Origin of the sequence: Cupriavidus taiwanensis (assembly GCF_900250075.1) — a bacterium.
Lineage (GTDB): Bacteria > Pseudomonadota > Gammaproteobacteria > Burkholderiales > Burkholderiaceae > Cupriavidus > Cupriavidus taiwanensis_C.
Genome location: NZ_LT977071.1, coordinates 957,919 through 1,014,569 on the forward strand (window position 1 = coordinate 957,919; position 56,651 = coordinate 1,014,569).

Annotated in this window: 52 protein-coding genes (2 of these 52 only partly in view); 29 read left to right on the forward strand and 23 right to left on the reverse strand. The window is 67.3% G+C overall.

Features of this window, described 5'->3' with window-relative positions:
• The 5 genes from flhA to CBM2588_RS20795 form a co-directional block, all read left to right on the forward strand.
• Window positions 1-703: the 3' end of a flagellar biosynthesis protein FlhA gene (gene flhA, locus CBM2588_RS20775; RefSeq protein ID WP_115682262.1), read on the forward strand. Its footprint begins 1,379 nt before the window's first position; only the last 703 of its 2,082 coding nucleotides appear in the window; the start codon falls outside the window, past its left edge; the stop codon is at window positions 701-703.
• A 10-nt stretch (window positions 704-713) separates the two neighbouring features.
• Window positions 714-3,053 carry a flagellar biosynthesis protein FlhF gene (flhF, locus tag CBM2588_RS20780; protein ID WP_115682263.1) on the forward strand — a complete coding sequence of 780 codons (2,340 nt, stop codon included), beginning with the start codon at window positions 714-716 and terminating at the stop codon, window positions 3,051-3,053.
• An 11-nt stretch (window positions 3,054-3,064) separates the two neighbouring features.
• Entirely contained in the window at window positions 3,065-3,856 is a 792-nt protein-coding gene (locus tag CBM2588_RS20785) for a MinD/ParA family ATP-binding protein (protein ID WP_115682264.1), read from the forward strand.
• A gap of 97 nt (window positions 3,857-3,953) precedes the next feature.
• Window positions 3,954-4,670 carry an RNA polymerase sigma factor FliA gene (locus CBM2588_RS20790; protein WP_018006614.1) on the forward strand — a complete coding sequence of 239 codons (717 nt, stop codon included), beginning with the start codon at window positions 3,954-3,956 and terminating at the stop codon, window positions 4,668-4,670.
• Window positions 4,670-5,107, forward strand: a complete 438-nt coding sequence (locus CBM2588_RS20795) for a flagellar protein FlhE (RefSeq protein ID WP_115682265.1) — start codon at window positions 4,670-4,672, stop codon at window positions 5,105-5,107. Before CBM2588_RS20790 ends, CBM2588_RS20795 begins: the two co-directional genes overlap by 1 nt.
• Window positions 5,108-5,321: 214 nt before the next feature.
• Here CBM2588_RS20795 and CBM2588_RS20800 read toward each other — a convergent pair whose 3' ends face one another.
• The 5 genes from CBM2588_RS20800 to flgA all read right to left on the reverse strand — a co-directional run bounded on the left by CBM2588_RS20800 (window position 5,322) and on the right by flgA (window position 8,617).
• Window positions 5,322-6,194 (reverse strand): nucleotidyl transferase AbiEii/AbiGii toxin family protein, encoded by an 873-nt coding sequence (locus CBM2588_RS20800; RefSeq protein ID WP_172583645.1) that lies wholly within the window; start codon window positions 6,192-6,194, stop codon window positions 5,322-5,324.
• Window positions 6,191-6,796 (reverse strand): type IV toxin-antitoxin system AbiEi family antitoxin domain-containing protein, encoded by a 606-nt coding sequence (locus tag CBM2588_RS20805; protein WP_115682266.1) that lies wholly within the window; start codon window positions 6,794-6,796, stop codon window positions 6,191-6,193. The genes CBM2588_RS20800 and CBM2588_RS20805 overlap by 4 nt, the downstream gene beginning before the upstream one ends.
• Window positions 6,797-6,898: 102 nt before the next feature.
• Window positions 6,899-7,360: a flagellar protein FlgN gene (locus CBM2588_RS20810; RefSeq protein ID WP_115682267.1), complete on the reverse strand. Its 462-nt coding sequence runs from the start codon at window positions 7,358-7,360 to the stop codon at window positions 6,899-6,901.
• A gap of 5 nt (window positions 7,361-7,365) precedes the next feature.
• On the reverse strand, window positions 7,366-7,677 hold the full coding sequence (flgM, locus tag CBM2588_RS20815; protein WP_115682268.1) for a flagellar biosynthesis anti-sigma factor FlgM: 312 nt from the start codon (window positions 7,675-7,677) through the stop codon (window positions 7,366-7,368).
• A 163-nt stretch (window positions 7,678-7,840) separates the two neighbouring features.
• Window positions 7,841-8,617 (reverse strand): flagellar basal body P-ring formation chaperone FlgA, encoded by a 777-nt coding sequence (flgA, locus tag CBM2588_RS20820; protein ID WP_115682269.1) that lies wholly within the window; start codon window positions 8,615-8,617, stop codon window positions 7,841-7,843.
• Between the two features lie 233 nt (window positions 8,618-8,850).
• Between flgA and flgB the strand changes: the two genes are divergently transcribed.
• From flgB to flgL, 11 genes are all read left to right on the forward strand, one after another.
• Window positions 8,851-9,258 carry a flagellar basal body rod protein FlgB gene (gene flgB / locus CBM2588_RS20825; protein WP_012355129.1) on the forward strand — a complete coding sequence of 136 codons (408 nt, stop codon included), beginning with the start codon at window positions 8,851-8,853 and terminating at the stop codon, window positions 9,256-9,258.
• Window positions 9,259-9,273: 15 nt separating this feature from the next.
• Window positions 9,274-9,681 (forward strand): flagellar basal body rod protein FlgC, encoded by a 408-nt coding sequence (flgC, locus tag CBM2588_RS20830; protein WP_018006607.1) that lies wholly within the window; start codon window positions 9,274-9,276, stop codon window positions 9,679-9,681.
• A 58-nt stretch (window positions 9,682-9,739) separates the two neighbouring features.
• On the forward strand, window positions 9,740-10,405 hold the full coding sequence (flgD, locus tag CBM2588_RS20835; protein ID WP_115682270.1) for a flagellar hook assembly protein FlgD: 666 nt from the start codon (window positions 9,740-9,742) through the stop codon (window positions 10,403-10,405).
• A 69-nt stretch (window positions 10,406-10,474) separates the two neighbouring features.
• The gene (flgE, locus tag CBM2588_RS20840; protein WP_115682271.1) at window positions 10,475-11,701 is read left to right on the forward strand and encodes a flagellar hook protein FlgE; all 1,227 of its coding nucleotides are present in this window, start codon (window positions 10,475-10,477) and stop codon (window positions 11,699-11,701) included.
• Window positions 11,702-11,727: 26 nt separating this feature from the next.
• On the forward strand, window positions 11,728-12,471 hold the full coding sequence (gene flgF / locus CBM2588_RS20845) for a flagellar basal-body rod protein FlgF (protein ID WP_115682272.1): 744 nt from the start codon (window positions 11,728-11,730) through the stop codon (window positions 12,469-12,471).
• Between the two features lie 61 nt (window positions 12,472-12,532).
• Window positions 12,533-13,318 (forward strand): flagellar basal-body rod protein FlgG, encoded by a 786-nt coding sequence (flgG, locus tag CBM2588_RS20850; RefSeq protein ID WP_012355134.1) that lies wholly within the window; start codon window positions 12,533-12,535, stop codon window positions 13,316-13,318.
• Window positions 13,319-13,329: 11 nt separating this feature from the next.
• Window positions 13,330-14,028, forward strand: coding sequence for a flagellar basal body L-ring protein FlgH (gene flgH / locus CBM2588_RS20855; protein WP_115682273.1), 699 nt, complete (start codon window positions 13,330-13,332; stop codon window positions 14,026-14,028).
• A 7-nt stretch (window positions 14,029-14,035) separates the two neighbouring features.
• Window positions 14,036-15,181 (forward strand): flagellar basal body P-ring protein FlgI, encoded by a 1,146-nt coding sequence (locus tag CBM2588_RS20860; RefSeq protein WP_269462432.1) that lies wholly within the window; start codon window positions 14,036-14,038, stop codon window positions 15,179-15,181.
• A 2-nt stretch (window positions 15,182-15,183) separates the two neighbouring features.
• On the forward strand, window positions 15,184-16,242 hold the full coding sequence (gene flgJ, locus CBM2588_RS20865; RefSeq protein ID WP_115682275.1) for a flagellar assembly peptidoglycan hydrolase FlgJ: 1,059 nt from the start codon (window positions 15,184-15,186) through the stop codon (window positions 16,240-16,242).
• Between the two features lie 313 nt (window positions 16,243-16,555).
• Window positions 16,556-18,475 (forward strand): flagellar hook-associated protein FlgK, encoded by a 1,920-nt coding sequence (flgK, locus tag CBM2588_RS20870; protein ID WP_115682276.1) that lies wholly within the window; start codon window positions 16,556-16,558, stop codon window positions 18,473-18,475.
• A gap of 37 nt (window positions 18,476-18,512) precedes the next feature.
• Complete coding sequence (gene flgL, locus CBM2588_RS20875) at window positions 18,513-19,742, forward strand: flagellar hook-associated protein FlgL (protein ID WP_115682277.1); 1,230 nt, start codon at window positions 18,513-18,515, stop codon at window positions 19,740-19,742.
• Window positions 19,743-19,804: 62 nt separating this feature from the next.
• Here the strand turns inward: flgL and CBM2588_RS20880 are convergent, their stop codons facing one another.
• The 8 genes from CBM2588_RS20880 to CBM2588_RS20915 all read right to left on the reverse strand — a co-directional run bounded on the left by CBM2588_RS20880 (window position 19,805) and on the right by CBM2588_RS20915 (window position 28,946).
• Window positions 19,805-20,626, reverse strand: a complete 822-nt coding sequence (locus tag CBM2588_RS20880; RefSeq protein ID WP_115682278.1) for a tetratricopeptide repeat protein — start codon at window positions 20,624-20,626, stop codon at window positions 19,805-19,807.
• Window positions 20,623-21,519, reverse strand: a complete 897-nt coding sequence (locus CBM2588_RS20885; protein WP_115682279.1) for a non-homologous end joining protein Ku — start codon at window positions 21,517-21,519, stop codon at window positions 20,623-20,625. Before CBM2588_RS20885 ends, CBM2588_RS20880 begins: the two co-directional genes overlap by 4 nt.
• 30 nt (window positions 21,520-21,549) lie before the next feature.
• The gene (gene ligD, locus CBM2588_RS20890; RefSeq protein WP_115682280.1) at window positions 21,550-24,087 is read right to left on the reverse strand and encodes a DNA ligase D; all 2,538 of its coding nucleotides are present in this window, start codon (window positions 24,085-24,087) and stop codon (window positions 21,550-21,552) included.
• 240 nt (window positions 24,088-24,327) lie between these two features.
• Complete coding sequence (gene bcsZ, locus CBM2588_RS20895; protein ID WP_115682281.1) at window positions 24,328-25,509, reverse strand: cellulose synthase complex periplasmic endoglucanase BcsZ; 1,182 nt, start codon at window positions 25,507-25,509, stop codon at window positions 24,328-24,330.
• Window positions 25,510-25,651: 142 nt separating this feature from the next.
• The gene (locus tag CBM2588_RS20900) at window positions 25,652-26,464 is read right to left on the reverse strand and encodes an SDR family NAD(P)-dependent oxidoreductase (RefSeq protein ID WP_115682282.1); all 813 of its coding nucleotides are present in this window, start codon (window positions 26,462-26,464) and stop codon (window positions 25,652-25,654) included.
• Window positions 26,465-26,519: 55 nt separating this feature from the next.
• The gene (locus CBM2588_RS20905; RefSeq protein ID WP_115682283.1) at window positions 26,520-27,311 is read right to left on the reverse strand and encodes an enoyl-CoA hydratase/isomerase family protein; all 792 of its coding nucleotides are present in this window, start codon (window positions 27,309-27,311) and stop codon (window positions 26,520-26,522) included.
• Between the two features lie 85 nt (window positions 27,312-27,396).
• On the reverse strand, window positions 27,397-28,545 hold the full coding sequence (locus CBM2588_RS20910) for a thiolase family protein (RefSeq protein ID WP_115682284.1): 1,149 nt from the start codon (window positions 28,543-28,545) through the stop codon (window positions 27,397-27,399).
• Window positions 28,542-28,946, reverse strand: coding sequence for a Zn-ribbon domain-containing OB-fold protein (locus CBM2588_RS20915; RefSeq protein ID WP_115682285.1), 405 nt, complete (start codon window positions 28,944-28,946; stop codon window positions 28,542-28,544). Before CBM2588_RS20915 ends, CBM2588_RS20910 begins: the two co-directional genes overlap by 4 nt.
• A 199-nt stretch (window positions 28,947-29,145) precedes the next feature.
• Between CBM2588_RS20915 and CBM2588_RS20920 the strand changes: the two genes are divergently transcribed.
• The 4 genes from CBM2588_RS20920 (at window position 29,146) to CBM2588_RS20935 (ending at window position 34,430) form a co-directional block, all read left to right on the forward strand.
• Complete coding sequence (locus tag CBM2588_RS20920) at window positions 29,146-29,895, forward strand: IclR family transcriptional regulator (RefSeq protein ID WP_115682286.1); 750 nt, start codon at window positions 29,146-29,148, stop codon at window positions 29,893-29,895.
• Window positions 29,896-29,998: 103 nt separating this feature from the next.
• Window positions 29,999-31,147, forward strand: a complete 1,149-nt coding sequence (locus CBM2588_RS20925) for an acyl-CoA dehydrogenase family protein (protein WP_115682287.1) — start codon at window positions 29,999-30,001, stop codon at window positions 31,145-31,147.
• Window positions 31,148-31,239: 92 nt separating this feature from the next.
• A complete protein-coding gene (locus tag CBM2588_RS20930; protein WP_115682288.1) occupies window positions 31,240-33,366 on the forward strand; it encodes an acetate--CoA ligase family protein in 2,127 nt (708 codons plus the stop codon).
• Entirely contained in the window at window positions 33,363-34,430 is a 1,068-nt protein-coding gene (locus tag CBM2588_RS20935; RefSeq protein WP_115682289.1) for a CaiB/BaiF CoA transferase family protein, read from the forward strand. The genes CBM2588_RS20930 and CBM2588_RS20935 overlap by 4 nt, the downstream gene beginning before the upstream one ends.
• 61 nt (window positions 34,431-34,491) lie before the next feature.
• Here the strand turns inward: CBM2588_RS20935 and CBM2588_RS20940 are convergent, their stop codons facing one another.
• Window positions 34,492-35,475 (reverse strand): Bug family tripartite tricarboxylate transporter substrate binding protein, encoded by a 984-nt coding sequence (locus CBM2588_RS20940; protein WP_115682290.1) that lies wholly within the window; start codon window positions 35,473-35,475, stop codon window positions 34,492-34,494.
• 286 nt (window positions 35,476-35,761) lie between these two features.
• Window positions 35,762-36,298, reverse strand: coding sequence for a dihydrofolate reductase family protein (locus CBM2588_RS20945; RefSeq protein WP_115682291.1), 537 nt, complete (start codon window positions 36,296-36,298; stop codon window positions 35,762-35,764).
• Between the two features lie 329 nt (window positions 36,299-36,627).
• Here CBM2588_RS20945 and CBM2588_RS20950 point away from each other — a divergent pair, with 329 nt between their 5' ends.
• From CBM2588_RS20950 to CBM2588_RS20975, 6 genes are all read left to right on the forward strand, one after another.
• Window positions 36,628-37,542: a LysR family transcriptional regulator gene (locus CBM2588_RS20950; RefSeq protein ID WP_111519946.1), complete on the forward strand. Its 915-nt coding sequence runs from the start codon at window positions 36,628-36,630 to the stop codon at window positions 37,540-37,542.
• An 82-nt stretch (window positions 37,543-37,624) separates the two neighbouring features.
• Entirely contained in the window at window positions 37,625-38,608 is a 984-nt protein-coding gene (locus tag CBM2588_RS20955; protein ID WP_231942222.1) for a Bug family tripartite tricarboxylate transporter substrate binding protein, read from the forward strand.
• A gap of 73 nt (window positions 38,609-38,681) precedes the next feature.
• On the forward strand, window positions 38,682-39,815 hold the full coding sequence (locus CBM2588_RS20960; RefSeq protein WP_115683678.1) for an NAD(P)/FAD-dependent oxidoreductase: 1,134 nt from the start codon (window positions 38,682-38,684) through the stop codon (window positions 39,813-39,815).
• Window positions 39,805-40,152, forward strand: a complete 348-nt coding sequence (locus tag CBM2588_RS20965; RefSeq protein ID WP_115682293.1) for a (2Fe-2S)-binding protein — start codon at window positions 39,805-39,807, stop codon at window positions 40,150-40,152. The genes CBM2588_RS20960 and CBM2588_RS20965 overlap by 11 nt, the downstream gene beginning before the upstream one ends.
• Window positions 40,149-41,525: an NAD(P)/FAD-dependent oxidoreductase gene (locus tag CBM2588_RS20970; RefSeq protein ID WP_115682294.1), complete on the forward strand. Its 1,377-nt coding sequence runs from the start codon at window positions 40,149-40,151 to the stop codon at window positions 41,523-41,525. Before CBM2588_RS20965 ends, CBM2588_RS20970 begins: the two co-directional genes overlap by 4 nt.
• A gap of 85 nt (window positions 41,526-41,610) precedes the next feature.
• Window positions 41,611-41,970 (forward strand): RidA family protein, encoded by a 360-nt coding sequence (locus CBM2588_RS20975; RefSeq protein ID WP_115682295.1) that lies wholly within the window; start codon window positions 41,611-41,613, stop codon window positions 41,968-41,970.
• 77 nt (window positions 41,971-42,047) lie between these two features.
• Here the strand turns inward: CBM2588_RS20975 and CBM2588_RS20980 are convergent, their stop codons facing one another.
• From CBM2588_RS20980 to CBM2588_RS21005, 6 genes are all read right to left on the reverse strand, one after another.
• A complete protein-coding gene (locus CBM2588_RS20980) occupies window positions 42,048-43,124 on the reverse strand; it encodes a porin (RefSeq protein WP_115682296.1) in 1,077 nt (358 codons plus the stop codon).
• Window positions 43,125-43,181: 57 nt separating this feature from the next.
• On the reverse strand, window positions 43,182-44,159 hold the full coding sequence (locus CBM2588_RS20985) for a PDR/VanB family oxidoreductase (protein WP_115682297.1): 978 nt from the start codon (window positions 44,157-44,159) through the stop codon (window positions 43,182-43,184).
• Between the two features lie 30 nt (window positions 44,160-44,189).
• Window positions 44,190-45,638, reverse strand: a complete 1,449-nt coding sequence (locus tag CBM2588_RS20990; RefSeq protein WP_115682298.1) for an NAD-dependent succinate-semialdehyde dehydrogenase — start codon at window positions 45,636-45,638, stop codon at window positions 44,190-44,192.
• A 38-nt stretch (window positions 45,639-45,676) separates the two neighbouring features.
• Entirely contained in the window at window positions 45,677-46,813 is a 1,137-nt protein-coding gene (locus CBM2588_RS20995) for an aromatic ring-hydroxylating oxygenase subunit alpha (RefSeq protein ID WP_115682299.1), read from the reverse strand.
• A gap of 129 nt (window positions 46,814-46,942) precedes the next feature.
• Complete coding sequence (locus CBM2588_RS21000; protein ID WP_115682300.1) at window positions 46,943-48,535, reverse strand: BCCT family transporter; 1,593 nt, start codon at window positions 48,533-48,535, stop codon at window positions 46,943-46,945.
• Between the two features lie 273 nt (window positions 48,536-48,808).
• The gene (locus CBM2588_RS21005; protein ID WP_115682301.1) at window positions 48,809-49,894 is read right to left on the reverse strand and encodes a tartrate dehydrogenase; all 1,086 of its coding nucleotides are present in this window, start codon (window positions 49,892-49,894) and stop codon (window positions 48,809-48,811) included.
• A gap of 100 nt (window positions 49,895-49,994) precedes the next feature.
• Between CBM2588_RS21005 and CBM2588_RS21010 the strand changes: the two genes are divergently transcribed.
• Entirely contained in the window at window positions 49,995-50,909 is a 915-nt protein-coding gene (locus tag CBM2588_RS21010) for a LysR substrate-binding domain-containing protein (RefSeq protein WP_115682302.1), read from the forward strand.
• A complete protein-coding gene (locus tag CBM2588_RS21015; RefSeq protein WP_115682303.1) occupies window positions 50,906-51,892 on the forward strand; it encodes a PAS domain-containing protein in 987 nt (328 codons plus the stop codon). Before CBM2588_RS21010 ends, CBM2588_RS21015 begins: the two co-directional genes overlap by 4 nt.
• Before the next feature lie 2 nt (window positions 51,893-51,894).
• Here the strand turns inward: CBM2588_RS21015 and CBM2588_RS21020 are convergent, their stop codons facing one another.
• Complete coding sequence (locus CBM2588_RS21020) at window positions 51,895-53,508, reverse strand: ABC-F family ATP-binding cassette domain-containing protein (RefSeq protein ID WP_115682304.1); 1,614 nt, start codon at window positions 53,506-53,508, stop codon at window positions 51,895-51,897.
• A 300-nt stretch (window positions 53,509-53,808) separates the two neighbouring features.
• Here CBM2588_RS21020 and CBM2588_RS21025 point away from each other — a divergent pair, with 300 nt between their 5' ends.
• Complete coding sequence (locus CBM2588_RS21025; RefSeq protein WP_115682305.1) at window positions 53,809-55,353, forward strand: methyl-accepting chemotaxis protein; 1,545 nt, start codon at window positions 53,809-53,811, stop codon at window positions 55,351-55,353.
• Between the two features lie 52 nt (window positions 55,354-55,405).
• Here CBM2588_RS21025 and nhaA read toward each other — a convergent pair whose 3' ends face one another.
• Window positions 55,406-56,651 carry the 3' portion of a Na+/H+ antiporter NhaA gene (nhaA, locus tag CBM2588_RS21030; RefSeq protein WP_115682306.1) on the reverse strand. Its footprint extends 113 nt past the window's final position, so 1,246 of the gene's 1,359 nt are visible here — the last part of the coding sequence; its start codon lies off the right edge, out of view; its stop codon occupies window positions 55,406-55,408.

Sequence of the window (56,651 nt, forward strand, 5' to 3'; positions counted from 1 at the left end):
CTTCGGCCTGCCGGCGGTGTGGATCGATGCCGGCATCAAGGAGCAGGCGCAGGCGTACGGCTACACCGTGGTCGATGCCAGCACCGTGGTGGCCACGCACCTGAACCACCTGATCCACATGCACGCGGCCGAACTGCTGGGCCGCCAGGAAGTGCAGGCGCTGCTGGACCGCATCGCCAAGGACTCGCCCAAGCTGACCGAAGACCTGGTGCCGAAGACGATTTCGCTCACCGGCCTGCAGAAGATCCTGCAGAACCTGCTGGACGAAGGCGTGCCGATCCGCGACATGCGCACCATCCTCGATGTGGTGGCCGAGCACGCGCCCAAGATCAGCGACCCCAACGAGCTGACCGCGATGGTCCGCGTGGCGCTGGGCCGCGCCATCACGCAGCAGCTGTTCCCGAACAATGCCGACCTGCAGGTGATCGGCCTCGACGCCGGCCTGGAGCGCGTGCTGTCGCAGGCGCTGACCAACGGCGGCGGCATCGAGCCGGGCCTGGCCGACGCGCTGCTGCAGCAGACCCAGGGCGCGGTTACGCGCCAGGAGCAGATGGGCATGGACCCGGTGCTGCTGGTGCCGTCGCAGCTGCGTCCGCTGATGGCGCGCTTCCTGCGCCGGACCATGCCGCAGCTGCGCGTGCTGTCGCACGCCGAGGTGCCGGACAACCGCAATATCCGCATCACCGCCATGATCGGCGCGTGAGGAGTCAACGATGAGCGTAGCGAAGTTTGTCGCGGCCAACGGCCGCGAAGCCATGCGCCAGGTGCGCGAAGCCATGGGCCCGGATGCCGTGGTGCTGTCCAACCGCACCGTCGAGGGCGGGGTGGAGATCGTCGCCATGCGCGATACCGATCTGGGCAGCGTGTCGGCCGGCGCGCAGGTGTATGTGCCGCCGGCACCGCCGCAGGTACCGGCACCTGAGCCCGCGGCCATCGGCGACCTGCGCGGCGAGCTGCAATCGATGCGGGCCATGCTGGAGCGCCAGCTGGCCGGCATCGGCGCCGCGCCGGGCGTAGTCCCGAGCGCGGCAGCGCACGGCGTGGCCGCAAGCGACCCGCTGCGCGAATCGCTGTTCGAATGGATGGTCGGCGCGGGCTTCTCCGGGCAACTGGCGCGCACGCTGCTGGCGCGGCTGCCGCTGGGCTATGACCGGCCCGCGGCCATGGGCTGGATCCGCGGCGAGCTGGCCAGCAAGCTGCCGGTGCTGGGCGACGAGGACCACCTGTTCGCGCAAGGCGGTGTGCTGGCGCTGGTGGGCCCCACCGGCGTGGGCAAGACCACCACCACGGCCAAGCTGGCGGCGCGCTACGTGCTGCGCCACGGCGCCGACAAGCTGGCGTTGCTGACTACCGACAGCTTCCGTATCGGCGCCCATGAGCAGCTGCGCATCTACGGCGACATCCTGGGCGTGCCAGTGCATGCCGTGAAAGACGCCGCCGACCTGCGCTTCGCGCTGGCGGCGATGAAGGACAAGCACCTGGTGATCATCGACACCGTCGGCATGAGCCAGCGCGACCGCAGCCTGTCGGAACAGATCGCGATGCTGGCCGGCGTGCCTGCGCCGGTGCAGCGCGTGCTGCTGCTCAACGGCGCCAGCCACGGCGATACCCTCAATGAAGTCGTGCACGCCTACCGCCATGACGCCGCGCCCGATGGCGGCGGCATCGACGGCTGCATCATCAGCAAGCTGGATGAAGCGACGCACCTGGGATCGGTGCTGGACGTGGTGATCCGCCACCGGCTGCCGGTGTTCTATGCCTCCACCGGTCAGCGCGTGCCCGAGCATCTGGAGCTGGCCAACAGCGCCGCGCTGGTCGAGCGCGCCTTCCTGACGCCGCGCCGCGGCTCGGTCTTCGCCGATGCCGATGCGGCGCGCCGTGCGGCAGCTGGCGCGGGTGAAGAGACCACCGCGCGCGGTGGCGCCACCGATGTGCTGCGCTCGCTGACCGATAGCGCCGACGCGCTCGGCCAGTGCGTGGCCGAACTCAACGGCGCGGGCCTGGGCTTCGACCTGGCCCGCTCGCTGTGGCAGCAGCGCGGCGCCGGCGCGCCGGCCCTGCGCGCGATGTCGCAGCAGGTGCGCGAAGCGGTGTGCCGTGACGTGACGCGCCAGTGCGAACAGTACGTGCTGGCGATCGCCGCCACGCTGCAGGTGGCCGTGCCCGGCCGCCGCTCGCCCCAGCCGATCCAGCACACGCTGTGGCTGGCCGACCGCAACGGCATGCCGCTGGCCGCCACCGTGACGCCCACTGGCCGTGCCGGCCAGCCGCTGGGTGAAGCCGAATCGGATGCCGCCAACCTGCGCGCCGCGATGAGCGCCGCGCGCAAGGTCGTCAACCTGGTCGAGGCGCTGCCGTCCGCCGCCACGCTGGCGCGCTGGCAGCTGGCCGGCGAGCGCTGGGTGGCCAGCGCGCGCAAGACGGCGCGCCTGGTCAGCGCCGGCACCGCGTGGAAGCTGGATGCGCTGGCGGATACGCTGACCTTCCATGCCGTCGGCGAAGACACCGTGCGCGAGCGCGATGCCGTGCGCTGGCTGGCAACCGCCGAGGTGCGCGTGCCGGACAGCCCGGTGCGCGGCAAGGGCACGCCAGATGGCGGCATCGACGCCTGCCTGGTGGTGGCCCGCCTGGCCGACCGCGCCACCGGCGAGCTGCTCGATACCCGCTATCTGCTGTGCGATCCGGCGCTGGCGCAGGATGCCGCGCAGGTGGCCCGCTGGGCGTTGTGGACCGACGCGGCCGAGGCCGGCCTGCGCACGCTGCGCCATGCCATCGACCATTTCGCGCAGGACGCGCGGGATGCGCACGATGCCGGCGCGGTGGCCGCGCTGCAGCTGGGCTTGTCGGTGCTGCGCCTGGAACATGCGCCGACTGCGGCCGCGCCCGCGTTCCTGGCGCGCCTGGCCGGCCGTACGGTGCGCACGGGCGCGCCGGTGCCGGGCACCGTGCTCAATGAAGGCATGGGCCGCATGCTGGCGCTGCTCGACGTCCTGGAAAACTATCCGGGCCGCGGCAACACCGCGCCCGCTGCCGCCGCGGAGGCCCTGCAGTGAGCACCCTCGCCATGGACCAGGCCGCAAGCCTGCGCAGGATGCTGGCGCCGCGCACCACGCGCCGCATCGCCGTGCTCGCCAGCGAACGCGGCGCCGGTGCGACCACCGTGGCGCTGGGTTTGTCGCATGCGCTGGCGATGCAGGGCGAGCGCGTGCTGCTGGTCGACGAAGACACCAATGCTTGTGCCACGCGCTGGTCCGGCGCCAGGCCGGCGGGCACGCTGGCTGACGTCCACGCGGGCCGGCTGTCGCTCGATGCGGCGGCGGGCGTGAGCCCGCAAGGCGTGCTGTCGGTGCTGCCGGCGGGCCGGCCGGTGCCGGGCACTGCCTTGCCGCAGGCGGCGACGAACGAATTCCGCAGCGTGCTGGTCGATGCCGGCCTCGACGCCGACGGCGCGCTGTCGACGCTTGCGGGCGATGCGCACAACGTGCTGGTAGTAATGCGCCCGGAGCTGGCGTCGATCACCGCCGCCTACGCCTGCATCAAGCGGCTGCACCACCTGTATGCGTGGCGCCAGTTCCACCTGATCGTCAACCTGGCGGCCAGCGAAGCCACGGTGCAGGCCATCCTGCGCAACCTGGCGCGCACCGCCAGCCAGTACCTCGGCGTCGAAGTGCTGTGCGCGGGCTGGCTGCCGGCGGATCCGCTGGTGGCGCGCGCCGCGCAGCTGGGCCGCTGCGTGGTCGATGCCTTCCCGGCCGCGCCGGCCACCGCGGCCCTGCGCCGCAGCGCCGGCGGTATCGGCGCCTGGCCGTTGCGCGCGGATGCCGCCGCGCCAGCAGCCGCGCCCGCCATGGCCTGAGCCTGCCAGCCATGCCACCCGAAACCACCACAGCCTGAGCCAGCCGGCACGCCAAGGCGTACCGGTCCAGCCATCCAGCAGTCACGAGAATTGCACCATGTACACGATCCAGGGAAAGCTCGAACAGGCCGATGTGGTCAAGGCGCACGCCCAGCTGGTGCGCCGCATCGCGCTGCAGCTCGCCGCGCGGCTGCCCGCCAGCGTGCAGATCGACGACCTGATCCAGGCCGGCATGATCGGCCTGCTCGACGCCGCCAAGCGCTATGAAGACACCCACGGCGCGCGCTTCGAGACCTACGCCAGCCAGCGCATCCGCGGCGCCATGCTCGACGAGGTGCGCGCCAACGACTGGCAATCGCGCAGCCTGCGGCAGTTCACCCGCCGCATCGAACGCACCCAGCGCAACCTGGAACAGAAGCTCGGCCGCACGCCGATCGACTCCGAAGTGGCCGAGGCCATGGAGATGCCGCTGGACGAATACCAGCTGCTGCTCAACGAGGTCTATGGCTGCCAGCTGCTGCACTATGAAGACTTCGAGCGCTCCGGCGAAGAAGACTTCCTCGACCGCCACCTCGGCGGCAGCGACGACGGCAACCCGCTGACCGTGCTGATGGAAAGCGGCATGCGCGAGGCACTGGTCCGCGCCATCGAACGCCTGCCCGAGCGGGAAAAGCTGGTGCTGTCGCTGTGCTACGACCAGGAACTGAACCTGCGCGAAATCGGCGCGGTGCTCGACGTGACCGAGTCGCGCGTATGCCAGATCCGCGGCCAGGCCATCAACCGGCTGCGCAGCCAGTTGCGCGGCCTGTTGTGATGCCCGGCACGGCGCGCGCCGCGCGTGGCGCTTGCTGGCTGCTGGCCGCGGTATCGGCGTGCGCGTGGGCCGCTTTCGACGCCGGCACCCGCCACGCATGGACCGGCTCGGTCAACGGCCCGGCCCTGCACGGCCGCGGCCAGCGCGCGGTATCGCCGCCGATCCTGCCCACCGGCGTATTGCCGCAATCGGAAGGGGTCATTACCTCCGTGCGCTGGCGCTACAGCTTCGCCAAGACGCCGCCGGTGGAACTGCAGGCCTACCTGTGCAACGCGCAGCGCTGCGTGCTGCTGCCGCAGGCCGAGGGCAAGACCGATGCGTTCTTCGGCGACGATGCCACCAAGGGGTTTGTGTTTGCGTTCCGGGTGCCGGGGCAGGGGAGCCTGGTGCCGGTGTTGCAGGGGCGGAGTAATGAGGTGGTGGTGGGGTTTCGGTAGGACGTTGCCGCTTCTGGCACACGCAATTTTCAATCGAGCATTCCGATTCCCGCTTGTGTACTCCCTCTCCCGCTTGCGGGAGAGGGTTGGGGAGAGGGCGGGAATATCGACGAAGTGAAGGCCATCGCCATTGCCACCGCCGGCCCTCACCCCCGCCCCTCTCCCGCAAGCGGGAGAGGGGAGAAAACACAGCGCTTGTGGAAAGCCTCCGGGGTCAGTCTTGCTGACCTGCGAGTGCGCTGGCGCGAATCAGGGCCGGCTCCAGCGCCGTTCGCAACACTGCAACGGTGTCTGGCAGCGCGTCCCATGTGAGCGAGTTCTTCTTCAGAAACGCTTGCCACAGCGCCTGCCGCGACGGATCCGTGGAGAATTCTTCGGTCAGTCCAAGCGGCAGCGCACCGGGAACCGGCATGCCGCGTCTAGTGAAAGTCGCTGCCACCGCGCTTGCGAGGACCTCGGCATCGAGGGTCTCGCGACCCAGCAGGATAGCCAGATCGAAATAGTCCTTCAGCCTGCTGTTCGCCATGCCAAGCAACGCAATGGCATGCAGTTTTTCGGAAACGACCGTGTAGACCGGATACGTGCGTAGCCGCGGCGCCGGCAGATCGTCGAGCAAGACCGGATAGGCCGCGTCGACCGGCCCCGGTGTGATGGCATCACCGAACCCGATATCGACTTGCACCCGGCATCGTGCCCGCGCCAGTTCCCCGGTAAGCAAGACGCGCGCGCCGGCGTAGCCCGCATCCTTGCGAATTTCCTCCGTGGTCACCGATGCCGGATCGAAGGTCATGCCATCGTCGGCGCTGACAGTCGCGATGTCCCGGAACGTTTTGGCGATCGATGCCAGATCGCTCGCTCCGAAACCAAGGAAGTCGGCATCGCGGGTAGCGCGATGCGGCATGTCGTACCAGAGCGTGAACAGCAAGGCGCCCTTGAGCACAAAGCGCTCGCCATGCGGCGACTGGCTTAGTCGATAGAGCATGCGTTCCAGCGCATAACGCACCAGCACCTGGTTGAAATCCGCCCTTTGCGCTTTGGCGATGTTCAACAATCGCGCGCGTACCGATTCGGCGAGGTCGCTGATCATTCGACAGCCTCAAGATACGGACGCATGACGTTGGCAACACGACAAAGCTTGGCATAGTGCCAAAGCTCGTCCGCCGATGCCTTCTGTTGTGCCCGCGCATCCCTGAGGGCTTCCAGTGCCACGTCGAGGCCTACCTTGTTGCGGTGCTTGAAGCAATCTGCAACCGTTCGGGCGGCGCTATAGACCCGCAGCGGAATTCCGTCGCGCTCGACCACGTCAATGCCTGCCGAGAAGACATCGTCGGCAACCTGGATCATCTTGATCGGTGGAAAATCGATTCTTGGCGCATGGCTGCCTCGCGGCATCGCAATCCAGACTTCGCGCGGAAGTTGCGTGGTCAGGCCATGGAACTGGAGCGCTGTCAGCAGGCAGAAGACAGCTTGCGGCACCCGGGTGGCAATGGCGGCCAGGCTCTCATGCTCCGAGCGCGGATCATTCGACAGCCGGTAAATGCCCCGATCGATTCTTTCGAGCAGCCCGGCGCCGACCATGCGGCTCAGGATGACCCGCGGGACTTCGATGTTGTCGAGATCGGCGGGGCGCAGCATGCCTTTCCTGGAGGCCAGGTCAAGGACGCGTTGGGTTTGGCGGTTGTGCGGCATGACGGCCACAGTATGTTCCGTTTTTTCGTTGGTTTCAAGCAAGTGACGAAAAAATGGAACATTTTTGTGACCGCAGGCGAACCCCTGCGGTGTGAGACGTGCTTACCCAGCCGCCAGACTAACCCCACCCACGCCCGCCGCCGCCTTCCCATCCTTCCCATACAACCCCGCATCCCCGCCACTATGCTGGCGCAGCGCCTGGATGGCTTCACGGGTGAAGTCGAGATGGGCGTCCACCACCGCCCCGTTGAGCGCATTGGCGTCACGCGCGGTGCGGGCCGCAAAGATCAGCCCGCGCCAGGCATCGGCCACGGCCGGTTCGACCTGGCGGCCGAGCAGTTGGCCTTCGGGGCCGGCGCGCAGGCCCAGCGCGCCCATCTGGGCTTCGCGGGCCTTGAGCTGGCGGGACAAAGCCTGGCCCAGTTCGACCTTGCGCGTCAGCAGCCCGCTCAGGGACTGGAAGTCGCCCCGCTTGAGGGCGTCGCGCTCTTCGGCGAGGAGTTGGCCGAAGGCGTGGATGCCTTCGGTTTCGCGCTGCAGGGACTGGATCAGGCTCTGGCTCATGATGGCTATTTGGGGTCGGCCTGGCCGAGCTCGCGCAGGGTGGCGAGCAGGCCATCGGCAATCTTGCCCGGGTCGATGCGGATCCGGCCTTCGGCGATGGCCTGGCGGATCTCTTCGACCTTGGCGGTATCGATATCGTCGTCGGCCGGCTGGGCCAGGCGGGCGCTGATGTCGCGCACCTGGGCGGCCAGCGGGCTGACGCTCAGGCCGGCGGACGGCGCGGCCGCATCGGCGGCGGCCGGGGCGGCATGGGGCCGGGCGGCGTCGCCAGCGGCGGCGTCGGCCGGACGGGACGAGGTGGAGTGGTTGATCTTCACGGGGCGATCCTTGCTGGTTTCCTATGGCATTACGGACGCGCAGGCGAATTCTTTAGGGCGCCTGGCCCGGATTTGCTGCGCGGCGGCTGCGGCGGCATTTTCGCACGCCGCCTGCCCCGGGATTCCAGTCAATTCAGCCACGATTACAGCACCTGGCGCACGGTCATTGCAGCACGACGGTGTCGCCGCTGCGCACCAGGCCATTGACCACCTGGCCGTTGCGCAGCCGTACCTGCACGGTATTGCCGGTGGCGGCGTCGGCCAGCACCTTGCCTTCGCTGGTGATCTGGAAGGCCTCGCCCTCGACCGCAACGGTGACGGTCTGGCCCTGTCGCACGGCGATGGCCTTGCGCAGCAGGTCGGTGCGCAGCGGCGAGCCGGCGGCGATGCGGTTGGCGGTGACGGCCCCGGCCAGCTGCGCCGGGTCGGTGATCACCGCGCGCGGCAGCGCGCCCAGGTCGCCCTGGCGGACTTCGACCTCGGCCTGGCCGACCGGCTCGCCCGCGCCGAGCGCGCGCGCGGCCACGTAATAGTCGGTCAGCACGGAGACACGCGCCTGCATGTAGCGCACCCAGGGCCGCTCACCGCCGCAGCGCACGCCCACCGAAACGCGGCCCCATGGCGAAGCGCCGGCGGGCAGGAACGGATCGGGCGCGATGCATTCGGGCGCGCGCCCGCCTGACGGCGGCGCCACCTGCACGCTGACCTTGCCCGGCAGCCCGGCGGTCTGCTGCTGCAGGAAGCGCTCGACGGCCACCCGCGCGGGGTCTTCGGTGAAGGGGCTGGCGGCGGCGTGGGCGTGGCTGCCGCCATCGTGCGCGGCGGGCGCCTGCATGGCCACCGGCGTGACCTGTGCCGACGCGGCGGCGGCAGCGCCAAGCAAGTAAGCGCCAAGCGTGGCTTGCACCAGCCGGCGCGCGTTGCGGCAATGCTGTTTCATCTGGACTTCCCGGCAAGGACGGCGCACGGCCCCGTGATTGGCTGCGCGCGCCGTATACATCTGTCATCGGGGCCCATTGTAGGCAGCGCCTCGCGCGCGGGCGGGCCGAAATGCGCGGATTTCCCGTCCTTATTCATCCGATTGGCGTGACAGTACCCCGCCTAAGATGCCAACCCTGAAGAAGCTACGTGCGCTCCGTTGACAGGAGCGCTTGTCCAGCACGGAGAGGCCAGATGATTGACAGACTTGATGCGGCGCTACGTTTCCAGCAGGAAGCGCTGAGCCTGCGCAACCAGCGGCAGTCGGTGATTGCCTCGAACATCGCGCACGCGGACACGCCCGGCTACAAGGCGCGCGACTTTGATTTCTCCAGCACGCTGGCGCAGACCGTGGAGCGCGGCCACCGCAACGAGGGCATGTCGCTGTCGACTACCTCGGTGCGCCACCTGCCCGCGCAGGCGCCCGGGCGCGAGGAATTCGACCTGGCCTACCGCATCCCGCTGCAGTCCAGCGTGGACGGCAACACCGTGGAAATGGATACCGAACGCGTGGCCTTTGCCGACAACGCCGTGCACTTCGAGTCCGGCCTGACGGTGATGAATTCCAAGATCAAGACCATGCTGGCGGCAATCCAGCAGTAACGCAGGAGCGAACCCATGCCGGCAATGAACATCTTCGACGTCGCGGGCTCGGCCATGGCCGCGCAGTCGCAGCGCATGAACGTGACTGCGTCCAACCTGGCCAACGCCGACAGCGTGGTCAGCCCCGACGGCCAGGCCTACCGCGCCAAGCAGGTGGTGTTCGGCATGGCGCCCACGCCGGGGCAGACCGATATCGGCGGCGTGCAGGTGCAGGGCGTGAGCGAGGATCCGTCGCCCCCGCGCATGGTGCACAACCCCACGCATCCGATGGCCAATGCGCAGGGCTATGTGGTGATGCCCAACGTCAACCCGGTGGAGGAGATGGTCAACATGATCTCGGCCTCGCGCTCCTACCAGGCCAACGTGGAAGTGCTCAACACCGCCAAGAACATGATGCTCAAGACGCTGACGATCGGCCAGTAAAACGCCCCGGCCCATCACGGCAACGGCTCCATCCGCACCTCGCACACAAGCAACTGACATGACCACCACCTCGCCGGTAGGCAGCAATACGCAAGGCATCAACGACGCGCTGAAGAGCGGCAGCGCCAGCGCGTCCGAGCTGCAGAACAACTTCCTGACCATGCTCGTCACGCAGATGAACAACCAGGATCCGCTCAACCCGATGGACAACGCGCAGCTGACCTCGCAGCTGGCGCAGATCAGCACGGTCAGCGGCATGCAGACCATGAACGCGACGCTGTCGCAGCTGCTGGGGCAGGTCAGCGCCAGCCGCGCCATGGATTCCGCGGCGCTGATCGGCCGTACCGTGATGGTGCCGGGCAAGCAGGTCTCGGTGGAAGGCGGCGTGCCGGGCAAGATCGGCGTGGACCTGCCGTCTACCGCGGATGCGGTCACCGTCGACGTGCTCGACAAGGACGGCAACGTGGTGCGCACCATCGACATGAAGGGCCAGACCGCGGGCGTGCACAACATCGCGTGGGACGGCAAGAACAACGCCGGCGTGGCGGTGGCCGACGGCGACTACACCTTCAAGGTGAGCGCCACTGCCAACGGCACCTCGGTGAAGCCGGTGGCGCTGGTGTACGGCAAGGTCGAGAGCATCAGCGGCGACGCCAGCGGCGTGCTGGTGGACCTGGGCGACGGCCAGACCGCCAACGTCGACGACGTGCGCCGCATTCTCTAATACGCAGGTGCCGGCAGCGCGCGGGCGCCAGGCCGGCTTCAACCACAGCCTAGATAAAAGGAAGCAATCATGGGTTTCGGTCAAGGGGTAAGCGGCCTGAACGCCGCCGCGTCCAACCTGGACGTGATCGGCAACAACATCGCCAATGCCAATACGGTTGGCTACAAGCAATCGGCCGCGCAGTTCGCCGACGTCTACGCGGGCACCAAGATCGGCCTGGGCGTGCGCGTGAACTCGGTGGTGCAGTCGTTCAACCAGGGCAATATCGAGGCTTCGGGCCGGTCCCTGGACGTGGCCATCACCAACGGCAACGGCTTCTTCCGCATGACCAGCCCTGAAGGCGCGGTCTACTACTCGCGCAACGGCCAGTTCCAGCGCCAGGAAGACGGCCGCATCACCAATATGCAGGGCTTGCAGGTGACGGGCTATCCGGCCGGCGTGGCCGGCGGCGCCGGCGTGCAGCCGCAGCCGCTGGTGATCAGCAACGCGCAGATGGAGCCGCGCGCCACCAGCAGCATCACCGCCAAGTTCCAGCTCGATTCGCGCGCCACCGTGCCGACGCAGGCGTTTGCCAGCGCGCCCGGCGTGCCGCCGACCAGCAACATGTTCAACTACAGCACGGCGATCAACGTCTATGACTCGCTGGGCAACAAGCAGCAGCTGATGGCGTACTTCGCCAAGTCGGGCGCTGCGCCCACCGTGCCGGGCGGCACCGACTGGCAGATGTACGTGACCGACGTCAACGGCAACACCGTCGGCGGCGCGCCGGTCACGCTGTCGTTCGACAACGCCGGCGCGCTGCAGGCGCCGGGCGCGGGCGCGGTCACGCTGACCCAGCCGGCGGCCAACGGTGCCCAGGCCATGGCCATGCGCCTGGACCTGACCGGCACCACCCAGTTCGGCGCCGACAACGACGTCAAGCAACTCAGCCAGAACGGCTATACCTCGGGCAGCCTGCTGGGCTTCTCGGTCAACGGCGACGGCACCATCACCGGCAACTATTCCAACGAGCAGACCAAGCCGCTGGGCCAGATCGTGATGGCCGCGTTCGGCAACGTCGAAGGCCTGAAGCCCGAGGGCGACAACGTGTGGTCCGCCACCGGCGCGTCCGGCCAGCCGCTGCTCGGCGTGGCCGGCGGCAGCCTGGGCACGCTGCGCTCGAACGCGGTGGAAGCCTCCAACGTGGACCTGTCCGGCCAGCTGGTCAACCTGATCGTGGCCCAGCGCAACTACCAGGCCAACGCGCAGACCATCAAGGCGCAAGACACGGTCATGCAGACCCTGGTGAACCTGTGATTGCCACGCTGAGCTGAGCCGCCGCCATGGACCGCATGATCTACACCGCCCTGTCGGGCGCCAAGCAGATACTCGACCAGCAAGCGGCGGTATCGAACAACCTCGCCAACGTCTCGACGCCGGCGTTCCGCGCCCAGGTCAACCTGTACCGCGCGGTGCCGGTGGTCGGGGCGGAGGCCGGCACGCGCGCCTTCACGCTGGCGTCCACGCCGGGTGCCGACATGCGCGCCGGGCCGCTGACCTACACCGGCCGCGCGCTCGACGTGGCGCTGCAGGGCAATGGCTGGCTGGTGGTGCAGGCGCCGGACGGCAGCGAGGCCTATACCCGCGCCGGCGCGCTGCAGGTGGCGCAGGACGGCCAGGTGCAGACCCTCTCCGGCCTGCCGGTGATGGGCGACGGCGGTCCGCTGGCGGTGCCGCCGGGCTCGCAGGTGACGATCGGCACCGACGGCACCATCACCGCGCGCGGCCCGGGCGAAGCCTCGGCCGGGCTGGCGCAGGTGGGCCGGCTGCGCGTGGTCAACCCGCCCAACGACGCCATCGCCCGCGGCGATGACGGCCTGTTCCGCCTGCGCCCCGGCGCGCAGCCGCTCGAGGCCGACCCCACCGTGCGCGTGATCTCGGGCGCGCTCGAAGGCAGCAACGTCAACCCGACCGAAGCCATGGTGGAGATGATCGCCAATGCGCGCCGCTTCGAGATGCAGATGAAGATGATCCAGGGCGCCGACGGCAACGAGCAGCGCGCCAACCAGCTGCTCTCGACCAACTGAACCGAATGACCGGCCGGCACGGCGTTGTCGTGCCGGCCCACAGCACCCACCAAGGACCCACATGATCCGCTCTCTCTGGATTGCCAAGACCGGCCTCGATGCGCAGCAGACGCAGATGGACGTGATCTCGAACAACCTGGCCAACGTGTCGACCAACGGCTTCAAGCGCGGCCGCGCGGTGTTCGAGGAACTGATGTACCAGACCATCCGCCAGCCCGGTGCGCTGTCGTCGGACCAGACCACGCTGCCCTCGGGCATGCAGCTGGGCACCGGCGTGCGCCCGGTGGCGACCGAGCGCATCCACACCCAGGGCAATCCGCAGCAGACCGGCAATGCCAAGGACGTGGCCATCCTGGGCCAGGGCTTCTTCCAGGTGGCGCTGCCCGACGGCACCACCGCCTATACCCGCGACGGCTCGTTCCAGGTGGACCAGAACGGCCAGCTGGTCACGTCCAGCGGCTTCGTGATCCAGCCCGCCATCACCATCCCGGCCAACACGCTGTCGATGACCATCGGCCGCGACGGCACGGTGTCGGTGACGCAGCCGGGCTCCAGCGCCAACGTGCAGGTGGGGCAGCTGCAGCTGGCCACCTTCATGAACCCGGCCGGCCTGGAAAGCATGGGCGAGAACCTGTACGTGCAGACCGATGCGTCGGGCGCGCCCAACACCACCGTGCCGGGCCTGAACGGCGCGGGCGTGGTGCAGCAGAACTATGTCGAGGCGTCCAACGTCAACGTGGTCGAGGAACTGGTCAGCATGATCCAGACCCAGCGCGCGTACGAGATCAACAGCAAGGCGGTGCAGGCCTCCGACCAGATGCTGCAGCGCCTGGCGCAACTGGGTTGACTGGTGTGAACATGGCCACCTTGCTTTCCCGCCTGGGCGCGCGTGCGCTGGTTTGCCTGGCCGGCGTGGCAATGCTGGCCGCGAGCGGCTGCGCGCTGATGCCGCGCGAGCCGCTGGTGCAGATGCCGACCACGGCGCGCGCCGAGCCGCGCCCGATCGGCCCGGCTTCCGGCTCGATCTACCAGTCGTCGTACGCCGGCAATCCGCTGTTCGAGGACCGCCGCCCGCGCAACGTGGGCGACATCCTGACCATCCTCATCACCGAGAACGTCAACGCCAGCAAGAACTCCGGCACCAACACCAGCCGCAGCGGCAACGCCGCGCTGGCGTTCGAGTCCGTGCCGCGCGCGCTGGGCGGCCTGTTCGGCGCCAGCCAGAACGCCAACATCAACGGCGCCAACACCATGAAGGCCAGCGGCGGCGCCAGCGCGGCCAACACCTTCAACGGCACCATCACCGTGACCGTGCTGGAAGTGCTGGCCAACGGCAACCTGGTGGTCTCCGGCGAAAAGCAGATGGCCATCAACCAGGGCGCCGAGTTCATCCGTTTCTCGGGCGTGGTCAATCCCCGCACCATCACCGGCGACAACGCCGTGCTGTCGACGCAGGTCGCCGATGCGCGCATCGAATACACCGCCAAGGGGGTGATCGACGAAGCGCAGAACATGGGCTGGCTGCAGCGCTTCTTCCTCAATGTTTCTCCGTTCTGACCGCGCCATGTCTGCCCAGATGCTCGCTCGTTTCCTGTCCCGCCTGCTGCGGCTGACCATGGTCAGCCTGGCGCTGGGCGTGGCCTTTGGCGCCTTTGCCACCAGTGCCAAGGCCGAGCGCCTGAAGAACCTGGCCACCTTCCAGGGCGTGCGCGACAACCCGCTGGTCGGCTACGGCCTGGTGGTGGGGCTGGACAACACCGGCGACCAGACCATGCAGACGCCGTTCACCACGCAGAGCCTGACCAACATGCTCTCGCAGCTGGGGATCACGCTGCCGGCCGGCAAGAACATGCAGCTCAAGAACGTGGCGGCGGTGATGGTCACAGCCTCGCTGCCCGCGTTCGCGCAGCCTGGCAGCCAGCTCGACGTGGTGGTGTCGTCGATGGGCAATGCCAAGAGCCTGCGCGGCGGCACGCTGCTGATGACGCCGCTCAAGGGCGCCGACGGCCAGGTCTACGCCATCGCCCAGGGCAACATGCTGGTGGGCGGCGCCGGCGCGTCGGCCAACGGCAGCAAGGTGCAGATCAACCAGCTGGCGGTGGGCCGCATCGCAAACGGCGCCATCGTTGAACGCGCGGTCGCGCCGTTCCAGCCCGATGGCGGCGTGCTCAACCTGGAACTGAAGGACACGGATTTCAGCACCGCCGAGCGCGTGGTCGAAGCCATCAACCGCAACATGGGCGGCGGCGTAGCCGCGGCGCTGGACGGGCGCGTGGTGCAGGTGCGCGCGCCGGTGTCGCCGGCGGCGCGCGTGGGCTTCCTGGCCCGCATCGAGAATCTCGACGTGACGCCGGCGAAGGCCGCGGCCAAGGTGATCCTGAACGCCCGCACCGGCTCCATCGTGATGAACCAGGCGGTGACGGTGGAAGACTGCGCGGTGGCGCACGGCAACCTGTCGGTGGTCATCAACACGCAGCCGGTGATCAGCCAGCCCGCGCCGTTCAGCGAGGGGCAGACCGTGGTGGCGCCGGTGTCGCAGATCGACATGAGGCAGCAGGGCGGCTCGCTGCAGATCGTCAAGGCGGGCGCCTCGCTGGCCGCCGTGGTCAAGGGGCTGAACGCGCTGGGCGCGACCCCGGCCGACCTGCAGACCATCCTGGAAGCGATGCGCGCGGCGGGTGCGCTGCGCGCCGAACTGGAAGTGATCTGACCATGAACAGCGGCATCAACGGTGGCGCGATGCCTGCGACCGGCGCCGACCTGACCCAGCGCTTCGCGCTGGACACGCAGGGCTTCGAGGCGCTCAAGCACAGCGCGCGCGGCGGCGCCGACGCCAATACGCTGCAGGCCGTCGCCAAGCAGTTCGAGGCGGTGTTCACGCAGATGGTGCTCAAGAGCATGCGCGACGCCACGCCGCAGGACGGCCTGTTCGACAACGAGCAGAGCAAGCTCTACCTGTCGATGATGGACCAGCAGCTGGCGCAGCAGATGTCGTCGCGCGGCATCGGCCTGGCCGACGTGATGGTGCGCCAGCTGGCGCGCGCCACCGGCACCGCGATGCCCGCCGGCATGAACGCGCTGACGCCGGCCGAGGCCGGCAAGGCCGCCGATGCCGAGCTGGCCAGGCTGCTCGACAGCCGCGGCGCCGGCGCCATGCCCGCCGATGCCGGCGAGCAGGCCGACCTGCCCGCCATCGGCACCATCGTCGCGGGCCAGCAATGGAATCCCACCGCGGGCCTGCGCCAGTACCAGCCGCAGTCCTACGGGGACCACGGCCAGGGCGAAGACCGGCTCGGCCGGCTGCCCGACGATGCGCCCGCGCACGTCAGCGCCTTCGTCGCCCGCATGGCCGGCCCCGCCGAAGCTGCTGCCCGCGCCAGCGGCGTGCCGGCACGGCTGATCGTCGGCCAGGCCGCGCTGGAATCCGGCTGGGGCCAGCGCGAAATCACGCACGCCGATGGCTCGACCACGTTCAACGTCTTCGGCATCAAGGCCGGCCCCAGCTGGAAGGGCCGCGTCGCGGAAATCACCACCACCGAATACATCGACGGCCAGCCGCAGAAGGTGCGGGCCAAGTTCCGCGCCTATGGGTCCTACGACGAGGCTTGCGCCGACTACGCGCGCCTGCTGACCAGCAACCCGCGCTACGCGGGCGTGGTCAGCGCGGCCAGCGCCGAGGACGCGGCGCATGGCTTGCAGAGGGCGGGGTATGCCACGGATCCGGCGTACGGGCACAAGCTGGTGAAGATCATGAAGAAGGTGGCGGCGTAAGACGCGGGGCTTCAGTTGCAATACGGCGGCTAACCGCAGCCGACACCGCACGAACCAAGCTCCCCTCTCCCGCCTGCGGGAGAGGGGTGGGGGAGAGGGCAAGAGCGTCAACGAAGTGACGCCCGTCGCTATTTCCACCGCCGGCCCTCTCCCCCAACCCCTCTCCCGCCCGCGGGAGAGGGGAGCAAACCAGCAGGATCCGGCGAAGCTCACTGCCACAGCTAAAGTCCCACCCCCACCGAGCCGATAACTCCCACATACCACCCCGCCGCCCCTCACCGCGGCAGTCCCACCAATCCCGGACCAGAGCACCATGTCTCTCTTCAGTATTGGCCTCTCCGGCCTGAACACCGCGCAGAACGCGCTGACGACGACGGGCCACAACTTTGCCAATTCGGCAACCGAAGGCTACTCGCGCCAGAACACCATCGTCGCGTCCGCCGGCGGCCAGTACACCAGCCAGGGCTTCTACGGCTTCGGCTCGAACACCACCACGGTGATCCGCGTCTATGACGAGTTCCTGACCGGCCAGCTGCGCGGCGCCACCTCGGCCAGCGCGTCGCTGGCGATGTACTCGGACCAGATCAGCCAGATCGACAACCTGCTGGCCGACCAGAAGGGCGGGCTGGCGCCGCTGATGCAGAAGTTCTTCGCCGCGGTGCAGGCGGTGGCCGATACCCCGGCCGATCCGGCCGCGCGCCAGGGCATGCTGTCGGCGGGCCAGGCGCTGGTGGGACAGGTGCGCTCGGCCAGCAACTACTTCAAGCAGCTGCAGGCCGGCGTCAACGAGCAGGTCGGCACCGCGGTCACGCAGGTCAACGCGTACACCAGGCAGATCGCCAACCTGAACCAGGAAATCACGCGCCTGAAAGCGGCCTCGGGCGGCCAGCCGCCCAACGACCTGCTCGACCAGCGCGACCAGGCCGTGGCCGAGCTGACCAAGCTGGTCGGCGCCAAGGTGGTGGTGCAGGACAGCGGCACCTACAACGTCTTCGTCGGCAACGGCCAGCCGCTGGTGATGGGCAATGACGCCTATGAACTGAAGGCCGTGGCCTCGGCGGCCGACCCCAACCGCACCGTGGTGGCCTACACGCTGCCCTCCGGCGCCGTGATCGAGAGCGAGCCGGGCGCGCTCACCGGCGGCTCGCTGGGTGGCCTGCTGCAGTTCCGTACGGAGACGCTGGATCCGGCGCAAAGCGCGATCGGCCGCCTGTCGCTGGCGATCGGCGCGAGCTTCAATGCGCAGCACCAGCTCGGTATCGACCTGAACGGCGCCGCCGGCACCGACATGTTCCGGCTTGGCGGCGCCACCACCATCCCCAACGCCAACAACACCGTCAAGACCACGGTCGCCACCGCCACCATCAGCAATGCATCGGCGCTGACCACCAGCGACTACAAGCTCCATTTCGACGGCACCAACTACACGCTGACGCGCCTGTCCGACAACCAGCAGGTGGTCACGCCCGTACCGGCCGGCGGCGCCACCTACCCGCTTCAATTCAGCGTCGACGGCTTTACCGTCGAGATCAATGCGGCGATGGGCACCAACGATTCGTTCATGGTGCAGCCCACCCGCAATGCCGCCACCGGCTTCGACATGGCGATCAGCGATCCCGCCAAGATCGCGGCGGCATCGCCTGCCTACATCGAGGCAACTGCCGGCAACAAGGGCAACGCCACCGCGTCGCTGAGCAAGGTCGCGCCCGGGTTCACTCCGCCGGCCGGCAAGATCACCGCCGAGTTCGACGGCACCAATTACATCTTCAAGGTCGGCGGCGTGGCCATGGCGCCGCAGCCGGTGGGCGTGCCCAACGGCAGCAATACCGACTTCACCCTCAACGGCCTGACCTTCAGCTTCGGCGGCACGCCCGCCGCGGGCGACAGCTTTACGCTGGGCAGCAATGCCGGCGCGGTCAAGGACAACGGCAACATGCTGGTGCTGGCCAAGCTGCAGAACGCCAAGACCATCGGCGGCGTGTCCAGCTTCAGCGAAGCCTACGCGCAGCTGGTCAACGATGTCGGCACGCGCGCCAAGTCGGTCAAGATCGCCTCGACCTCGCAGGACAGCATCACCACGCAGATCAAGACCGCGCAGCAATCGGTGTCGGGCGTCAACATGGACGAGGAAACCGTGTCGATGCTGCGCTTCCAGCAGCTGTACCAGGCCAACGCGCGCGTGATCCAGACCGCCGGCACGCTGTTCGACACCATCATCGGCATCGGCCGCTAAGCGCCGCGCCACCCCGCGTCAGAAGAGGTAACCCAATATGCGCGTTGCAAGCTCCACCCTGTACCAGCAAGGCCTGGCTTCGATGAACTACCAGCAGGGCGCGCTGATGCACATCCAGCAGCAGCTCGGCACCGGCCGCTCCATCCTGACTCCGTCGGACGATCCTGTCGGCGCCACCCGCGCGCTGGGCGTCAGCCAGGCGCAGGCCGTCAACGGCCAGTACGCCACCTCCCGCAACCAGGCCAATATCGCGCTGGCCGCGGAAGAGAACGCGCTGCAGTCCATTACCACCATCACGCAGAACATCCAGACCCTGCTGGTGCAGGCCGGCAACGGCACCATGAGCGATGCCGACCGCGGCTCGCTCGCGACCGCGCTGGAAGGCCTGTACAACCAGCTGCTGGGCCTGGCCAACTCCGACGACGGCAACGGCCAGTTCCTGTTCGGCGGCACCCGCTCGGGCAGCGCGCCGTTCACGCAGAGCGCGGGGGCCAGCACCTACATCGGCGACAACGGCCAGCAACTGCTGCAGGTCGACGTGGCGCGCCAGATGCCCGCCGGCAACACCGGCCGCGAAGTCTTCATGAGCGTGACCGGCGGCGCCGGCTATGTGGTCAAGGGCGACCCCGCCAACACCGGCACCGCCACCTTCGGCACGGTGTCCACCACCGACCCGAGCCACCCGCTGTTCGGCCATGCGCTGCAGATGTCGTTCACGGCCAACGCCACCGGCCAGATCGAATACACCATTACCGACACCTCGACCGGCACCACCCCCGCACCGGTGGTGACCGGCCCGGTGCCCTACACCTCGCCGGCGCAGATCGAAGTCGCGGGCTTCAGCTTCAACGTCACCGGCACCCCCAAGGCCGGCGACACCCTGACCATGCAGCCGGCGAGCGAGGCCGGCACCGACATGTTCGCCAACCTGCAGACGGTGATCGACACGCTGCGCCAGCCCAACGCCTCTGACAACGACCGCGCCCACCTGGGCAACGTGCTGTCGACCGCCGTGCGCCAGTTCTCCAACTCGCTCGACAACGTGCTGACCGTGCGCGCTTCGGTGGGCTCGCGCATGAACGAGCTGGATGCGCTGGATGACGTGGGTGCCAACCGGGACCTGACGTATTCGCAGACGCTGTCGGGGCTGCAGGACCTGGATTACGCCAAGGCGATTACCGAGTATTACCAGCGGCAGATGGCGCTGCAGGGGGCGCAGCAGTCGTTCATGCAGATCCAGGGGATGAATCTTTTCAAGTATCTGTAAGGGGAGGGGCCGGTAACTAACGGCCTTTTGCGACCCTCACCGCAAACCGCTTCGGAGCACGCTCACCTCGAGCGATCCAGCTTCCGATACTGGTTGAAATGCCGAAGCGCGTTCTGGATGTGCCCCAGCTCCTGATGCAGGCGCGCGGCGTTGTAGTGCGCGTCGGCATCGCCCGGGGCAAGTTCGATGCTGCGCTCATAGGCAGCCAGGGCAGCCTGTGTCGCCCCGGTATCCTCCAGCGCGACGCCCAGGTTGAAGTGCAGCTCGGGCTCGTCCGGCAGCACGGCCAGCGCGGATTCATAGAGCAGGATGGCTTCGTCCAGCCGTTCCTGATCGGCCAGCATGCAGCCGAGGTTGAGGTAGGCGTCCAGCATCGCCGGATAATGAACCACCGCGCGCCGGTAAGCCGCTTCGGCGCCGCGGGCATCTGTCGGTTCCAGCCTGAGGCCCTCGGCAAGCGCTTCGTCGGCAGCGGCGTAGGCTGAGGCTTCCCTGGTCAGGGCCATGACGCGGACACCGGCGTCGTCCTGTGTGCCGAAGTCCATCAGCCGCTGGCCCGTTTCCACGATCCAGTCGCCGTGGCGGTCCCGGGCCGACACCTTGCCGCTGCACGCCGAAATGCGTACCGCGGACAGGTGCCGGTCCGGCCTGAGCCGCTCGAGATGGCGCAGCGCGCGCAGGATGCGCGCGGGCCCGATATGCGCCCGGTGCAGGGAGTCGGCGGTGCGGATCAGCACGGCATCCTGGAAGGAAAAGACGTGTTCGCCGCGCGGGCCGCGCGTGGGCTGCACCAGCCCGGCCGCGACCAGGCTGGCGATCAGCCGCCTGGACACGCCCAGGCGCGCCTCGAGGTCACGCGTACTGAGACCGCCGTTGCGCTTCACGCTGATTTCTTGGTGGTGCGTCGGATCGGCGTGGGCTCGGCCGCCGCGCCGCGCCGGGCAGACTTGCGGGCCGGTGGTGCCGCAGCTGCGGCAGCCTTGCCCTTGGCGGCCGGAGCTCCCTTCTTCGACAGGCTGGCGCGCAGCGCGTCCATCAGGTCGATCACCTGTCCGCCGGCGCCGGCTTCCACCGGCTCGGGCGCAACGATGTGCTTGCCGGCAATCTTGGCATCGATGGCGGCCAGGATCCTGGCCTTCTCCTCGTCCTTGTACTGGCTGGGGTCGTATTCTTCCTCGGAGGCCTGCTCGATCAGCTGGATCGCCAGCTTGAGCTCGGCCTCGGACACCGCCACCTCTTCGATATTCAGTTCGGCGATGTTGCGCACTTCATCCGCGAACAGCAGCTGCTGGAACACCAGCCCGCCTTCCACCGGGCGGATCTGGACCACGTGCGACTTGCCCTTGGAGGCCCATTTCGCGATGGCGCAGCGGCCGGTCCGCGACATGGCCTCGCGCAGCAGGCTGTAGGGCTTGCCGCCACGCTTGTCGGGCGCGATGAAATACGCCTTGTCGTAGTAAAGCGGATCGACGCTTTGCTCGGGTATGAACGCGACGATATCGACCATATGGCTGGCGCTTTCTTCCAGTGCCTTGAGCTCGTCGGGCGCGAACGTGACAAAGCGGCCTTTCTCGAACTCGTAGCCCTTGATCATGTCGGCACGCTCGACAACCTTCTGGGTCTGTTCGGAAATGTACTGCTGCCTCACACGCGAGCCATCCTTGCTCAACAGGTTGAAGCGCACGGCGGAACTGCTTTCGGTGGCGGTATAGAGCTTGACCGGGATCGACACCAGGCCAAACGACAGCGACAGGGAAGCGAGCGATCGGGCAGCCATTGGATACTCCACATTGGGTTGCGCCTGGATTCAGCTTAAGCGTTCGATGGCCTCCGTCAAAGTCTGGCGTGTGTCCCAGTAAGACTGCCAGGGGTCCGCCAGCTGGAAGCTCAGGTACTCGCGCGCATCGCGGATGGTCCACTGCGCGCCGCTTTTCAGCCTGGAAAGTTGCTCCCACGACACCGGCATGGACACGCCCAGCCCAGGCCGCGCGCGTGCCGAGAACGCGGCGGCGGTGGTCTGCGAGAAGCCGTTGCGCAGGTAATCGACGAAGATGCGGCCCTTGCGGTTGGCGGCGCCGGAGCGGGCGGTAAAGCGCTGCGGCAGCGTGGTGGCCAGGTGCCTGACAGCCGCATGTGAAAACGCCTTCACTTCATCGTAGGTCCGCCGCGGTGCCAGCGGCACCACCACATGCAGGCCCTTGCCGCCGCTGGTCTTGAGCCAGCACTGCAGGCCCAGCTCGTCCAGCAGCGTGCGCACCAGCATGGCGGCTTCCTGCATGGTCTCCCACGCCACGCCTTCGCCGGGGTCCAGGTCGAAGATGACCCGGTCAGGATGGTCGATATCGCGCGCGGTGGAATTCCAGGTGTGGAACTCCACCACGTTCATCTGGGCGGCGGCGACAATGGCTTCGGGCGAGTCTGCGGTCAGCAACGCCGCGTGGCCGGGCCACAGCGAAGCCGGTTGCTCGGTAAGGCCGGGCATTGCCGTCTCGGCATGCTTCTGGAAGAACGTGGGCGAGTCGATGCCCTCTGGCGCGCGCACCAGCGAGAGCGGGCGGTCCGCCAGGTGCGGCAGCATCACCGCGGCGACGCTCTCGTAGTAGCGCACCAGTTCCACCTTGGTGATGCCTCTGGACTGGTCAATCACCCGTTCCGGATTGGTGACCTTGATGGCGGCAACGCCATGGGGCGTGACCGCGGTCTGCACCGCTTCGCGCCGGATCGACTTGACGACATGGTCCGTGCGCAGCCCTTTGAATGACGCGTGGCGAACCTGTCCGTCCGGTGTCCACTCGGTGAACTCGACCTCCGCGACCAGCTTTGGTTTGACCCAGCGCACCACGGCAGGCCGCCGGCCGCCCCAGCGCCCGCTGCCGCGGGCCTCCGTCGAGAAAGGACTGTCCTTGACTTCCAGTGCCGCCAGGCGCTTGCGCAAATCCATGGCGGTGGCACTGTCCCAGCCGGTGCCGACGCCGCCCGCATAAACCAGCGCCCCATCCGCGTAGACGCCCAGATACAGCCTGCCCACCTCGGCAGAGGCGCCTTCGCGGTCGGAGAAGCCGCCGATGACGAACTCCTGGCGCAGCTTGCATTTGGCCTTCAGCCAGCTCGGCGTCCGTGCCGAGACATAGGGGGAATCGGCGCGCTTGAAGATTAGCCCCTCCAGGCCGAGCCGGCAGGCCGCCTGGAACATCTGCGCCGGCGGCGCGTCGAAGGCTTCGCTGAAGCGCACCCGCTCCGAGCGCTCGGCAACCAGCCCGGCCAGCTTCGCCCTGCGCTGCACCAGCGGCAGCTCGCGCAGGTCGCGGCCTTCCCAGTAGGGCAGGTCGAAGGCGAAGTAGACGATCGCCTCGTGGCGATGCCCGTCGATGGCGTTCTGCAAGGCGTTGAAATCCGGCATGTCGTCGCGCAGCACCACGATCTCGCCATCCAGCCAGCCCTGCGAGATATCGAGCTTCTCGATTTCCGCCGCCAGTGAGTTCAGCCTGCGCGTCCAGTCATGCCCGTTGCGGGTGAACAGCGTTGCCCGGGCATCGTCGATCCTTGCCAGGATCCGGTACCCGTCGAACTTGGTTTCGATGATCCAGCCGGCGCCGGAAGGGAGGGCGGGCGAGAGCGTGGCAAGCTGGGGCCGCAGCTTCGCCGGCAATGGCGCGCGCGGCGCGCGCCGGATGGCCTGGTCCGGATCCTCCTGGTCCGCGACGCCGGAGGCCTCGGGCAATGCACCGAGCGGCCTGGCGATGACGCTGTCCGGCAGCGCGGCGAGGACATCGAACTCTGCCAGCGGACGTGCCCAGGCGTCGCGCTTCTTGAAGAGTATCCATTGCTCGGACTTGTCGCCCGGTTTGGCGATGCGCACCAGTTCCCAGCGTCCCGTCAGCTTTTCGCCGTGCAGATCGAAGACAAGCTTGCCGGCGGCCATGCCGTCATGCGGATCCCCCACCGGCGTCCAGGTGCCGCGGTCCCAGACGATCACGGACCCGGCTCCATATTGGTTCGGCGGGATCTCGCCTTCGAACCCGGCATAGTCGAGCGGGTGATCTTCGACATGGACGGCGATGCGCTTCTCGGCCGGGTCATAGCACGGTCCCTTGGGCACTGCCCAACTGAGCAGCACGCCGTCGAGCTCCAGCCGGAAATCATAGTGCAGGCGCCTGGCCCAGTGCTTCTGGACGACAAAGCGCAGCGGCCCGGCATCCTGGCGCGGCCGTGGCCGCGCTGGCTTCCCGCTGGGTTCGGGCGTGATGCCGAAATTTCTCTTCTTGCTGTAACGCTCGAGGCCGCCAGCGGGCGCGGTGCCGCCATGCCTGGCGGCGGGAGCGGCCCGGGTCTTGCGGCCTGCCATGGCCTTGCCCGATGTCGTTGCCCGGATCAGCGGACCCCGGCGCGCGCCACGCAGGACGCGCACGCCGCGGCTTGACCGGACCCATCGACGGGTACGACGTGAAGGTGTTTTCCGGCCATGGCGGTCTCCCCGGAGTGATGGGGCCAGTCTGCGCGCGCACGCGGATGCGGGCTATCGGAAGCCGTCTGACAAGATGCGCTGGAAAGTGCGTCTTGCGACAGGCGCTTGCGCCTGGCGCCATCACCTGTCGAGGTGGCCCGAGGCGGAGAAGCGGTAGCGCCCTTCCATAAACCCAAGCCCGAACAGGCCCAGCACCGTGTCATAGTAGGTCGGGCCGCCAGGCCCCGACGGTGCGCCCACGATCTCCCTCGCACGCGCCCATTGGGCAGCCAGGGCCGGCGAGCCGGCGGCGCTCAGGAACGGCAGCAGCGCGGCGGAGAAAGCGGGGGGTCCGATGCCTTCGACCTTGCCGCTTTCGGCGTACATCTTCTCCGGCGGTGCCGCCCGTCCTGCCAGGCGCGCCGCATTGGGCAGCAGCGCCTGCATCATGGCGCCCCGCGTACTGTCCTGCCCGGGCGTCATGCCAGCCCACAGGTAGACCCGCACGGCGTCATAGCTGCTGAGGTCTCCCTTGACCGGATCGCGCACGAATCCACGCCGACGCGCACCGGCGCGGTAGGCCGACCAGTCCGGCACGATGCCGGCCCGGGACACCGCGCGGATCAGCCTTGCCGCCTGTGCGGCCAGGCTGCCCCACGGACCCGGCGGGTCGAAGGCGGCGAGCCGGCGCAGCACCGGTACCGGCAGATAGCTGGGATTGAGACGCCAGCTGCGGGAGCCGTCGGGGCCGCTGTCGATAAACCCCGCGGGACCGGGCAGCAGCATGGGGCCGAAGCCGGGCAGTGTGGCCACCTCCTGCGCTGCCACCAGCCGCAGCAACGCGCGTGCCGCGTCGGCGTAGGCGGGGGCATGCCACAAGCGCGCGGCCTCCGCCAGCGCGAACGCGAACCACAGATCGGCATCGGCAGCCGGATTGCGGTCCAGCACGCCCCACGTGCCGTCGTCGCGCCTGCCCCACTGCCATGCCGGCAGCTTGTCGTCCAGGCGACCATCGCCAAGATGGGCCACGCTCCAGCGCCAGAGCCGGTCGAAGGTATCGCGGTCATCCGCGACCAGGGCAAACACCATGCCGTAGGACTGTCCCTCGGACGTGCTTTGCAACGTGGGCGTGGAGTAGTCGATGACGCGGCCATCCGCCTGCACGAAGCGCTCCAGGAACTGCCGGTAGAGCGGCCAGGGGGATGCGGGCGGTGTGACAGATGGCGCGTGGGCGCGCGTCTCGGTGGGCCATGTGGCGGTCAGCGCGCTGGCGCCGAGCGCGCAGGCATAAGTCACGTAACGGCGGCGGGCTGGGTTTGTCATGGCGAAGGTGATGCGCCGCGGTGCAGAGCGGGGGGCGCTCTGGACGGCTCATCGCGGGCGCGCTTTCGGAAGAGTTTATGCCACAACTCGGGGCGGTCACCTGGGCGCGGTGATAAATCCGATCGCGCCCATCGGGACTGCATCAAAGCATCACGTAGCCACCGCTCACGCCCAGACTCTGGCCGGTGATGAAGGCGGCGCGATCCGATGCCAGGAACGTCACCACACCCGAGATATCCTCCGGCCGCGACAGCCTTCCGAGTCCGCGTGCGATCGGGTAGGCGCCAAGCATCTTCTTGAGGCGGTCGTCGGTTTCGGGAGTGGCTGACGGGTGCAGCGGGCCGTTGGCGATGCCTTCGTGCGAGACCGCGCCCAGTGCGATGGTGTTGACGTTGATGCAATCCCGCCCGTGCTCCTGCGCGATCGCCTTGGCGAATCCCAGCATGGCGGCCTTGGCGCCGGAGTAGACCGCCAGGCGCGCCTCGCCGACCCGTCCGGCTTCGGACATGATGTTGACGATCTTGCCGCCGCCCCGGCGCTGCATGCCGGGCAGGGCACTGCGACAGCAGTTCATCACGCCGTAGACATTCAGGTCGACGACTTCCTTCCAGTCTTCCACCGGCATTTCCATGAACGTCGGCGGCATGCCGCCCTTGGTACGGCGCGCCACGGTTACGCCGGCGTTGTTGACCAGGATGTCGACGTCGCCGAAGCGTTCCCGTGCCAGCGCGAACATGCGCTCCACCTGCCCGGCATCGCCAATGTCGGCCTGCACGGCCAATGCCTGGCCGCCTGCGTCTTCGATTTCCTTTTGCACGGCCTGCGCGCGCTCGAGGAAATAGTCGTTGACCACCACGCTGACGCCTTCGCCTGCGAGTTCCAGGCAGATTCGTCGCCCTACGCCTTGTCCGCCGCCCGTCACCAGCGCCACTTTGCCTTGCAGATGCAGTTCCATTTCGGTTCTCCTCCAGATTTCGGTATGTCGATGTATCAATGCCCGCCGTGGTGGCTTAGCGCCCGACGAAGCGGGGCTCGCGCTTTTCGACGAAGGCGCGCATCCCTTCCCTCCTGTCTTCGCTGTCCACCACCATGGCCGCGCCGTAGCATTCAAACTGCAGGCCCATGTCAACCGAGCCCTGCATGCCCAGGTTGACCGACCGCTTGGCAAAACGCACGGCCAACGGCGGTTGCGCGGCGATGCGCCTGGCCATGGTCAAGGCCTCGTCCAGCAGCTTGTCGTCGTCGGTCACCCGGTTCACCAGGCGCATCTCCTTCGCCGCGTCGGCGCTGATCAGTTCGCTGGTAAAGATGAGTTCCTTGGCCACTGCCGCACCCACCACGCGCGGCAGGCGCTGCGTGCCGCCGGCGGCGGGGATGACGCCGAGCCTGATCTCGGGCAGGCCGAAGCGGGCCGACCTGGCGGCGAGCCTGATGTCGGCGCACAGGGCCAGCTCCAGGCCGCCGCCGAGCGCCACGCCGTTGATGGCGGCAATCACGGGCTTCTCGAATTCCTCGATGCCGCGGAACAGCTCGTGGGTACGTTGCTGCGTGACGTAGTAGTCGGCGGGATGGGCCGTGCCCGCGGCGCGCTCCTTGATGTCGGCGCCAGCACAGAACGCCTTGTCGCCGGCGCCGGTCAGCACCACGCAGCGCACGCTGGCGTCGTCCCGCGCCAGCGAGAAGAATGCCTTGGCGAGGTCCGGCTTCATGGTGCCGCCCAGGGTGTTCATCCGCTCCGGGCGGTTCAGCCGGATAACGGCCACGCCCTCGACCACCTCGTACAACAGGGTTTCGAACTGCATCGATGTCTCCTTGCTTGGAATGATGTTCGCGCCGGTGTCTCGCCAGGGTGCGCCGGCGGCAGCTGCGGCCGGCGCACCCGGGGGATCACTGCGCTGCCGCCAGCACGTGGGCGAAGGCCACCGAGCCGAGCCCGATCATGTGCGCCAGGCCCAGGCGCGCGCCCGGGTGTTGCCGCCCGTGCGCCTCGCCGCGGATCTGGCGCGTGATCTCGGCGATCTGCCCAATGCCGGTCGGCCCGGTCGGATGACCCATGCCGAGCAGGCCGCCCGATGCATTGACCGCGCATTGGCCGCCGATGGCCGAAGCGCCGCGTTCAAGCCAGGCTGCCCCTTCTCCGGGTGCGCACAGGCCCATGGCCTCGGTGTAGACCAGTTCCTCGATCGAGAAGGCCTCGTGCAGCTCCACCAGGTTCAGGTCGCGCGGCCCGATGCCGGCCTGCTCGTACGCCAGCGCGGTGGAGCTGCGCACCATGTCGATGGCTGCCGAGGCCTCGCCTTGCTCGAGCTGCTCGCTGTTCGCCACCGATGCCAGCACGCGCACGGCGCGGCGCTTGTCCAGGCCGAGACGCTTTATCGCGGCCTCCGACACCACGATCACGGCAGCGGCGCCGTCGCCGCGCGGGCAGCACTGCTGCACCGTCAGGTCGCCCACCACCTTGGGCGAGGCCATGACCTGCTCGAGCGTGCGGGGCTTGCGGAACTGTGCGTACGGGTTGAGCGCCGCATTGCCGTGGTTCTTGACCGCGACGCGCGCCATGGCTTCGGGCTTCAGGCCATGCCGGCGCAGGTATTCATGCGCCATCAGCGCGAACTTCACGGGGGGCATGGTCGCGGTTGGCGCAAGGTGCGGCAGGCCGTCCTTGTCGGCGGCCTTGCGGCCATCGCCGAACTTGTCCACGCCCATCGCCACCACCACGTCGGAGACGCCGCTTGCCACCTCCAGGCACGCCTGGCGGAACGCCGAGCAGCCCGATGCCGAAGCGCTTTCCACCTGCGTCACGGCAAGGCCGGTGGAGCCCAGGTGGCGAAACATGACGCGCCCGGTAGCCATGCCGATCGCCGACGTCCCGACGTAGGCGCTCTGCACCTCGGGCCAGCCGATGTTGGCGTCGGCCAGCGCCTCGCGCATTGCGCGCAGGCCGAGGCTGACATAGGGGATGTCCGATGCGAACTGGTATGGATGCAGCCCGATGCCAATGACGTACACAGGGGTTTGCTGAAGCAGTCGGTTCATCGCTGCACCTCTCCGGTTGCGGGGGCAAAGCGCAGCGGATAGCGGTCGCCGCAGGGGGCGTCGCGGCGGATCACGCCCTGGACCGTCATGCCGGGAACCAGTTCCGATTCGCTGGCCACGTCGAGGAGCACCTCTTCGCGTATGCCTGGCGCAAAGTCGACCTCGCCGACGACGAATGGCGGCGGCATGCCAGGAACCAGCGGCGCATGCACGGTCACGTAGTTGCGCAGCGTGCCCCGGGCGGGCAGTTCTTCAACGGTGCCACGTTCGGGCTCCGCGCCGCAGAACTGGCAGCCATAGGCCGAAGCGGGATAGGTGGGATGGCCGCAAGCGCCGCAGCGCAGGACGGCCAGGGATGGCGCGCCTTGGGTTTCAGGCGGACGGGATGGCTCGCTTTGCATGGGTCTCCTTTTCAGTGTGCGGGTGCCGTGCGGTCTGGCACCGGTGCCGATCTTTATCTTGCGTAACTACGATAGGTCGTATTAGCATCCAGTATATCGTAGTAACGACCCCTGTCAAACACGGAAGCCCGTACGAAATCTCGTAGACTTGCGGTTTGGGCGGATCTCGCCCTGCCATCACGAGGATTTCGGAGAACCCATGCCTAGCTTTGTTCCTGCTGCCGCGCGCAGTCTTGCCGTCTTCGAGGTGTTCTCGCGCGAAAAGCGCGAGCTCTCCAATTCGGAACTGGCGCGCCTGCTCGATCTGCCGGAGAGCAGTTGCTCCGACCTGCTGCATACGCTGACCGAGACCGGGTATCTGATGCGGACCGCGCGCACGCGCCGCTTCTATCCCACCATGCGGCTTCATTCCATCTGTGAAGCCATTGCCGGCAACGATCCGCTGGCGGCGGTTGCCGCCGAGGCCACGGAGTTCCTCACCGGCAAGACCGGCGAGACCTCGTTGTGCGGCCGGCTTGACGGGGCCCATGTGCGGGTGACCGGCTTCCAGGAAAGCCGCTACGAATTGCGTTACGTGCTGCGGGTTGGCAAGCGCCTGGCCTTGCATGCCACGGCGCTTGGCAAGGCCCTGCTGGCGGTACTGCCACCGGAAGACGCGGCGCGGCAGTTGCGCCTGCGCGCGCTGCCCAAGCTGGGACCCAGGACGGAGATCAATCCGGTGGTGCTGGAAAAGCAGATCGCCGACGTGCGCAAGCGCGGCTGGGCCTGGGTCGAGGACGAAGGCGGTGAAGGTGTGACGGCCATTGCGGTGGCCGGACGGATCGGCGACGAACCGTTCGCGATCTCGCTGGCGGGTCCCACCGAACGATTCAAGCGCCGCAAGGACGAGTACCTGGAGGTGATCGAGGCCGCGCGGGATCTGGTTTTCCCCGCGTTCCAACAAAACTAGGCCGGCGCATGGGACCGTCCCTGTGTCCGGCCTTGGTATCGGCGATGCCCGGGCTGCCCGGCGTCGCCCGTATTTCTCAACCGGGCTTTTACAGGAGACACCCATGTTTTTCGAAGCAACTCCCGAGCAGCGGCTGCTGCGCGACAATATTCGCCGATTCATGCAGGCGGAGGTGGCACCGCTGGTCAGCCGGCACGACCAGGAGAAGACCTTTCCGTTCGAGATCCTGAAGGGTCTGGCGCAGTTCGGCTATATCGGCGGGCGCCTCTCCGAGGAACAGGGCGGGATGGGGCTGGACCAGCTTACCTGGGCGATGATGATGGAGGAGGCCGGCTATGCCTGGCTTTCGCTGCGCACCATCCTGAACATTACCAACGGCCCGATCGCCAAGCTTGCCGCGGTCGGCACGGCGCAGCAGAAGGCGCGCTTTCTCGCGCCATTGCTGGCCTGCGAGCGCAAGGTGTTTACCGCGATCAGCGAGCCGGGTACCGGTTCCAACATCGCGCAGATCCAGACGCGTGCGGACCTGGACGGCGACCACTACGTGCTCAATGGCCGCAAGCTCTGGATCACCAACGGCGCATTCGCCGACTTCGGCATCGTGGTGGCCCGTACCTATAGCGACAATTGCGAGGGCCAGTTGTCGACCTTCCTGGTCGAGCGCGACGTCAGTCCTTACGAGGTGCGCCGGGTCGACACCATGGTGCTGCGCAGTACCGGCACCGCCGAACTGGGCTTCGACAATGTTCGCGTGCCGCGCGAGAACCTGCTGGGCGAGGAGGGCAGTGCGCTCAAGCGCATGCTGCAGGGCCTGGACGGGGCGCGCGTCAATATCGCGATGGGCGCCGTGGGCGCAGCGCAGGCCGCGCTCGACCTGGCCACTGACTACGCCAGGACGCGCACCCAGTTCGGCCGACCCATCGGTGGCTTCCAGCTCGTGCAGAAGATGATCGTCGACATGACGATTCGTGTGGAAGCCGCACGTGCGCTCGGCTACCGCGCCGCCATGGCGCTCGACCGCGGAGAGGATACGCGGGTCTCGGCGTCGATCGCCAAGCTGTATGCGACCGAGGCCGCGCACGAAGTGGCCAGCATGGCCCTGCAGGTGCACGGCGGACTCGGCTACGCGACCGACTACCCGATCGAGCGCATCTTCCGCGATACGCGTGGCGGCACCATTCCCGAAGGCACCACCGAAGTACAGACCCTGATCGTCGGCCGCGAGATCCTCGGCATGTCGGCCATTGCCTGAGCGGCAACAGCCGCGCGAGCGTGCCAACGCTTAGCGCCCGGCGCATCAGCGTAGCGCCGGATTCCACAGACTTCCGCATCGAGAGAACAAAGATGGAGACATACCAAGACCTGTCGCGGCTCGTCAGCCCGCGTTCCATTGCCCTGGTGGGCGCCAGTGACCGCAGTGGCAGCATCGGCGCCCGCGCGCTCGAGAACCTGCTCGAGCATTCGGATTTTCGGGGTGACGTGTACCTGGTCAACGCGACCAGGCGGGAAGTGGCCGGGCACAAGGCCTGGCCCGACGTGGCGTCGCTGCCGGCGGTGCCCGACACTGCCCTGGTGGCGGTGCCCGCCGAGCACGTGCTCGCCGTACTGGAGCAGTGCGGCGAGAAAGGGGTGCGCTTCGCCATCATCCTGACCTCGGGCTTTGGCGAAGCCGGCGAAGAGGGCAAGGCCGCCGAACAGACCATGAAGGAAATCGTGGCACGCACGGGCATGCGCATCTACGGACCGAACTGCCCGGGCCTGACCAATATCACGGAGCGGCTCGGCTTCACCTTCTCGCCGTCGTTCCGGCACGATCTCCGCGGCGGTCCGGTGGGGCTGGCCACGCAGGGCGGCGGCCTTGGCCGCAACGTGCTGCAGGCGATGGACCGTGGCATCGGGGTCGGGCTCTGGAGTTCCAGCGGCAACGAGGTCGACCTGCAGGTGAGCGACTTCATTCACTACATGGCCGATGCGCCCGATATCAAGGTCATTGCCACCTTGCTCGAAGGCGTCAACGACGGCAGCAAGTTCGTCGCCGCCGTGCAGCATGCGGCGCGCCAGGGCAAGCCGGTGGTGGCGCTGAAGGTGGGGCGCTCCGAATACGGGCGCAAGGCAGCGCAGTCGCACACGGCATCGATTACCGGCTCGGCGGAGGTCAACAGCGCCGTGTTCGCCCAGCTTGGCGTGGTCGAGGTGGATGACATCGACGAGCTGATCGACACCGCCTGGCTGTTTGCGCGCGGCCTGCCGCGCCAGGGTGGTGCCCTGGCGATCTACTCGGGGTCGGGCGGCACCGCGGCGCTGTGCGCCGACATGGTCGGCAACGCCGGGCTGCAGCTGGCCGAGTTCGCGCCGCAGACCCTTGCCGTGCTGCGCGACGCCTTGCCTTCGTATGCCGCCATCGACAACCCCATCGATACCACCACCGCTGTGATGGCCAGGCCGGAGCTGGCGCGGACTTGCCTGCAGGCGGTTTGTCATGACCCCAACGTATCGCTGGTGCTGCTGCCGCAGGCGCTCGAGTATGGCGCCATCACCAAGCTGGCGGCCGACATCACGGTACAGGTGCAGGAAGAGAGCCCGGTGCCGATGCTGCCGATCTGGATGAGCGAGCGCCAGGGCGAAGCCTACAAGGTGTTTGCCGATGCGGGCCTGGCGCCCGTTCGCAGCATCAGCAAGGCGGTCAAGGCGGTGCAGCGCTGGCTGGCCTATGCCGACTGGCGTGCCCGCGCCGATCTCGACTTCCGGCCGCTGCTGCAGACCGCTGCGCGGCTGCTGGCCGACGTGCCCGCGCGGGCCCTGTCCGAGCCGGAGGGCAAGGCGATGCTGCGCCAGGCCGGCATCGCCGTTCCGGTGTCGCGAGTGGCCGCCACGCTGGAGCAGGCGCGAGCGCTGGCGCGCGAGGTGGGTTACCCGCTGGTTGCCAAGGTGGTGAGCGCGCAGATCCAGCACAAGTCGGACGTCGGCGGCGTGGTGGTCGGCATCGTCGATGAAGCGGGGCTCGAGGCGGCCTGGCAAGGTATTCACGCGTCGGTCGCGCGCCACGTGCCCGAGGCGCGCATCGACGGACTGCTGCTCGAACACATGGCCGCGCCGGGCGGGCTGGAGATACTGATCGGCGTTTCGCGCGACCCGGTGTTCGGGCATATCCTGACCTTCGGCCTGGGGGGAATCTATGTGGAGGTCTTCAAGGACGTTTCGCGCCGCATGTTGCCGTTGTCGGCCACCGAGGCCGAGGCGATGATCCGCGAGGTGCGCTGCTTCCCGTTGCTCGATGGCGCGCGAGGCAAGCCGCGTCGCGATATCGCCGCGCTGACGGCGCTGCTGGTGAAGGTGTCGGACTTCGTCGTCGCGCATGCTGACCGGCTGGTCGAGATGGACCTGAACCCGGTCTGGCTCGGCGTCGCGGGCGAAGGCGCCGTGCCGCTCGATGCGGTGATCGTGATGGCGCAAGGCGAGGGGGAGCAATGAGCACGACCCAAGCAAGCCACGCCCCGCCGCTCGCGGGGGTGCGCGTGATCGACATGACCGAGTTGCTCCCCGGCCCGTTCCTGACGCAGTCCCTGGTCGAGATGGGCGCCGAAGTCGTGAAGGTGGAACGCCCACCGCACGGGGACAACGCCCGACGCCTGGCACCGGGGCTGTTCGCCGCGCTCAACCGTGGCAAGCGCAGCGTGTTCTGCGACCTGAAGCGCGACAGCGGCCTGGCCGAGTTGCGGGAGCTGATCGCGCAGGCGGACATCCTGATCGAATCCTATCGCCCCGGCGTGATGCGCCGGCTCGGGCTGGACTACGACAGTCTGCGCGAGCAGTTTCCGCGTCTGATCTACCTGTCGCTGACCGGCTTTGGCCAGGACGGCCCGCATGCGTTGCTGCCAGGGCACGACATCAACTATCTGGCGGCGGCGGGCGCGCTGTCGCTGACGGGCGCACCGGGTGGTCCGCCGGAGCACCAGGCCATGCTGCCGATCGCGGATCTGGCCGGCGCCTCCACGGCGCTCTCCGCGCTGCTGGCCGCGCTCTACCAGCGCACGGCGAGCGGACGCGGCCAGTATCTGGACGCGGCGCTTGCCGACAGCGTTCTGCACTGGATGGCGCCTCGGCTGGGGCTGTTTCGCCAGAAGGCCGCGACCACCCCCGACGCGCAGCGCGCGATGCTGGGCGGCAAGCCCGCTTATGGCGTGTTCCGCTGCAAGGATGGCCGCTTCCTGACCATCGCGGCGCTGGAGGAGCACTTCTGGCGCGGCCTGAATTCGGCGCTGGGTCTGTTTGCCGCCGACGCTCCATGTTGCGTGGACCACGCCGCGCGGATCGCGCATGCCGATGCCATCAATGCGCGCGTGGCGGAGTGCGTGGCCGAGTATGACGCGGATGTGCTCATGGCACGCCTGGCGCAAGCCGATCTGCCCGTGTTTCCGGTGCTGGACGCGGTCGAGGCAGTTGCGCAGGCCCGGACCAGGTCGGGCGCGCGGATCACCGAGACGGAAAGCGGGCCGCTGCCCGGGTTTCCCGTGACGCTGGAAGGGATGGCCTGAAGTATCGCGGGTATCGCGGGGCGGCGGCCTGGCGTCGCGCCCCGCGCAGCTGGCCCGGCGATCAGTCCAGCCTGGCGCCGGACTTCTTGACCACATCGCCCCACTTCACGATCTCGGCCTGGATGAAGCTGCCGAACCTGGCTTCGGACAGGCCGTACATCGGCATGCTGCCGTATGGCTCGATCGATTTGCGCACCTCGGGGTCGCGCAGCGCTTGCTCGGTCGCCTTCGCAATCAGCGCCACGGTCTGCGGCGGCGTGCCGGCCGGCACCAGGATGCCGGACCAGCTACTGGCCTGCGCCATCGCATAGCCGGATTCGGCGATGGTGGGCACGTTCGCCAGCAGCGCCAGGCGTTCCTTGCCCGTGGTGGCGAGCGCGCGCAGTTTGCCGCTCTGTATGAACGGCAGCACGATGCTCGGATAGTCGAACATCACGTCGACCACGCCCCCGAGCAAGTCGTTGATGGCGGGTGAGCTGCCCTTGTATGGAATATGGGTCAGCTTGACGCCGGCGCTGGCCTGGAACAGTTCGGCGTTCAGATGCGTGCCGGTGCCGGCGCCCGCCGATCCGAAGTTGACCTTGCCCGGGTGCTTCCTGGCGTATTCCACCAGTTCCTTGACGGTCTTGTAGGGGCGCGAACTGTTGACCACCATGATCGTGGAGGTTTCGGAAAGCGCGTGGACAGGGACGAAGTCCTTCAGCGGGTCGTAGCGCACCTTGCTGTACAGCGCCAGGTTGGCCGCCATCGTGCCCTGGGTGCCATAGATCCAGGTGTAGCCATCGGGCGCCGCGCGCGCCGCCACTTCCGTGCCGACCATGCCTCCGGCCCCGGGCCGGTTTTCCACCACGACCGATTGTTTCAGGGTTTCCGACATCTTCTTGGCGATGGTGCGCGATGCGGTGTCGGTGATTCCGCCGGGGGTGAACGGCACGATCCAGGTGATCGGCCGGCTCGGGAATTTGTCCTGCGCGCATGACAGCGCCGGCACTAGGGCCAGCATTGCCACCAGTGGCCGCAACCGGACTCGGAAAGTTCTGTTCATCTTTGTCTCCTGGATATTGTCTTCGAAATGTCGAATTAATATACAGCCAATCGTAGAAAAGAAAAACAGGAAATCCAAGGCCGAGGGAAGCCACCCGGGGTGGTGTCATCGGGTAAGCGGCGGTCACTGCCGCAAATCGGAGGGCGAGCGTGGCGCTCGCTTTCAGGGGCTGCGGACGCAGATGCGCCGGCTCAGGAAGGCGCGCAGGATGGCGAAATTCGAACTCATTTGAGCCCGATAGCAGCGGGCGCGAGGCAGGGCGCCCCCACCCGCCGTCAGCAGGGCGTCAGCGCAGTACCCGATAGGCCGACTGCACCAGCCCGGAAGGGAAGTAACGGCTCGATTCAAGCTTCAGGCTTACGTCGTGCGGCAGGGCGCCGAACAATGGCCGGCCTGCCCCGATCAGCACCGGCACCGTGGTGACCACCATGTCGGCGATCCATCCTTCTCGAAGGAACGACTGCACCACCTTGCCGCCATCGACATAAACGCGTCGCACCCCTTCCGCCTCCAGCTGCGCCATCGCGTCCGCGGGCGTGGCATCCGAGAATCGCACCTTGCCTTGCAAGGCCTCGGGCACCGGCTTGCCTGCCAGTTGCCGGGACAGCACCAGCACCGGACGGTCGTACGCCCATTCGCCCATCGTGATGATCTTTTCATAGCTGCCACGGCCCATCACGATGGCGTCCTTGTCGGCGATGAAGTCCGTGTAGCCGTGGTCTTCGGCCGGATCATCCCGATCGAGCAGCCAGCCGATGTCGCCGTCGGGGCGGGCGATGAAACCATCGAGGCTGGTGGCAATGAAGACGTGTCCGGTGATCATCTCTCTTCCATTGAAATACGCCGGGGCGTAGCGTTGGGATGTGGCTGCTGGGCCGGCCCGAGCCGCCATCTTGAGCAAGTCATTACCAGCTTGTCAGGGGACCGATTTCTGATCCGCGGCCCGGTCGTTGCGTTGTAGCACTAACAAGGCGCGGTCATTCGAGGACACCATTGGTACAACACTTCCCGCATATCGCGCGGACGGTCTGAAATCGTGTCGCCAGGAGGGGCGCGGCTTGCATAAAGGCGGGGCATAAGTATTCGGTCGGGCCCTTATACTGCGTATCCGTACCGCGACCAGGCGGCACCCGAGCAAGCCTTAGGCGACCTATGTCCGAGAAAGTCATAACCCACAGGATGATCGAGGCGTTTCGCGCCGCCATCGCGCATGGCGGGATGAGTGCAGGCGCCGATGCGCTCGGCATGTCCCAGCCTTCGATGAGCCGCGTGATAGCCGAGCTGCAGAAGGCAGTCGGCTTCCCGCTCTTCCTGAAGCACGGCCGCACGGTGAAGCCGACCGAGGAAGCCCTTGCGCTCATGACAAAGGTCCAGCAATCTTTCCTGGGGCTGGACGAGATCATGAGATTTTCTGACCAGTTGCGCAAGCAGAAAATGGGACGGCTCTCCATCGCGACCATCCCGTCGATCGGACACTCGATCATGCCCGAGGCGATCGAGCACCTGCGAGGCAAATATCCGGATGTATTCATTACGCTCTCGGTGACGTCGTATGTCGAAGTCGCGCGTGCCGTACGCAATCGCCAGGCAGACATCGGCTTCACGGCGGATATTCTCTCCCTCGGCGATCTCGAGACCGTTGCGGAGTTCAGCGCTGATTGCGTTTGCATCGGGACCCGCAAATGGCTGTCGCCAAGGGCGGCCGCCGTCGAGTTGAAGGACCTTGAGGGGAAGCCCTTCGTCGGCCAGACCGGCACGTTCCAGAAGCGCCTGGACGCCTTGCTGGCGACCACGGGGGTGCAACTGGACATCACCGTCGAGGCCTCGCTGTTCCACTCCATGAGCGAACTGGTGCTGCGTGGCATGGGTGTTTCGATCGTCGATCCCCTGACCGGGGTGCTCCATCGGCAGCGTGGCGGGGTCGTGCTACCGCTGAGGCCGACGCTGAGCTATACCTTCTATGCCACCGCCATGAGCGATGCCCGACTTGGCAAGCCGGCCCGGGATCTGCTCCGATACCTGTCGACGGCGACGGAAAAGGCGCGGACTCATATCGAATCTGAATAGGTTGCTAACGCCGGCGCCATAGATTCAAGGGCCGCACCTTCATAACATCTCCATCATGATTTCTAAAAGAGGGGAGACTGTTGTGAAGTTATCTATCCTGGACATAGGCCGCGCCGCCGTCGGGCTGATGGCGACCTTTGCGGCGTGTGCGGCCGTCGCGCAGGGCGACTACCCCAACCGGCCGGTGCGTTTTATTGTCAATGCGGCCGCCGGCGGCGCGGCGGATGTGACGGCGCGCATTCTCACCGCCGCCCTCAGCCAGCGCCTGGGCCAGCCCTTTGTGGTGGAGAACCGGCCCGGCGGCGCGGGCGTGATCGGACTCGAGGTTATTGCCAAGGCAGAGCCGGACGGCTACACGATCGGGGGCGCAAACCTCTCTACCTTCGTTGTCGCCGCGCTTGCCGCCAAACGGCTGCCTTATCGCGCAATCCAGGACTTCACCCCGATTGCAAAGCAATGGACGCAGCCGAATCTTCTGGGCGTGACGCCTTCGCTTGCCGTCAATTCCGTCAGCGACCTTGTGACATACGCCAAGGGTCATCCCGGCGAGCTGTTCTACGGCTCTACCGGTACGGGAACGTCGCTGCACGTGGTGACCGAACTGTTCCGGACCAAGGCCGGCATACAGATCACGCACGTGCCCTACAAGAGCGCGCCCGCGGCGGAATCTGACCTGGCAGCCGGGCAGATCCAGTTGATGATCAGCAACTTCACCTCCATGGAACCGCAGGTACGCGCCGGCCGCATTCGCGCGTTGGCCATCACAGGCCCCAACCGCTCGCCGTTGCTGCCGAATGTGCCAACCATCGCGGAAGCCGGATTTCCCGCCGTCGAAATGGTGACCTGGGGCGGGGTGGTCGGGCCGGCTCGCATGCCCGCCGCCATCGTCCAGAAGCTGAACACCGAGATCAACGCGATCCTGGCCGATCCGCGCATCGTAAAGCAGCACGAGAGCCTGGGCGCCACCGTTGCCCCCGGTACCCCCGCCCAGTTTGCCGACCTGATCAAGGCCGATGCCGCCAAATGGGGCGCGGTCATCAAGGCCGGTCACATCAGTATCGATTGAAGCAACCACGCCGCCCGTCTCGCAAGAGAACGCATTGTGCCGGACTGAAGGATGGGGTGGCCGAAGGATGGACATGCGCAAGGAAGAAGTCATCGTTGTGGGGGGCGGCGTGGTGGGCGCGGCCATAGCGTTCGGGGCCGCGAAAGCCGGGGCGCCGGTCACATTGCTCGACCAGGGCGACATCGCGAACCGCGCTTCGCGGGGAAATTTTGGGTTGGTATGGCTCCAGAGCAAAGGCGACGGGTTTCCCCGCTATGCGCGCTGGTCCCGGGATGCCATCGATCATTGGCAACCGCTCGCGGCCGAGTTGCTGTCCCTCACCGGGATCGACGTCGATCTGCAACAGGCGGGCGGCTTCTGGATAGGGTTCAGCGAAACGGAAATGCGCGCTCGCGAGAAGCTGCTGGAGCGTCTCAGGCACACGGGTGCGGGCGTGCCCTACCGGATGATGGAGCATGCCGAGCTGAAGACCCATCTCCCCGCCATCGGACCGAAGGTGGCTGGCGGCAGCTGGTGTCCGCTGGACGGGCATGTCAATCCGCTCAAGCTGCTGCACGCCTTGCACGCGGGTCTGAAAGCGCTGGGCGCCCAGGTGTTTTCTGGGGTGGATGTGACTGCCGTGCGCCATCGGACCAACGGCGGCTTTGTCGTGGCAGGTTCGGACAACCGGAGCTGGAGCGGCGACCGGCTCGTGCTGGCGGCCGGACTGGGCAACAAGCAGCTTGCGCCGCAGGTGGGGCTGCACGCGCCGGTCGAGCCGAACCGGGGCCAGGTCCTGATCACCGAGCGGCTCAGGCCGTTCTTGCCCTATCCGACCAACAAGGCGCGGCAGACGGCGGAAGGGACGGTGCAGCTTGGCTATTCCATCGAGGATGTTGGCTTCGATGATGACACCACCGTATCAGCCATCGAGTGGATCGCACGGCGTGCCGTGGACACCTTCCCGCTGCTTGCCAACGTGCGCCTGGTCCGCGCCTGGGGCGCGCTGCGCGTGATGACGCCGGATGGACACCCGATCTACCAGGAATCCCGGTCATGTCCGGGAGCATTCGTCGCGGCTAGCCACAGTGGCGTGACGCTTGCGGGCACGCATGCCTATGTCGTAGGGCCATGGATTTCCGGACTTGGACCCGCACCGGACGATATCGAAGAATTCGCCGGGGATCGTTACCTCGACCCCACCAGGAGCTTTGCCAATGCCCACTAATGACCACGCCGCTGGTGCACCGCTATTCACGGCGGTCGAGACCGATCGATCGTCCACCGTCACCCTGACCTTTGAAGGCCAGCCGCTGAGGGCGCCGGCCGGTGCCACCGTTGCCGCGGCGCTGCTGCTGAACGGCGTGGCCCCGTTCCGCACCACACCGGTGACATCCGCGCCGCGTGCGCCGTATTGCATGATGGGCGTCTGCTTCGAGTGTCTGGTCGAGATCGACGGAAAGCCCAGCCGCCAGGCCTGCCTGACTCCGGTCCGGGACGGCATGGTCATCAAGCGCCAGCAAGGTGCCTCGGCAATTGCTATCCAGGAAGAGGTTGAAGCATGAACGGTGCAGTGTTCGATGTGGTCGTGGTTGGCTCGGGCCCGGCTGGACTGTCCGCAGCGATCGAAGCGCGGCAGTGGGGGCTGAGCGTCGCGGTGCTGGATGAACAGCCGGCGGCTGGCGGGCAGATCTATCGGAATGTCGACGCGGCAAGCCCGACGCTGCGCGCGGTCCTTGGCGATGACTATGTTGCCGGCGCGGCGCTGACAAGGGCCTTCGCCGCATCGGGCGCGCGGCATATCGCCGGGGCCTCCGTGTGGAACGTCGGCCGGGACCGGAAAGTCAGCTACCTGCAGGACGGTGCCAGCCACGCCGTCGAGGGCAGGTCCATTGTGCTGGCCAGCGGGGCCATGGAACGTCCTTTCCCCTTGCCAGGCTGGACGCTGCCCGGCGTGATGGGTGCTGGGGCGGCGCAGATCCTGATCAAGAGCGCGGCAGCGCTGCCACGGCAGCCGGCGGTCCTGGCAGGCTGCGGGCCGCTGCTGTATCTGCTGGCCGTGCAATATCTGCGCGCGGGCATCGAGCTCAAGGCCGTCGTGCACACCACGCAGCGCGCTGACTACCTGCGCGCCGTCTCCCATCTGCCGGCGGCTTTGCGCGGTTGGCGGGACCTGCGCAAGGGCATGGACATGTTCAGGCAACTGCGGCGCCATCGCGTCCCGGTGTATGCGGGAGCGCAAGCCCTCGCCATCCAGGGCGAAGCTCGTGCCGAAGCCCTGTGCTTCACGCACCGGGGTGTCGAGCGTCGTATCGACACCTCGCTGGTACTGCTCCACCAGGGTGTCGTGCCCAATACCCAGATCAGCTTGGCGCTGCGGGCCAGGCACAACTGGAGCGATGCCCAGCTGTGCTGGATTCCGGAGACGGACGAGTATGGCGAGATTGAAGACACGCACATCTATATCGCGGGCGACAGCAGAGGCATTGTCGGTGCCAGGGCGTCCGCGGTGCAGGGAAGGCTGGCCGCGTTGTCGATCGCTTCCAGGTTGCAGCGACTCGGCATGAGTGAGCGGCGGGTGAGAGAGTCATCGATGCGTGCCGAGCTGCAAAGACACTTGCGTATCCGCCCCTTCCTGGATGCGCTGTACCGCCCCAGCGACTTGCATCGCATGCCCGCGGATGACGCCGTCATTGTCTGCCGCTGCGAGGAAGTGACGGCGGGGGCCATCAGGAAGTATGTCGAGGTGGGTTGCCATGGCCCCAACCAGGCCAAGGCGTTTGGACGCTGCGGAATGGGCCCGTGCCAGGGGCGCCTGTGCGGCTTGACCGTGACCGAACTGATCGCGCAGGGACGCGGCGTGGCGCCACAGGAAGTGGGCTATTACCGCATCCGTCCACCCATCAAGCCCATCACGCTGGGCGAGCTGGCGGGATAACTCCGCGGCCTGGCCGGGGCCATGGCATAGCCCCGCCGGCACACCGGTTCTGCATGACTATCAACAGCCTCAACCAGGAGGACCTATGGCTGAAATCCGGCGAATCGCTACGGACCAACGACGTAGCCGCGCGGTGGTGTACAACGGCATGGTATTCGTGGGCGGCCAGACGGCCGATGACCGCAGCCAGGACATTCGGGGCCAGACCCGGCAGACCCTTGCCAAGATCGAGAAGTTCCTCGCCGACGCTGGCACCGACAAGCGACGTCTGCTGACCGCACAGATCTGGCTGAAGAACCTCGAGCGGGATTTCGAAGGCATGAACGAGATCTGGGACGCATGGACGGCGCCGAACGCCGCGTCTACGCGAGCGACCGCGCAGTGCGAACTGGGTCATCCGGACATTCTGGTGGAAATCATTGTCACCGCCGCTACGGCGGGCTGACGTGTTTGCGAGAGCGTCCTTGTGGGGCGAGGCGTGGTGCCGGCCGCGCAGCGCCAGCCCGTACCGATGAAGTTCCCTTAGAACACGTGCCGTATCCCCGCCATCACGCCCACGCGCGTGGTGCTGCGGACATCGGTCACCGGCGTGCCGGCCCAGTACTCGGTCTCGCGGCCGACCGTGCCGCCGCGTGCGAAGGTGGCGTCGGCCTCGAGGAACAGGCTGGTGCGCTTCGACAAGGCATAGTCGGCAACCGCCGAGATCGCATCGGCATTGCCGCTGCCCAGCACCACCGGCGTGGTCTGGAACTGGGTGGTCACCGTGCCGCTCTGCTGGTAGCGGTAATAGGCGCCCGACAGGTGCAGCGCCGGCGTGAGCTGATAACCGAGGCCGATGAAGGCGATCCAGAAGCGCGCGTCCGGATTGGTCTCACGGCGGCCCATGTAGCCGGCATAGCCGGTGGCCTTGCCGATCACGTAGGATGCGCCGACCGAGTAGTTGTGCAGCGTGTTGTCGCCGCTGCCGGGACGTTGCTGGTCATAGGCGACGCCCAGCGCCAGCGGCCCGTCCTGGTACATCACGCCACCGCCGAAGGTCGCGCCGCGCGCCATGCTGCCGGGGCGCTCGCCGAAGCCGTAGTCGAGCTGCACGCTGACCGGCCCGAATTTGTTCTTGTAGACCACGCTGTTGTTGACGCGGTAGCCCTGGAAGAAGATATCGCCGCCGGTGTAGAGCGGGTCCGACCAGAAATTGCCCCAGCCCTGGTCGAGCGGATCGAAAGACCAGGCGATGTTGTTCAGGGCGTTGTACTGGCGGCCGAAGGTCAGCGTGCCCCAGTCGCCGGACAGGCCGACGTATGCCTGCCGGCCGAACAGCGCGTTATAGGCGGTCTTGCCGTCGTCGGTACCAAAGCCGTTCTCGAGCAGGAACACCGCCTTGTTGCCGCCGCCCAGGTCCTCGTCGCCCTTCAGGCCCCAGCGGCTGCCGCCGATGCCGCTGGAGACCAGCTCGGCCTGGTCGTGGTGGCGGCCGTCGATGTTGGAGGTGTAGCGCACGGCGGTGCTGATCACACCGTAGAGCGTCAGGCTCGACTGCGCATACGAAACGGCGGGCAGCACTGCGCCCGCCAGCAGCCACAGGCTGGCTGATTTCCTCATGGGGTCTCCTCGGTGGATGGTGGCCGGCGTCCGATGCGCCGGCCTGTCGTTGTCGGTTTACAGGTCGAGCACGAGCATGCCGCCGCGGGCTCGCGAGACGCAGATCATCATGGTCTTCTGCGCAGCCTTCTCCTTGTCGCTCAGGTACTGGTCGAAGTGCACCGCCTCGCCTTCCAGGATGCGGGTCTCGCAAGTGCCGCACACGCCTTCGCGGCACAGGCACTCGACCGGCACGGTGCCGTCGCGCTCGATCGCCTTCAGGATCGACTCGCCCGCGCCAACCTCCACCGTCTTGCTGGATTTCGCCAGCACCACGGTGAAGGCGTCGCCCGCCTGTGCCGGCGCGGCAAACTGTTCCCAGTGCACCCGTGACGGATTGACGCCCACGTCCTGCGCTGCCTGGCGCACGGCGTCGATCAGCGGGGCCGGGCCGCACACATAGACATGCGCGCCGGCATCCATGCCGCCCAGCAGGCCGGACAGGTCCAGCTTCTGCCCCTTGCTGTCGACATAGAAGCTGACGCGGCCTCCGGAAGACTGCTGCGTGAGCGCCGCCAGTTCATCGCGGAACGCGCCGTGCTCGTCGGCGCGGAACGCGTAGTGCAGTTCGTGCGACGCGCCGCGCTTGCGCAGCTCGTGCATCTGCGACATGAACGGCGTGATGCCGATGCCGCCGGCGATCAGCACGTGGTGATGCGCGCCATGGTCCAGCGCGAACAGGTTGTTCGGCGCGGTGATGGTCAGCGCGTCGCCCTCGGCCACCTTGTCGTGCAGGAACGCCGATCCGCCTTTCGACTGCTCTTCGCGGCGCACGCCGATCTGGTAGCTGCCGAGCGCGTCGGGCGAGCTCATCAGCGAGTAGGCGTTGCTGTACTGGCGCTCGCCGTCGCGCATCTGCACGATGACATGGCTGCCGCCGGTAAAGGGCGGCAGCTCGCCGCCGTCGAGCGCTTCCATGGTGAAGCGCTTGATCAGCGGGGTCACGTGCTCGATGCGCGAGACCCGCACCTGGAGGGTCTGGTAGAAATTGCCCATGCTGCTGTCTTCCGGGTGTACTGCCGCGCGTTACAGCGCCATGCAGAGGTATTTCATCTCGAGGTAGTCCTCGATGCCGTACTTCGAGCCCTCGCGGCCCAGGCCCGACTGCTTCACGCCGCCGAACGGCGCCACCTCGTTCGAGAACAGGCCGGTGTTGATGCCGACGATGCCGTACTCGAGCTGCTCGGCCACGCGCCAGACCCGGCCGATGTCGCGGCTGAAGAAGTAGGCCGCGAGGCCGTAGATGGTGTCGTTGGCCATGCGCACCACGTCGGCCTCCGAGGTGAAGCGGACGATGGGCGAGACCGGACCGAAGATCTCTTCGTCCAGCACGCGCATGCCGGGTTTGACGTCGGCCAGCACCGTCGGCGCGAAAAACTGCGCACCGGCCTCATGCACGCCGCCGCCGATGGCAATGCGCGCGCCCTTGCCGACGGCATCCGCCACCAGCTCACCGACCTTGGCGACCGCCTTGTCGGTGATCAGCGGGCCGATCTCGCTGCCCGCGGTAAAGCCGTTGCCGACGCGCAGCCCGGCCACCTTCTTCACGTAGCGCTCGACGAACTGGTCATAGACGGCGTCGTGGATATAGAGGCGGTTGACGCAGACGCAGGTCTGGCCGGCGTTGCGGTACTTGGCCTGGATCGCGCCTTCGACCGCCGCATCGATGTCGGCGTCCTCGAACACGATGAAGGGCGCATTGCCGCCCAGCTCCAGCGACACCTTCTTGACCGTGCCGGCGCATTGCTGCATCAGCAGGCGGCCGACCGGGGTGGAGCCGGTGAACGACAGCTTGCGCACCAGCGGGTGGCCGGTGAACTGGCTGCCGATCGCCGCGGCGTCGCCGGTAACGACGTTGAGCACGCCAGCGGGGATGCCGGCGCGCAGCGCCAGCTCGGCCAGCGCCAGGGCGCTGAACGGGGTCTCGTTGGCGGGCTTGACCACCATGGTGCAGCCGGCCGCCAGCGCGGGGGCGGCCTTGCGCGCGATCATCGCCGCCGGGAAGTTCCATGGCGTGATCGCGGCGCAGACGCCGATCGGCTCGCGCACCACCACCAGGCGCTTGTCGGCGGCGGGGGAGGGGATCACATCGCCATAGAGGCGCTTGGCTTCCTCGCCGAACCACTCGATGAACGAGGCGGCGTAGCGCACCTCGCCGCGCGCTTCGGCCAGCGGCTTGCCCTGCTCGCGCGTCATGATGGCGGCGAGGTCGTCTTCGTGGGCGATGATCAGGTCGAACCACTTGCGCAGCAGCGCGGCGCGCTCCTTGGCGGTGCGGGCCTTCCAGCCGGGCAGGGCGGCATTGGCGGCCTCGATCGCGGCCACGGCGCCGGCCTCGCGCATCAGCGGCACGGTGCCGACCAGATCGCCGGTGGCGGGGTCGGTCACGGCCACGGTGGCGGCGTCGGGGGCGTCGGTCCATTCGGCGCCGATCAGGGCCTGCTGGCGGAACAGGGCGTTGTCCTTCAGTTGCATGGGTCTGGTCTCCGTTTCGGGTTTGGCTGTACCGGCGCTCACGCGCCTTCGTATTCCCTGGCCACCTTGCGGTGGAAATGCACGATGCCGTGCTCGCTGATGCCGCTGCGCTGGCGGTCGACCATGATCCGGCCCTGGCCGCGATAGCCGCGCGACTTCAGCCCCTTCTGCACGCTTTCGACCAGGCGCAGGTCTTCCGGGCGGAACACGTCGCGATACCACTCGACCAGCTTCTGCTGCTCCTCGGTCAGCTCCTTGTTCAGGAAGTAGATTTCGTAGTGCTGGAGCGTGACTTCGGCGCTGGCCGGGAACTCGTAGATCACCGTCATGAAGTTGGCGCCCGGCGGCACGTTGAACATCGTGCACGGCCAGGCCCAGAAGCCGCTGAAGCTGGGGTCCTTTACCGACTCGTCCAGCTTGAAGGATTTCTCGGACGACTTGGCATGGCCGAACTGCAGCGTCCAGTTGCCGTGCAGCGTGTGGGTGTAGCGGTCGACCTGCACGGAGTCGGAGAAGCCGGGGTGCGCCGGGCCGCAGTGGTAGCACTCCATGTAGTTATCGACGATGGACTTCCAGTTGGCCGGCGTCTCGGTGACGAAGCGGGCGCCGAGGTGAAGATCGTCGATGACGGGGCAGGCGGCGCGCATGCGCGCTTCCAGGCCGGGCAGCTGTTCCTCGACGCTGCCGGCTTCCGGGTTCATGTTGATAAAGACAAAGCCGGCGTATTCCTCGACCCGCACCGGCACCAGGCTCGACTTGCTCTTGTCGAAATTGGGCACGTTGTCGCAGTTGCGCGCCAGCGCCATTTCGCCGTCGAGCTTGAAGGTCCAGGCGTGGTACGGGCAGGTGATGACGTTCTTCGCGCGGCCGCTGCCTTGCAGCAGCTGGTGGCCGCGGTGCGGGCAGACGTTGTAGAACGCGCGCAGCACGCCTTCGCGGTCACGCAGCACGACGATGCTTTCGCCGATGACTTCGCGCGTCACGTAGTCGTTCGACTCGGCCAGTTCGCTGCGGTGCGCCACGCAGATCCAGCTGTTGGCGAAGATCTTCTCCTTCTCGTACTCGAACACCGCGTCCCTGGTGTAGAAGGAGGCGGGCAGGGTCCAGGCGTTTTCGTCGTCGGCGCAGAAGCCGGCAGGCAGCTTGACGGCGGCGGTGTCCAGGGTCTTCTCCATGATTCCGTTTCCTTTGGTTAATTTGTGGTTACTAGTTAAATATGGTTTAACAGCACGGCGTAAAAAAAGAGCCAGTTGGCGGCAAAGGTTCCCGAGAGGGGACGCCGAGGCGCGTCCCCTCTGGCGCGATCAGGCCTTGGCGATGGCGGCCTGGCGCTCGGTGGTCACGGCCCCCTCGGCTTCGGGCCGGGCCGTTTCGATCAGGTGGGCCGGCGTGTCGGCGTAGTCCTGCATCAGCCAGCGGAACAGGCCGAACAACTTGATCGCAAGGATTACCAGGAACGGGATCGCGGTCAGCACCACGGCGGTCTTCATGGTCTCCAGCGAGGCCTTGACGAACAGCATCGCCAGCGGCACCAGCGTCAGCATCACGCACCAGAACACGCGGCTGGTCGGCGACGGGTCCTGTCCCTCCTTCAGATGGCGGGTGGTGGTGGCGGCCACGGCGTAGGCCACGGCATCGACGTGGGCAGCCAGGAACACGATCATGATCGCCAGGTACACCGCCAGGAACACCTTGCCGGCCGGCAGCGCGCTCAGCAGCATTTCCACCGCGGCCTCGCCGCCATGCTCCTTCAGGATGCGCGGCACGTCGATGGCGCCGGTGATGTACTGGTGCATGCTGTAGCTTTCCAGCGCGCCGAAGAAGAACCAGCATCCGACGCTGCCGCCCAGCAGCAGGGCGTAGATGACTTCCTTGATCTTGCGGCCCTTGGACACGCGCGCCACGAACATCGCCACGCCCGGCGAGTACGACACCCACCACAGCCAGTAGAACACGGTCCAGCCGCGGCTGAAGGCACCGTCGCCGGTGGGATCGGTGAACAGGCTCATGTGCACGTAGTTCTGCAGCATCAGGCCCAGGCCGTTGACGATGTTATTGCCGGCGAACAGGGTCGGCCCGATCGCGAACACCACCGCGGCCAGCAGCAGCGCGCCCCAGCACACCATATGGCTGAGGCGCTGCATGCCGCCGTCGATGCCGACGTAGGCGCTCGCCGAGAACAGCACCGACACGCCGACGATCACGACCAGCTGCGTGACGAAGGTATCCGGCACGCCGAACAGCCCGGACAGGCCGCGCGTGAAGGTCGACGCGGTCAGCGCGATCGACACCGTCAGCGCCCCGAACATCGTCAGCAGGAAGATCAGGTCCACCAGCCGGCCCACCGGCCCGGTGGCGCGGAAACCCGTGATGGCCTCGACGATGGACGCCAGGTTCAGGCCCTTGTTCTTGCGCACATGGAAGTGGTACGCCATCGCCAGCGACGGCAGCGCGTACACCGCCCACGCGCTCAGGCCCCAGTGGAAGAACGAGTAGCTGATGGAGTGCTCCAGCGCCTCGCGCGTGCCGGTGGGCACGTTCAGGCCGGGCGACTGGTAGTAGTAGACCCACTCCATCACGCCCCAGTACATGGTCGACGAGCCCATGCCGGCGCAGATGAACATGAACACCCATGACAGCGTGGAGTATTCGGGCTTGCCTTCGCCCAGCCGCACGTTGCCGTACTTGCTGAAGGCCAGCGCCAGGCAGGCGATGACGCAGCCGAAGACAAAAATCTGGACCAGCGAGCCGAACGAACGCGTGGACCATTCGAACAGCTGGGTGGCGGTGGCGGCCGCTTCGGCGGGCCAGCGGACCATGGCGATGACGGTGACCAGCACGGCGGTGAGCGTGCAGACGGTCAGGAAGCCGTCGAGGCGGGGCGTGGGAGTTTTCAAGTGCGTCTCCTCCGGTGCGTCGTGGCGCACGGGTTGGTTTTGGGGTGGAACTTGTCTGCCCGGGCGCGGGTAGTGCCCGCGTTCAGATTGCTTGTATTTTGTTAACTAATGGTTTACAGTAACTATTAGTTAACGGAAACTCTATGCAAAATTCCGGACATGCACAAGCTCCGCGTGGAAAAAAATTGCGCTTGTGACGGACGCTGCGCGCTGCGTTGCAGGAATACGATGCCGGGCGCGAACCCGGCATCACGTTCCGCCCGCCGCGCAGGTTCAGATCGCTGCCGCGATGGCCTTGCCCACCTCGCTGGTGCCGGCCTTGCCGCCGGCGTCCGGCGTCAGCGGACCTTCGCGCAGCACGGTCTCGATGGCGGCGAGGATGGCGTCATGGGCCTGGCGTCCGGCTGCGCCGCCAAGGAAGTCCAGCATCATCGCGCCCGACCAGATCATGCCGATCGGGTTGGCGATCTGCTTGCCGTAGATGTCCGGCGCCGAGCCGTGCACCGGCTCGAACAGCGACGGGAACCTGCGTTCCGGGTTCAGGTTGGCCGAGCCCGCCAGGCCGATGGTGCCGGTGCAGGCCGGGCCGAGGTCCGACAGCAGGTCGCCGAACAGGTTGGAGGCGACCACCACGTCGAAGCGCTCGGGCTGGAGCACAAAGCGCGCGCACAGGATGTCGATGTGCTGGCTGTCCCATGCCACCTCCGGGTACTGCGCGCCCATTGCCGCGGTGCGCTCGTCCCACCACGGCATGCTGACGGCGATGCCGTTGGACTTGGTCGCCGAGGTCAGCTTCCTGCGCGGACGCGATTGCGCCAGTTCGAAGGCGTATTTGAGGATGCGGTCGGTGCCGTGGCGGCTGAAGATCGACTGCTGCATCACGATCTCGCGCGCGGTGCCCTCGTACATGCGGCCGCCGACGGGGCTGTACTCGCCCTCGGTGTTTTCGCGGACCACGTAGAAGTCGATGTCGCCGGGTTTCTTGCCGGCCAGCGGGCACGGCACGCCGGGCAGCAGGCGCACCGGGCGCAGATTGACGTACTGGTCGAACTCGCGGCGGAACTTGAGCAGCGAGCCCCACAGCGAGATGTGGTCGGGCACCTTGTCGGGCCAGCCCACGGCGCCGAAGTAGATCGCGTCGAAGCCGTCGAGCTGCTGCTTCCAGTCGTCCGGCATCATCTTGCCGTGGCGCAGGTAGTAGTCGCAATTGGCCCATTCGAAGTGGCGCACTTCAATCGGCAGGTTGAACTTGCGCGCGGCGGCTTCGACGACGCGCAGCCCTTCGGGCAGGACTTCGTTGCCGATGCCGTCGCCGGCAATGGCGGCGATGCGGAACGCAACAGGAGATGGTGTGGTCATGGCGGTGTCTCGCTCGGGTCTGGTGGTCAGGTCCGACCGAGAATGCCGCGAAATCCGGCGCGGATCATCCGCGCCGGCGTGGATACAGGAAACACGAATCGTGAATAGTCTGCCCCCACTGGAAGACCTGCGTGTGTTCTGCCTGGTCGCGCAGCGCGCCAGCTTCGTCGCCGCCGCCGAAGAGCTGGGTAGTTCGCCGGCCTATGTCAGCAAGCGCGTCAAGGCGCTGGAACAGGTGCTGGGCGCGCAACTGCTGCACCGGAGCACGCGTCAGGTATCGCTGACGGAAAACGGCGAGCGCGTGTGCCGCTGGGCCCGCCACATGCTCGACGAGATCGGGCAGCTGAGGGATGAAATCGCTGCCGCCGGCGGCGCGCCGCGCGGGCTGGTGCGCATCGGCAGCAGCGTGGGCTTCGGCAGGCGCCATGTCGCGCCGTTGATCTCGACGCTTTGCCAGCAGTTTCCCGGGCTGGAAATCCGCTTCGACGTATTCGACAAGCTGGTCGACCTGGTGGCCGAAGGCATCGACCTCGACCTGCGCATCGGCAACGACATTGCGCCGCACCTGATCGCGCGCCGCCTGGCGCGCAACTGGCGCGTGCTGTGCGCGGCGCCCTCGTACCTGGCGGCGCGCGGCGTGCCGCAGACGCTCGAGGCGCTGTCTGAGCACGACTGCCTGGTCACCAAGGAGCGCGACCACCCGTTCGGCATCTGGCGCATGACGGGGCCGGAGGGCGAGCGCAGCGTCAAGGTGGGCGGACGGCTGTCGTCCAACCATGGCGAGATCGTCACCGGCTGGGCGCTGGCCGGGCATGGCGTCATGCTGCGTTCAATGTGGGATATCGCGGCCGACCTTCACGCCGGCCGCCTGGTGCAGGTGCTGCCCGACTACCGCCAGGACGCCGATATCTGGGCGGTGTATCCTTCGCGCCTGTCCGGCTCCGCGCGCGTGCGCGCCTGCGTCGAGTTTTTCATGCGGCATCTCGGCGGTGCCACGGGGGAATCCACAACATGACAGAAAACAGCTTTGCCTTCCGCCTCAAGGAACTGCTCGAACACAAGAAGCTCACGCTGCAGGCGGTGGCCAACGCGCTGGACGTGTCGCGTCCGGCCGTCCACAAGTGGACCCGGGGTGGCGAGATCGACTACGAGAAGCTGCGCAAGCTGGCGGCGTTCCTGGATGTCAACTGGATCTGGCTGCGCTACGGCGAGCAGGCCCGGCAAGAGGCCGAAACCTCCAGCGCGGTGGAAATCCCCATGACCGACATGCGCCGCCGCTATACCGCCGAGATCATGGAGAGCGAGGCGCGCATGAAGCTGGCGCAGGAGGGCGCGCGCATCGTCACGTGGGAATGGAACCTGATCACCGACGACGTGACCTACTCGTCCAACGTCGAGGCCGTGTACGGCTGGCGCATCGTCAGCAACGAAAGCTTCTGGAAGCATGTGCCCGCCGATGACGTTCCCATGATGAACGCCGCCTACGAGGAATCGGTGCGCACCGGCAAGGCCCACGAATTCGACTTCCGCCTGATCCAGCCCGACGGCAGCATCCGCTGGATCTCGTCGCGCGCCACGCCGGTGCGCGAGCTCGACGGACGCATCGTCAAGATCGTCGGCATCAGCATGGACAACACTGCGCGCAAGCTCGCCGAGCAGTCACTGCGCGACCAGCAGGCGCGGTTCCGGGCGGTGTTCGAGCTGACCTCGGAAGGCATGGCGCTGCTGGACGGCAAGCTGCGGTGCGAATCGGTCAATGCGGCGCTGGTGGCGATGGTTGGCGGCGACGCCGAGGCGCTGCTGGGCAACGGGTTTGCCAGGCGCTGCGCCGAAGCCGGGGCCCGCCTGCGCAGGCTGACGCGCAACCGGCCCCGCGCGACGTTTGCCGCCGAACTGCAACGGGAAGATGGAAGCGGGCTGCCGGTGACGGTGCGCGCGGTGCTGGAGCACAGCGATGACGGCGTGTCGTACTACGCCCTGGCGATGCGGGCGACCTGACATCACCATGGCGCCGTCTGCCAGCCCTGTTCCGTAGCCACAAGCCGATCCGTCAAGCCAAGGTTGTTCATGAACGCGTCGTCGTGGGACACGACCACCAGCGCGCCCTGGTAGCCGCGCAACATGGCCTCCAGCGCCTGTACCGAAGGCAGGTCCAGGTGGTTGCTGGGCTCATCCAGCAATAGCAGGTGCGGCGGTGGATCGGCATACAGCACGCACGCCAGCGCCGCCTTGAGTCGCTCGCCGCCGCTGAGCGAGCCCCCGGGCACGGCAATCTTCCCGCTATCCAGGCCAAGGTGCGCAAGGCGCATGCGCAGATCGCCCTCGCTCGTCGTCGGGTTGGCCGCCAGCATCTGTTCCAGCACGGTTCGCCGCGGATCCAGGCTGGCCAGCCGCTGGTCCAGGTAGATGCCTTGCACCGGAAGCTTGCATGTGCCGGCCAGGGGCTGCAGCTGGCGCGCGAGCACCTTGAGCAAGGTCGACTTGCCGCTGCCATTGGGGCCGACCACGCCCACGCGCTGCTGCCCCGTCAGCGTGAGACTGATCTGGCGCGTGGCACCCTGGACAAAGGGCAGCTCCACGGCCTCCAGTTCCGCGACACGTTTTTGCGAAGCCAGGGCAACCGGCAGCTCGTGCACGACGATGGCCAGGTCGTGCCCGACCCGCTGCGCGGCCTCGCGCACGCGCTCGGCCATTTCCAGCCGGGTCTCGGCATGCTGCTGGCGCAGCTTGCCGGCCGAGCCTTCGCTGCGTTCCTTCTGGCGGCCCAGCAGGATCCTGGCCTGGTTGGCCTCTTGTGCATGCCGGTTGCCACGTGCCTGGCGCCGCTCCAGGCGTTCGCGCTGCTCGCGCAGGGACTGCTCTTCGCGCCGGCGTTCGAGCTTGCGTTGTTCCAGCTGCTGGATCGCGTTCTGCCGCTCGCGCTCCATGCATTGGGCGTAGAAGGTGTAGTTGCCCCCATAGCTGCGCAGTCCCAGCGAAGACAACGCCACGATGCGCGGCATGGTGTCGAGCAGTTGCCGGTCATGGCTTACCACCAGCAGCCCGCGCGGCCAACGCCGCAATTGCTCGACCAGCGCCTGCCGGTTCGGCCGGTCGAGGTGATTGCTGGGCTCGTCCAGGATCAGGAAATCGGCATCCGACAACAAGGCGCCGATCAGCGTGACGCGCATGGCTTCGCCACCGCTGAGCGCGCTGGCAGGCGTCGCGGCATCGAGATGGTCCAGGCCATTGCGCGCCAGTTCATCCTGCAGCCGCATGCGCACATCCCAGCGCTCGCCCACGGCATCGAAATCTTCAGGCGCGCTGCTGCCCGCTTCGATGCGTTCGAGCGCATCGATCGTGGCCTGCACACCGGCGAGGCCCGACACCGTAGCGCCAGGCGCAGGCGATACCTGCTGGGCGAGGTAATACACGCTGCCGGAGCGCGTGCAGCGCCCGCTGGTCGGCTGCACTTGCCCGGCCAGCATGCGCGCCAGCACCGTCTTGCCGGCGCCGTTGCGCCCGACCAGGCCGGTGGCACGCTGGTCGAACTGTTCGGTGAGGTCGGAGAAAAGCGTCCTGCCGTCGGGCAGAACGTAAGACACGCTTTCCAGCGCGAGATAGGGATGCGTCATGTGTCCATCCAAAGATGCCAGGAACTCCCCCTGCTCGTGGGGGTAGGTGGAGACTGGCCGTCATGAAGACGGCGGCATCAATGGCGCATGACGAGTACCTCGGTGATGGGTGGTTGGCCTGCAATGTTAAGAGCATCCGCGGCAGAGCGCAATTCCCGATGCTACCCCCCTCGATCGTGGGGATCAGCCTGATTTCCGCAAACCGATATCCCGGCTGGAAGGGACAGATGCAGACAGCGATTCTGCAAGCAGCAGCCATTAACGCGTCCCCCGCTTTGATCGAGAATGAGGAGGAGTGCCGTGCGCAACAACCAGCCTGTCACGCAACGGGAATTCGAATTTCCCGACAACGCCACGCTGATGTCGACCACCGACACGCAGAGCTACATCACGTATGCCAACGCGGCCTTTGTCGAAGTCAGTGGCTTCACGCAAGAAGAAATCCAGGGGCAACCGCATAACCTGGTGCGCCATCCGGACATGCCGGCGGAAGCCTTCGCCGACATGTGGGCCACGCTGAAGGGCGGCGAGCCGTGGACCGCACTGGTGAAGAACCGGCGCAAGGATGGCGACCATTACTGGGTCCGCGCCAATGCCACGCCGGTGGTGCGCCACGGCCGGCCGGCGGGCTACATGTCCGTGCGGACCAAGGCCACGCGCGACGAGATTGCCGCGGCGGAGCGGTTGTACCGGGACTTCCGCGAAGGCCATGCCGGTGACCGGAAATTCCGCAAGGGGCTGATCGTGCGGACCGGGCTGATGGCCTTCGCCTCGGTGCTGCAGGTCATGCCCGTGCGCTGGCGCGTGCGGCTGGCGCTGGCGGCGCTGCTTCCGGTCAGTGTGGCCGGCGCCTGGGGACTAGGCCTTGGCGGCGCGGCGCTGGCCGGCTTTGCCGGCGTGATGGCGCTTGCCACGCTGCTGGTGTCGTGGGTGTTGCAGCAGCAGATCACGACGCCGCTGGAGCAAGTGCTGACGCACGCGCTGCGCGTGGCATCGGGCGAAAGCCAGAAGGCAGTGCAGATGGACCGGGTCGACGAGATCGGCATGACGCTGCGCACCATCAACCAGTTGGGCCTGATGTTCCGCTGGCTGATCGACGACGTCAGCGCGCAGGTGGTCAACGTCCAGACCGCCAGCAACGAAATCGCGCGCGGCAATGCGGACCTGAGTGCGCGCACCGAGCAAGCCGCGTCGAACGTACAGGAAACCGCCGCGTCGATGACGCAGATGACCGCGACGGTGAAAAGCAATGCGGACACCGCGGCGCAGGCCAATACCCTGTCCGGTTCCGCCAGTGTCGCGGCCGAGCGCGGCGGAGAGGCGGTGTCCGAGGTGGTCAGCACGATGAAGGCGATCACGGAAAGCTCGAAGCGCATCGCCGAGATCATTGGTGTCATCGATGGCATTGCCTTCCAGACCAACATCCTCGCGCTGAATGCCGCGGTGGAGGCCGCCCGCGCCGGTGAACAGGGCCGCGGCTTTGCCGTGGTGGCCGGCGAGGTGCGCAGCCTGGCGCAGCGCAGCGCCAACGCCGCCAAGGAAATCAAGGGACTGATCGATGCCAGCGTGCACAACGTCGAATCCGGCGCCAGGCTGGTGGACGACGCCGGCAAGACCATGCAGGACATCGTGTCGCAGGTCAGGGATGTGTCGCAGCTGATCGCCGAGATCAGCGCCGCCACCAGGGAGCAGAGCAGCGGCATCACGCAGGTGGGCGACGCGGTGAGCGATCTGGACCAGATCACGCAGCAGAACGCCGCGCTGGTCGAGCAAAGCGCGGCGGCGGCCGAGAGCCTGAACCAGCAGGCGGTGCGGCTGGTGGAGGCAGTGGGGGTATTCCGCTGAACTGCGCGGCGCGATCCAGGGCCCCGGATCGCGCCGCGCTTGCTGCCGGTCGCTAACGTCCGGCTGCCTTGAGGCTGTGCGCGTAGAACAGCCCCCAGCCGAGCCCGAGCACGGCGGCAATGGCGGAGGCAAGCAGCACGCCAAGCTTGGCGGCGCCAAGCAGGTTGGCATCGTCGAAGGCGAGCATGGCGATAAAGATCGACATCGTGAAGCCGATGCCGGCAAGCAGCCCCACCAGCCATACGCCGAGCCACGAGACTTCCGGGGGCAACTGGCACCACCCGAGCCGAACCGCCAGCCAGCTGATCGAGACGATGCCCAGCGGCTTGCCCAGGACGAGCGCCACGACCACCCCCGCCAGCACCATCCGCGCATTCTCGTTGCCGAGGTCTATGCCCGTGACATTGACGCCGGCGTTGGCCAGCGCAAACAGCGGCATGATCAGAAAGGCCACCCAGGGATGCAGCGCCATCTGCACGCGTGTCACCGGCGGCAGAACGTCCCGTTGCGCCTGTCGAAGTTGCCGCAGGGGTTCGGCAAGCTTGTCCGGCTCCGCGGCCGGGCTTGCGGTACGGGGGCGCAAGTCGTCAACCGCATGCCTGGCCTGCTCCAGCGGGCGGCCGCCGATACGCGCGATCCGCACCGGTGTCATCATGCCCAGCACCACGCCGGACAGGGTCGGGTGGGCACCGGTCTTGAGCATGCCCAGCCACAAGACGGCGCCCGGCACGACATATGCGTAGGCGGTGCCGATGCCGAGCCACTGCAGGCCCAGGACCATCAGGATGCCGGCAGCGGCCAGATAGAGTCCGGTATGGTCGAGACCGGTGGAATACGCCGCGGCAATGATGAGCACCGCCACGATGTCGTCGATAATTGCCAGTGCCAGCAGGAAGACCCGGACGTTGCCCGGAATCGACTTGCCCAGCAATGCGAGCACCCCCACGGCAAACGCAATGTCCGTGGCCGTCGGCACGGCCCATCCATGGCGCGCCGGTAACGCTGGATTGAGCGCGAGGTAAAGCACCGCGGGGACCAGGACGCCGCCCAGTGCAGCGGTGACCGGCAGCGCGGACAAGCGAATGCTTTCGAGCGCGCCTTCATGCATCTCGCGCCGGATCTCCATGCCCACGACCAGGAAGAACACTGTCATGAGGGCGTCGTTGATCCAGAAGTGCAACGGCTGGTCCACCACATGATTGCCAAAGCCGAACGACAGGCTGGTATGCCAAAGCGCGAAGTAGCTGTCGGCAGCGGGTGAGTTGGCCCAGACCAGCGCAACCGCGGCGGCCACCAGC

Coding starts and splice junctions, on each gene's coding strand:
- CBM2588_RS20985 (WP_115682297.1), bottom strand. CDS start 44,159: ATGGGCAATTTCTACCAGACCCTCCAGGTGCGGGTCTCGCGCATCGAG.
- CBM2588_RS20970 (WP_115682294.1), top strand. CDS start 40,149: ATGAACGGTGCAGTGTTCGATGTGGTCGTGGTTGGCTCGGGCCCGGCT.
- CBM2588_RS20940 (WP_115682290.1), bottom strand. CDS start 35,475: ATGAACAGAACTTTCCGAGTCCGGTTGCGGCCACTGGTGGCAATGCTG.
- CBM2588_RS20995 (WP_115682299.1), bottom strand. CDS start 46,813: ATGGAGAAGACCCTGGACACCGCCGCCGTCAAGCTGCCTGCCGGCTTC.
- CBM2588_RS20965 (WP_115682293.1), top strand. CDS start 39,805: ATGCCCACTAATGACCACGCCGCTGGTGCACCGCTATTCACGGCGGTC.
- flgJ (WP_115682275.1), top strand. CDS start 15,184: ATGAACAGCGGCATCAACGGTGGCGCGATGCCTGCGACCGGCGCCGAC.
- bcsZ (WP_115682281.1), bottom strand. CDS start 25,509: ATGACAAACCCAGCCCGCCGCCGTTACGTGACTTATGCCTGCGCGCTC.
- flgH (WP_115682273.1), top strand. CDS start 13,330: ATGGCCACCTTGCTTTCCCGCCTGGGCGCGCGTGCGCTGGTTTGCCTG.
- CBM2588_RS20975 (WP_115682295.1), top strand. CDS start 41,611: ATGGCTGAAATCCGGCGAATCGCTACGGACCAACGACGTAGCCGCGCG.
- CBM2588_RS21015 (WP_115682303.1), top strand. CDS start 50,906: ATGACAGAAAACAGCTTTGCCTTCCGCCTCAAGGAACTGCTCGAACAC.
- CBM2588_RS21005 (WP_115682301.1), bottom strand. CDS start 49,894: ATGACCACACCATCTCCTGTTGCGTTCCGCATCGCCGCCATTGCCGGC.
- CBM2588_RS20805 (WP_115682266.1), bottom strand. CDS start 6,796: ATGCCGCACAACCGCCAAACCCAACGCGTCCTTGACCTGGCCTCCAGG.
- flgK (WP_115682276.1), top strand. CDS start 16,556: ATGTCTCTCTTCAGTATTGGCCTCTCCGGCCTGAACACCGCGCAGAAC.
- CBM2588_RS20800 (WP_172583645.1), bottom strand. CDS start 6,194: ATGATCAGCGACCTCGCCGAATCGGTACGCGCGCGATTGTTGAACATC.
- CBM2588_RS20790 (WP_018006614.1), top strand. CDS start 3,954: ATGTACACGATCCAGGGAAAGCTCGAACAGGCCGATGTGGTCAAGGCG.
- flgA (WP_115682269.1), bottom strand. CDS start 8,617: ATGAAACAGCATTGCCGCAACGCGCGCCGGCTGGTGCAAGCCACGCTT.
- CBM2588_RS20945 (WP_115682291.1), bottom strand. CDS start 36,298: ATGATCACCGGACACGTCTTCATTGCCACCAGCCTCGATGGTTTCATC.
- flgG (WP_012355134.1), top strand. CDS start 12,533: ATGATCCGCTCTCTCTGGATTGCCAAGACCGGCCTCGATGCGCAGCAG.
- CBM2588_RS20915 (WP_115682285.1), bottom strand. CDS start 28,946: ATGCAAAGCGAGCCATCCCGTCCGCCTGAAACCCAAGGCGCGCCATCC.
- flgE (WP_115682271.1), top strand. CDS start 10,475: ATGGGTTTCGGTCAAGGGGTAAGCGGCCTGAACGCCGCCGCGTCCAAC.
- CBM2588_RS20930 (WP_115682288.1), top strand. CDS start 31,240: ATGGAGACATACCAAGACCTGTCGCGGCTCGTCAGCCCGCGTTCCATT.
- CBM2588_RS20925 (WP_115682287.1), top strand. CDS start 29,999: ATGTTTTTCGAAGCAACTCCCGAGCAGCGGCTGCTGCGCGACAATATT.
- flgB (WP_012355129.1), top strand. CDS start 8,851: ATGATTGACAGACTTGATGCGGCGCTACGTTTCCAGCAGGAAGCGCTG.
- CBM2588_RS20795 (WP_115682265.1), top strand. CDS start 4,670: ATGCCCGGCACGGCGCGCGCCGCGCGTGGCGCTTGCTGGCTGCTGGCC.
- CBM2588_RS20860 (WP_269462432.1), top strand. CDS start 14,036: ATGTCTGCCCAGATGCTCGCTCGTTTCCTGTCCCGCCTGCTGCGGCTG.
- flgC (WP_018006607.1), top strand. CDS start 9,274: ATGCCGGCAATGAACATCTTCGACGTCGCGGGCTCGGCCATGGCCGCG.
- CBM2588_RS20910 (WP_115682284.1), bottom strand. CDS start 28,545: ATGAACCGACTGCTTCAGCAAACCCCTGTGTACGTCATTGGCATCGGG.
- CBM2588_RS20810 (WP_115682267.1), bottom strand. CDS start 7,360: ATGAGCCAGAGCCTGATCCAGTCCCTGCAGCGCGAAACCGAAGGCATC.
- flhF (WP_115682263.1), top strand. CDS start 714: ATGAGCGTAGCGAAGTTTGTCGCGGCCAACGGCCGCGAAGCCATGCGC.
- CBM2588_RS20960 (WP_115683678.1), top strand. CDS start 38,682: ATGCGCAAGGAAGAAGTCATCGTTGTGGGGGGCGGCGTGGTGGGCGCG.
- CBM2588_RS20935 (WP_115682289.1), top strand. CDS start 33,363: ATGAGCACGACCCAAGCAAGCCACGCCCCGCCGCTCGCGGGGGTGCGC.
- CBM2588_RS20785 (WP_115682264.1), top strand. CDS start 3,065: ATGGACCAGGCCGCAAGCCTGCGCAGGATGCTGGCGCCGCGCACCACG.
- CBM2588_RS21020 (WP_115682304.1), bottom strand. CDS start 53,508: ATGACGCATCCCTATCTCGCGCTGGAAAGCGTGTCTTACGTTCTGCCC.
- CBM2588_RS20900 (WP_115682282.1), bottom strand. CDS start 26,464: ATGGAACTGCATCTGCAAGGCAAAGTGGCGCTGGTGACGGGCGGCGGA.
- CBM2588_RS20920 (WP_115682286.1), top strand. CDS start 29,146: ATGCCTAGCTTTGTTCCTGCTGCCGCGCGCAGTCTTGCCGTCTTCGAG.
- ligD (WP_115682280.1), bottom strand. CDS start 24,087: ATGGCAGGCCGCAAGACCCGGGCCGCTCCCGCCGCCAGGCATGGCGGC.
- CBM2588_RS20980 (WP_115682296.1), bottom strand. CDS start 43,124: ATGAGGAAATCAGCCAGCCTGTGGCTGCTGGCGGGCGCAGTGCTGCCC.
- CBM2588_RS20905 (WP_115682283.1), bottom strand. CDS start 27,311: ATGCAGTTCGAAACCCTGTTGTACGAGGTGGTCGAGGGCGTGGCCGTT.
- flgL (WP_115682277.1), top strand. CDS start 18,513: ATGCGCGTTGCAAGCTCCACCCTGTACCAGCAAGGCCTGGCTTCGATG.
- flgF (WP_115682272.1), top strand. CDS start 11,728: ATGGACCGCATGATCTACACCGCCCTGTCGGGCGCCAAGCAGATACTC.
- CBM2588_RS20885 (WP_115682279.1), bottom strand. CDS start 21,519: ATGGCTGCCCGATCGCTCGCTTCCCTGTCGCTGTCGTTTGGCCTGGTG.
- CBM2588_RS20990 (WP_115682298.1), bottom strand. CDS start 45,638: ATGCAACTGAAGGACAACGCCCTGTTCCGCCAGCAGGCCCTGATCGGC.
- flgD (WP_115682270.1), top strand. CDS start 9,740: ATGACCACCACCTCGCCGGTAGGCAGCAATACGCAAGGCATCAACGAC.
- CBM2588_RS20950 (WP_111519946.1), top strand. CDS start 36,628: ATGTCCGAGAAAGTCATAACCCACAGGATGATCGAGGCGTTTCGCGCC.